Annotated in this window: 46 protein-coding genes and 2 tRNA genes (1 of these 48 running past the window's edge); 26 read left to right on the top strand and 22 right to left on the bottom strand. The window is 53.6% G+C overall.

Going from position 1 to position 57,671, the window contains the following annotated elements:
* A protein-coding gene (gene clpB / locus EI42_RS20435) for an ATP-dependent chaperone ClpB (protein ID WP_111324492.1) crosses the window boundary here: on the bottom strand, positions 1-2,234 show its 5' portion. The gene continues 364 nt to the left of window position 1, outside the view; the window shows 2,234 of its 2,598 coding nt (coding positions 1-2,234); its start codon is at positions 2,232-2,234; its stop codon lies off the left edge, out of view.
* Positions 2,235-2,787: 553 nt separating this feature from the next.
* Between clpB and EI42_RS20430 the strand changes: the two genes are divergently transcribed.
* On the top strand, positions 2,788-5,205 hold the full coding sequence (locus EI42_RS20430) for an FtsK/SpoIIIE domain-containing protein (RefSeq protein WP_111324491.1): 2,418 nt from the start codon (positions 2,788-2,790) through the stop codon (positions 5,203-5,205).
* The gene (locus EI42_RS20425) at positions 5,206-6,369 is read left to right on the top strand and encodes an FtsK/SpoIIIE domain-containing protein (RefSeq protein WP_111324490.1); all 1,164 of its coding nucleotides are present in this window, start codon (positions 5,206-5,208) and stop codon (positions 6,367-6,369) included.
* Positions 6,370-6,671: 302 nt separating this feature from the next.
* On the opposite strand, the gene EI42_RS20420 is transcribed toward EI42_RS20425, so the two are convergent.
* Complete coding sequence (locus EI42_RS20420) at positions 6,672-6,962, bottom strand: hypothetical protein (protein WP_111324489.1); 291 nt, start codon at positions 6,960-6,962, stop codon at positions 6,672-6,674.
* Between the two features lie 421 nt (positions 6,963-7,383).
* Between EI42_RS20420 and yjjX the strand changes: the two genes are divergently transcribed.
* On the top strand, positions 7,384-7,914 hold the full coding sequence (yjjX, locus tag EI42_RS20415; RefSeq protein WP_170142781.1) for an inosine/xanthosine triphosphatase: 531 nt from the start codon (positions 7,384-7,386) through the stop codon (positions 7,912-7,914).
* Positions 7,915-7,948: 34 nt separating this feature from the next.
* On the opposite strand, the gene EI42_RS20410 is transcribed toward yjjX, so the two are convergent.
* From EI42_RS20410 to EI42_RS20395, 4 genes are all read right to left on the bottom strand, one after another.
* Positions 7,949-8,824: a deoxyribonuclease IV gene (locus EI42_RS20410; protein ID WP_111324487.1), complete on the bottom strand. Its 876-nt coding sequence runs from the start codon at positions 8,822-8,824 to the stop codon at positions 7,949-7,951.
* 36 nt (positions 8,825-8,860) lie between these two features.
* Complete coding sequence (gene scpB / locus EI42_RS20405) at positions 8,861-9,466, bottom strand: SMC-Scp complex subunit ScpB (protein WP_111324486.1); 606 nt, start codon at positions 9,464-9,466, stop codon at positions 8,861-8,863.
* A 45-nt stretch (positions 9,467-9,511) separates the two neighbouring features.
* Positions 9,512-12,313, bottom strand: a complete 2,802-nt coding sequence (locus EI42_RS20400; RefSeq protein WP_111324485.1) for a BACON domain-containing protein — start codon at positions 12,311-12,313, stop codon at positions 9,512-9,514.
* 245 nt (positions 12,314-12,558) lie between these two features.
* Positions 12,559-14,211, bottom strand: coding sequence for an acetolactate synthase (locus EI42_RS20395; RefSeq protein ID WP_111324484.1), 1,653 nt, complete (start codon positions 14,209-14,211; stop codon positions 12,559-12,561).
* Positions 14,212-14,478: 267 nt separating this feature from the next.
* On the opposite strand from EI42_RS20395, the gene EI42_RS20390 reads away from it, so the two are divergent.
* The 3 genes from EI42_RS20390 to EI42_RS20380 all read left to right on the top strand — a co-directional run bounded on the left by EI42_RS20390 (position 14,479) and on the right by EI42_RS20380 (position 17,576).
* Positions 14,479-15,498, top strand: a complete 1,020-nt coding sequence (locus EI42_RS20390) for a Gfo/Idh/MocA family protein (RefSeq protein WP_111324483.1) — start codon at positions 14,479-14,481, stop codon at positions 15,496-15,498.
* Between the two features lie 19 nt (positions 15,499-15,517).
* Entirely contained in the window at positions 15,518-16,513 is a 996-nt protein-coding gene (locus EI42_RS20385) for a helix-turn-helix transcriptional regulator (RefSeq protein ID WP_249033470.1), read from the top strand.
* A 67-nt stretch (positions 16,514-16,580) separates the two neighbouring features.
* Positions 16,581-17,576, top strand: a complete 996-nt coding sequence (locus tag EI42_RS20380) for a Gfo/Idh/MocA family protein (RefSeq protein WP_111324481.1) — start codon at positions 16,581-16,583, stop codon at positions 17,574-17,576.
* 45 nt (positions 17,577-17,621) lie between these two features.
* Here the strand turns inward: EI42_RS20380 and EI42_RS20375 are convergent, their stop codons facing one another.
* On the bottom strand, positions 17,622-19,679 hold the full coding sequence (locus tag EI42_RS20375) for a pectinesterase family protein (protein WP_170142780.1): 2,058 nt from the start codon (positions 19,677-19,679) through the stop codon (positions 17,622-17,624).
* A 321-nt stretch (positions 19,680-20,000) separates the two neighbouring features.
* Between EI42_RS20375 and EI42_RS20370 the strand changes: the two genes are divergently transcribed.
* The gene (locus EI42_RS20370) at positions 20,001-20,816 is read left to right on the top strand and encodes a site-2 protease family protein (protein WP_111324479.1); all 816 of its coding nucleotides are present in this window, start codon (positions 20,001-20,003) and stop codon (positions 20,814-20,816) included.
* On the opposite strand, the gene EI42_RS20365 is transcribed toward EI42_RS20370, so the two are convergent.
* Together EI42_RS20365 and EI42_RS20360 are read right to left on the bottom strand one after the other, a co-directional pair.
* Positions 20,817-21,407, bottom strand: a complete 591-nt coding sequence (locus tag EI42_RS20365) for a GNAT family N-acetyltransferase (protein WP_111324478.1) — start codon at positions 21,405-21,407, stop codon at positions 20,817-20,819.
* A 6-nt stretch (positions 21,408-21,413) separates the two neighbouring features.
* Positions 21,414-21,692: an Lrp/AsnC family transcriptional regulator gene (locus EI42_RS20360; protein WP_111324477.1), complete on the bottom strand. Its 279-nt coding sequence runs from the start codon at positions 21,690-21,692 to the stop codon at positions 21,414-21,416.
* 461 nt (positions 21,693-22,153) lie between these two features.
* Here EI42_RS20360 and EI42_RS20355 point away from each other — a divergent pair, with 461 nt between their 5' ends.
* Positions 22,154-23,332: a carboxylate-amine ligase gene (locus EI42_RS20355; protein WP_211326276.1), complete on the top strand. Its 1,179-nt coding sequence runs from the start codon at positions 22,154-22,156 to the stop codon at positions 23,330-23,332.
* Positions 23,333-23,696: 364 nt separating this feature from the next.
* Here EI42_RS20355 and EI42_RS20350 read toward each other — a convergent pair whose 3' ends face one another.
* A complete protein-coding gene (locus tag EI42_RS20350) occupies positions 23,697-24,185 on the bottom strand; it encodes a hypothetical protein (RefSeq protein WP_111324476.1) in 489 nt (162 codons plus the stop codon).
* Between the two features lie 282 nt (positions 24,186-24,467).
* On the opposite strand from EI42_RS20350, the gene EI42_RS20345 reads away from it, so the two are divergent.
* Positions 24,468-25,151, top strand: a complete 684-nt coding sequence (locus EI42_RS20345; RefSeq protein ID WP_111324475.1) for a hypothetical protein — start codon at positions 24,468-24,470, stop codon at positions 25,149-25,151.
* On the opposite strand, the gene EI42_RS20340 is transcribed toward EI42_RS20345, so the two are convergent.
* Positions 25,140-25,667, bottom strand: coding sequence for a PadR family transcriptional regulator (locus EI42_RS20340; protein WP_111324474.1), 528 nt, complete (start codon positions 25,665-25,667; stop codon positions 25,140-25,142). The two genes, EI42_RS20345 and EI42_RS20340, sit on opposite strands and share 12 nt — an antisense overlap.
* Positions 25,668-26,044: 377 nt before the next feature.
* On the opposite strand from EI42_RS20340, the gene EI42_RS20335 reads away from it, so the two are divergent.
* The 3 genes from EI42_RS20335 (at position 26,045) to EI42_RS20325 (ending at position 28,828) form a co-directional block, all read left to right on the top strand.
* Complete coding sequence (locus EI42_RS20335) at positions 26,045-27,268, top strand: MFS transporter (protein ID WP_170142779.1); 1,224 nt, start codon at positions 26,045-26,047, stop codon at positions 27,266-27,268.
* A gap of 149 nt (positions 27,269-27,417) precedes the next feature.
* Positions 27,418-27,909 carry an NUDIX hydrolase gene (locus tag EI42_RS20330; protein WP_111324472.1) on the top strand — a complete coding sequence of 164 codons (492 nt, stop codon included), beginning with the start codon at positions 27,418-27,420 and terminating at the stop codon, positions 27,907-27,909.
* Between the two features lie 70 nt (positions 27,910-27,979).
* Positions 27,980-28,828 carry a class I SAM-dependent methyltransferase gene (locus EI42_RS20325; RefSeq protein WP_111324471.1) on the top strand — a complete coding sequence of 283 codons (849 nt, stop codon included), beginning with the start codon at positions 27,980-27,982 and terminating at the stop codon, positions 28,826-28,828.
* Positions 28,829-28,896: 68 nt separating this feature from the next.
* Here EI42_RS20325 and EI42_RS20320 read toward each other — a convergent pair whose 3' ends face one another.
* Complete coding sequence (locus EI42_RS20320) at positions 28,897-29,766, bottom strand: isoaspartyl peptidase/L-asparaginase family protein (protein WP_111324470.1); 870 nt, start codon at positions 29,764-29,766, stop codon at positions 28,897-28,899.
* Positions 29,767-30,050: 284 nt separating this feature from the next.
* On the opposite strand from EI42_RS20320, the gene EI42_RS20315 reads away from it, so the two are divergent.
* The 3 genes from EI42_RS20315 to EI42_RS20305 are packed head-to-tail and all read left to right on the top strand — an operon-like array spanning position 30,051 to position 33,607.
* The gene (locus EI42_RS20315; RefSeq protein ID WP_111324469.1) at positions 30,051-31,226 is read left to right on the top strand and encodes a CaiB/BaiF CoA transferase family protein; all 1,176 of its coding nucleotides are present in this window, start codon (positions 30,051-30,053) and stop codon (positions 31,224-31,226) included.
* Complete coding sequence (locus tag EI42_RS20310; protein WP_111324468.1) at positions 31,227-32,423, top strand: M20 family metallopeptidase; 1,197 nt, start codon at positions 31,227-31,229, stop codon at positions 32,421-32,423. It abuts the gene before it with no gap.
* Positions 32,420-33,607, top strand: coding sequence for a pyridoxal phosphate-dependent aminotransferase (locus EI42_RS20305; RefSeq protein ID WP_111324467.1), 1,188 nt, complete (start codon positions 32,420-32,422; stop codon positions 33,605-33,607). The genes EI42_RS20310 and EI42_RS20305 overlap by 4 nt, the downstream gene beginning before the upstream one ends.
* Before the next feature lie 77 nt (positions 33,608-33,684).
* Here the strand turns inward: EI42_RS20305 and EI42_RS20300 are convergent, their stop codons facing one another.
* The gene (locus EI42_RS20300; protein ID WP_211326275.1) at positions 33,685-34,887 is read right to left on the bottom strand and encodes a protein kinase domain-containing protein; all 1,203 of its coding nucleotides are present in this window, start codon (positions 34,885-34,887) and stop codon (positions 33,685-33,687) included.
* A 27-nt stretch (positions 34,888-34,914) separates the two neighbouring features.
* Positions 34,915-35,976: an ROK family protein gene (locus EI42_RS20295; protein ID WP_170211509.1), complete on the bottom strand. Its 1,062-nt coding sequence runs from the start codon at positions 35,974-35,976 to the stop codon at positions 34,915-34,917.
* 271 nt (positions 35,977-36,247) lie between these two features.
* On the opposite strand from EI42_RS20295, the gene EI42_RS20290 reads away from it, so the two are divergent.
* Positions 36,248-36,754 (top strand): hypothetical protein, encoded by a 507-nt coding sequence (locus EI42_RS20290; protein WP_111324464.1) that lies wholly within the window; start codon positions 36,248-36,250, stop codon positions 36,752-36,754.
* Between the two features lie 25 nt (positions 36,755-36,779).
* Here the strand turns inward: EI42_RS20290 and EI42_RS20285 are convergent, their stop codons facing one another.
* Entirely contained in the window at positions 36,780-37,880 is a 1,101-nt protein-coding gene (locus EI42_RS20285) for an ABC transporter ATP-binding protein (protein ID WP_170142777.1), read from the bottom strand.
* A 245-nt stretch (positions 37,881-38,125) separates the two neighbouring features.
* On the opposite strand from EI42_RS20285, the gene EI42_RS20280 reads away from it, so the two are divergent.
* The 5 genes from EI42_RS20280 (at position 38,126) to EI42_RS20260 (ending at position 43,561) form a co-directional block, all read left to right on the top strand.
* Positions 38,126-38,500 (top strand): winged helix-turn-helix transcriptional regulator, encoded by a 375-nt coding sequence (locus EI42_RS20280; RefSeq protein WP_111324462.1) that lies wholly within the window; start codon positions 38,126-38,128, stop codon positions 38,498-38,500.
* A gap of 466 nt (positions 38,501-38,966) precedes the next feature.
* A complete protein-coding gene (locus tag EI42_RS20275) occupies positions 38,967-39,467 on the top strand; it encodes an HIT family protein (RefSeq protein WP_111324461.1) in 501 nt (166 codons plus the stop codon).
* Positions 39,468-39,504: 37 nt separating this feature from the next.
* Positions 39,505-40,875, top strand: a complete 1,371-nt coding sequence (locus EI42_RS20270) for a hypothetical protein (protein ID WP_111324460.1) — start codon at positions 39,505-39,507, stop codon at positions 40,873-40,875.
* Positions 40,876-41,315: 440 nt separating this feature from the next.
* Positions 41,316-42,026: a CAP domain-containing protein gene (locus EI42_RS20265; protein ID WP_246046406.1), complete on the top strand. Its 711-nt coding sequence runs from the start codon at positions 41,316-41,318 to the stop codon at positions 42,024-42,026.
* A 257-nt stretch (positions 42,027-42,283) separates the two neighbouring features.
* Positions 42,284-43,561, top strand: a complete 1,278-nt coding sequence (locus EI42_RS20260; RefSeq protein WP_111324458.1) for a M16 family metallopeptidase — start codon at positions 42,284-42,286, stop codon at positions 43,559-43,561.
* A 24-nt stretch (positions 43,562-43,585) separates the two neighbouring features.
* On the opposite strand, the gene EI42_RS20255 is transcribed toward EI42_RS20260, so the two are convergent.
* The 5 genes from EI42_RS20255 to EI42_RS20235 all read right to left on the bottom strand — a co-directional run bounded on the left by EI42_RS20255 (position 43,586) and on the right by EI42_RS20235 (position 50,176).
* Complete coding sequence (locus EI42_RS20255) at positions 43,586-44,473, bottom strand: WD40 repeat domain-containing protein (RefSeq protein ID WP_111324457.1); 888 nt, start codon at positions 44,471-44,473, stop codon at positions 43,586-43,588.
* A complete protein-coding gene (gene mog / locus EI42_RS20250; protein ID WP_111324456.1) occupies positions 44,473-44,958 on the bottom strand; it encodes a molybdopterin adenylyltransferase in 486 nt (161 codons plus the stop codon). Before mog ends, EI42_RS20255 begins: the two co-directional genes overlap by 1 nt.
* A 5-nt stretch (positions 44,959-44,963) precedes the next feature.
* Positions 44,964-45,599 carry a CpXC domain-containing protein gene (locus tag EI42_RS20245; protein WP_111324455.1) on the bottom strand — a complete coding sequence of 212 codons (636 nt, stop codon included), beginning with the start codon at positions 45,597-45,599 and terminating at the stop codon, positions 44,964-44,966.
* Positions 45,600-45,744: 145 nt separating this feature from the next.
* Entirely contained in the window at positions 45,745-47,019 is a 1,275-nt protein-coding gene (locus EI42_RS20240; RefSeq protein ID WP_111324454.1) for a DNA double-strand break repair nuclease NurA, read from the bottom strand.
* Between the two features lie 16 nt (positions 47,020-47,035).
* Positions 47,036-50,176 (bottom strand): AAA family ATPase, encoded by a 3,141-nt coding sequence (locus tag EI42_RS20235; RefSeq protein ID WP_111324453.1) that lies wholly within the window; start codon positions 50,174-50,176, stop codon positions 47,036-47,038.
* 1,060 nt (positions 50,177-51,236) lie between these two features.
* On the opposite strand from EI42_RS20235, the gene EI42_RS20230 reads away from it, so the two are divergent.
* The 5 genes from EI42_RS20230 to EI42_RS20210 all read left to right on the top strand — a co-directional run bounded on the left by EI42_RS20230 (position 51,237) and on the right by EI42_RS20210 (position 55,114).
* The gene (locus tag EI42_RS20230) at positions 51,237-52,586 is read left to right on the top strand and encodes an ABC transporter substrate-binding protein (RefSeq protein ID WP_111324452.1); all 1,350 of its coding nucleotides are present in this window, start codon (positions 51,237-51,239) and stop codon (positions 52,584-52,586) included.
* Positions 52,587-52,745: 159 nt separating this feature from the next.
* On the top strand, positions 52,746-53,672 hold the full coding sequence (locus EI42_RS20225) for a carbohydrate ABC transporter permease (protein WP_111324451.1): 927 nt from the start codon (positions 52,746-52,748) through the stop codon (positions 53,670-53,672).
* A gap of 34 nt (positions 53,673-53,706) precedes the next feature.
* A complete protein-coding gene (locus EI42_RS20220) occupies positions 53,707-54,600 on the top strand; it encodes a carbohydrate ABC transporter permease (protein WP_111324450.1) in 894 nt (297 codons plus the stop codon).
* Positions 54,601-54,832: 232 nt separating this feature from the next.
* Positions 54,833-54,904: transfer RNA gene (locus tag EI42_RS20215), tRNA-His, on the top strand.
* A gap of 137 nt (positions 54,905-55,041) precedes the next feature.
* Positions 55,042-55,114, top strand: a tRNA-Asp gene (locus EI42_RS20210).
* Between the two features lie 94 nt (positions 55,115-55,208).
* Here the strand turns inward: EI42_RS20210 and coaA are convergent.
* Complete coding sequence (gene coaA, locus EI42_RS20205) at positions 55,209-56,174, bottom strand: type I pantothenate kinase (RefSeq protein WP_111324449.1); 966 nt, start codon at positions 56,172-56,174, stop codon at positions 55,209-55,211.
* A gap of 282 nt (positions 56,175-56,456) precedes the next feature.
* A partial coding sequence (locus tag EI42_RS20200; protein WP_146505393.1) for an ATP-dependent metallopeptidase FtsH/Yme1/Tma family protein occupies positions 56,457-57,671 on the bottom strand: 1,215 nt, incomplete at its 5' end.

The following is a 57,671-nucleotide window of genomic DNA, read 5'->3' as shown; positions in this document are numbered from 1 at the left end:
TGTCGCACCTCTCGCTGTAGCTGGTCCTCGTCGAGCTTCTCGTATTGTGGTAGCCAGGACGTACCGACGTTACTGGTCATAATCACAATACAGTTCTTGAAGTCGACCGTGCGCCCCTGTCCGTCGGTTAATCGTCCATCGTCCAGCAACTGAAGCAGGACATTAAACACTTCAGGTGCGGCCTTCTCGATCTCATCCAGCAGGACCACGCTGTACGGGTGCCGCCGCACGGCCTCGGTTAACTGGCCCCCCTCTTCATAACCAACGTAGCCCGGAGGAGCGCCGATCAAGCGCGAAACCGAATGCTTCTCCATGTACTCTGACATGTCGATACGAACGAGAGCATGTTCATCATCAAAGATGAATTCTGCCAGCGCTCGCGCCAGCTCGGTCTTACCAACGCCGGTCGGTCCCAGGAACAGGAAGCTTGCCAGCGGACGATTTGGGTCCTGCAAGCCAGCCCGTGAGCGGCGAATAGCGTCAGAGACGGCCTCTAGCGCCTGCTCCTGGCCTACGACCCGTTGCCGCAGGCGATCTTCCATATGGAGCAACTTCTGTACTTCGGACTCCATCAGTTTGCTGACAGGGATGTGGGTCCACTTCGCAACAATCTCGGCGATATCATCGGCGTCAACCTCTTCCTTCAACATGCGATTCTTGCTGCCATGAATCTCCGAGAGGCGCTCTTCCATTGCCTGAATGCGCTCTTGCAGATCCTTGATCTTGCCATAGCGCAACCGGGCCATTTTTTCATAGTCATAGGCGCGTTCGGCCTGCTCATACTCGACCTGGGCCGCGTCAAGCTCTTTCTTCAAGCGGCGTAGCTCGTCAACCGGCTCACGCTCTTTCTCCAGCGTCATCTTGAGTGTATGAAGCTGTTCTCTCAGGTTTGCAATCTCGCGGTCAAGTTTTTCACGCCGTTCGCGACTGGCAGGATCGGTTTCCTTTTTCAGTGCCTCCTGCTCAACCTGTAACTGCCGGATACGCCGATCCAGCGAATCAACCTCAATTGGTGTGCTATCCAGCTCAACACGACGCAGACTGGCCGCCTCATCAACAAGGTCGATTGCCTTATCTGGCAGGAAGCGTTCAGTGATATAGCGATCAGAGAGCACAGCAGCAGCCACGAGGGCGCTATCCTGAATCCGCACTCCATGATGGACTTCATATCGTGGCTTGAGACCGCGCAGAATACTGATCGTATCCTCAACGCTTGGCGGCTCAACCATCACTGGCTGGAAGCGGCGTTCAAGCGCGGCATCCTTCTCGATATGTTTGCGGTACTCATCCAGTGTTGTCGCGCCGATACAATGCAGCTCACCACGCGCCAGCATTGGCTTGAGCATATTAGAAGCATCCATTGCGCCCTCAGCAGCGCCCGCGCCAACCAGCGTGTGGAGCTCATCAATAAAGAGGATAATCCGGCCCTCTGAACCGGTTACTTCCTTCAGCACGGCCTTTAACCGGTCCTCAAACTCTCCCCGGAACTTTGCGCCCGCAACCAGCGCCCCAAGATCCAGTGTAATGACCTGTTTTTCGGCCAGCGTCTTGGGCACGTCACCTCGCACAATACGCTGTGCCAGACCCTCGACGATTGCTGTTTTACCAACACCTGGCTCACCAATCAAGACCGGGTTATTCTTGGTACGACGGCTCAACACCTGAATCACACGCCTGATCTCCTCATCACGCCCGATAACCGGATCAAGCTTTCCTTGCTGCGCGAGTTCGGTCAGATTCCGGCCGTATTTCTCAAGTGCCTGATATTTGCCTTCCGGGTTCTGGTCTGTGACTCTTTGCGAGCCACGAATTGCCGTCAACGCCCGTAACACAGTATCCCGGGTCAAACCAGCGACGCTCAACGCGCGTTTTGCGCCACTCTCAGAATTGAACATTGCCAGCAGTAAATGCTCAACGCTGAGGTACTCATCCTTGAAGTTGCCCATCTCGATCCAGGCATCATCGAGGATTTTCCGCAAGCCCGGACTGATGCTTGGCTCACTGCCTCCATACACACGCGCAAAGCTATTCAGCTCTTTCTCAAGCACCTGCTGAACTGACTGAACGCTGCCACCCGCCTTCTGCACAATCTGCGGCACAACGCCACCCTCCTGCGTCAGAAGAGCGGCTAACAGGTGTTCTGGCTCGATCTGTGCATGATGCCGGGTTCGCGCCATCTCTGACGCCTCATAGATCGCCTCACGTGCTTTATCAGTAAAACGCTCAATCTTCATACGTTAACACCTTCCTCGTAAACCGCCTGAAAGGGGAGAACAACACGCACCTTAGACATGAGTCAATACCCCTCAGAAACTTTGAGTCATATTCTATCAAAGTAAACATAAGAGCCAGAGTAGTTATTCCCCCGAGACGACAGGGCAAGACCTACAGAGGATCATTGTACATTTCTCCTTCCTCCTGAGAAATGCAATTTCTCTCAAAATATACCCTTATCTATTCGTTATATACGCACCAGCCAACGCTTTTCGCAAGCAGAGGTAGCAGACACCCCGAAATAAGCAGGCCCTACCAGGAAGCCAGCGGACTCATCCGTATAAGCTCACTTCACACTCACCCTTTCCTCTCATGAGCTGCTTATGGTTGAATAAGCAAGCAAGGGGAGCAACCATCCAGGCAATAGCATGATAAAGGTACTATAGAGATGAATGATCAATAGTGCTTTTCTACTCTCTTTTCATAGTATCTTGCAAAACAAAAAGCTGTTTGTTATTATAGCCAAAAGTTCAAATACGCTTTAATGGTGGAAACGTTGAAGAGGGGAGCACCATGTCTTATCAGCAACCAACAACTATATCGCGGAAGGCCCGTATCTGGCCAGAGATCCCTCAAGAGACAGTACAGTTACCAGCGCCGCCACAGTTACCTCAGGCTCCACAGCCTTCGATGCTGACATCCGTGCTCTTCAGCCTCTTAGGCACCGGCACATATGCACTTATCCTCACCAATAATAGCAATGGCCGAGCACAGTATCTCTTTCTGCCATTTCTGGCGATCAGTGGCATGATGGCACTGGGCACGCTCACTTCCTATTCAGTCCAGTTCATAGGCACACGGCGACAGATCAAGCGCTATCTTGCCTCCTATCGTCGCAAACTGGAAGAGGCGGAGGAACGACTACAGGCATTGCAATTACAGGAGCGTCAGGCACGTATTGAGCAGGACCCACCCTTTGTTCTGCCCGCTGCCTCTCCCGAATGGTATCAGGGACTCAGCATTCGACCGCTTATTGAGCAGCGCTTTGATGATCAGAATGTCAGCCTCTGGGCGCGCCGCCCTGATGATCCCGATTTTCTTTCTGTCCGGGTCGGAATGGGATTACGTCCAGCCTCATTCTCGGTTCATCGAAACATGCATCATGATCGGCTCGATATTGATCGCCAGCTTGAAGAGCAGAACGCCTATGCACAACAGCTTCAGGAGAAATACAAGCAGGTCATGGTTCCGCTCACGGTCTCATTGCCGGAGCAGGGACCTATTGCGCTGGTCGGCTCAAAAGCACGCCTGACCAGAGCACGCAACGCGCTACATGCAATGGTCGGCCAAATTGCCTATCATCATTCGCCCGAAGATGTTCGCATCATCATTCTCGCGCCGCGCTCACAGGAAAACGCCTGGCACTGGGCAACACTGCTTCCCCATACCATACAATACGATCCGCGTTTATCTGGCGAGAACAATGATGAGCACGAGGGCAAACGTGCTGTCGCATTTGGTGCAGCCGAGGTCCTTGAACAGTTGCCTCTGATCTCACGAGAGCTCGGGCGACGTGAACTCTTGCTTGGCGACTCGCGACGGGATGGGAAGCAGCCCATCTTACCGCATTTGATCATCGTCGTAGATCACTTTGACCCCGAGACCGACCTTGACCAGCCAACACTTGCGATGCCCGTCCTGAAACCCGAGGGAGGACATCCCCTGACGACAACGATTCCCAATACACCCGTTGATTATCGTCCGCATCTCTCTATCTCACCTCTGAAGCGGCCCGAGATGACTCTTGCCCTTACGCCACAGGCCCAGCTTGGTGTCTCTGTGCTGAGCGTGAATGCCAGCAGAGCAGAAGTGCCCACCACCAGCAAGCTGATAATAGATCTCGATGTCCCGCCTCAAGGAGACACACAAACACCACAGGCTCTTCTGCATGAGTTGAGCCCGACACCACCGCCTGCCGTTGCCTGCCTCGAACTGGATAGTGTGCCACAGCAGGCGCTCACCTACTTCGCGCAACGGCTGCAACCGCTGAAGGCCATGAGTACCAAGCGGCTGGAACTACGCACCCAGGTCGATCTGCGTATGCTCTTTGAGCCTCCGCTTGATCTGGCACATTATGATCCGCTTTCCCGCTGGAGTGATCCGCTGTTCCATACTACCGATAGCCGGGGTAATGAAAAGCCCACCATGCGCATTCCGATCGGGCTCAAGATCGGCGACGAGGTGCAATATCTCGACTTCCTGAAAGATGGACCTCATGGTCTGCTGATCGGCCAAACTGGCTCAGGCAAGAGCGAACTGCTGCAAACGATTGTGATGGCGCTGGCAATTGCATACCGTCCGACCGAGGTCAACTTTCTGTTAATCGACTATAAAGCGGGACTGGCTCTGGAGCCATTCCGCCATCTGCCGCATACAATCGGCTTTCTCTCCAATGTGTCGTCACCGGCACTCATTCAGCGCTTCATTACCATGTTACGGGCAGAGGCGACGCGACGCGAAATCAAGCTAAAAGAGGGGAAAACGCTGCCACGCCTTGTCATCATCATCGATGAGTTCGCCGAGATGCTCAAACGGACCGACTCTGTCCTTGACGAGCTCTTTACCATTACACGCGTTGGTCGAGAAATTGGCATGCATCTCCTTCTTGCCGCGCAGCGTCCCGAAGGCATTATCGCCACACGCGTGCGCGACTATGTGCAGTACCGCCTGTGCCTGCGCTGCGCATCTCCAGAAGATAGCCGCGAAGTGCTTCGGCGCGTCGATGCTGCAAACCTGCCCGCCAGTATTCCCGGGCGCGGCTATCTGCTCCACGGAGATAATCAGCTTGATCTTTTCCAGGCAGCTCGCGTCACGATCCCGGTCACACTTGAACAGCTCTATCATCAGCCACGCACCCCAAGCGGTAAACATGTCTCTCTGGACCCGACCAATGATATTCTACTGGCTCAGCTCACAAAGGAGAAGCCATAAATGTTTCAGGTTCAACCATCACCCAGACCAGTCACAAGTAATCTGGAAACGTTTCGCCAGACGACCACCGTCGCCGAGGTCATTATTGAGCGAATTGTCGAGGCCTATTCGCGTGACCATGCCCAAAAAGATGGCATCTACTACTGGCCTGACCCGCTCCCAACGCCCTCTTCGCCGCTGGCGCCTGATCCCCTGATCCTCTTTCGGCCCGACAAGACGACGCAACGGCTGGTAGGAGAGAATCAGGACCGCTACTATGTGATGCCTACAACCATTCGAGAGTTTCTGACCCAACGCGCACAGGAAGAGATCAAGCCCTCTATGCAGATCCCGTTAGGACTGGTCGATAAGCCAGAACAACAAAAACGTGAGATCCTGTTTGTAGACCTTCACGGCAGCGCCGGGCCTCTGACAGGTGGCCCGCTTCTGCTGGCAGGCGCACAACATAGCGGTAAAACGACGGCCTTACAAACCCTGCTCCTCTGGCTCAGCGCCTGTTTTACACCCGACTATCTGCGCTACGCTATTATTGATCCTCTACATGAGCTTGACTGCTTTCAGGAGATGCCACATGCCCGCAACGAACAGGGCGTCCCGCTGTGGACCGATGGCAGCACAGATGACAAGCTTATCCAATTCGCCACTCTACTTCAGGATATGCTTCAACAGCGGCGTACTACATTCCCCGGCCTGCGCTGGACAGAAAACACTCTGGCTCACCTCTGGGAGAACAACACCCGCGTTCCCCAATTGCTGCTGGTAATCTGTCACTATCAGAACTTTGTGGAACGGTTGCAGGCTATTACCGCACTACGGAAGCTGGCACATAGCTTTGCTGAAGCCCGCACACTCGGAGCGTATCTGGTGGTTACGAGTGGTGAGGTCCACTTTCGCACGATCCCGTCCGATCTGATGGGCAAATTCAGTACCAAAATCGGGCTGCTGCTGAACGAATCACAGCGGCTTGACCTGTTCGGGAGACCACCTATTATCCCTGATCCGATTCCGGGTCGCGGATTGGTGCTGACGCCCGACCGCCGTACCTACCAGATTCAACTGGCCTTGCCAATTGCAGGTATAACCGAGAACATTCGCTATGAGATCCTGAAGTATGAGCTTGGCAAGATTGCCAGAATGCAGCAGCAACAAACTCTGTCAGTCTAAGAGCCAGCGAGCCCGAACGAGTCAGTCTCGCTCGGGCGTTTCCAATAAAAAAAAGCCCATTCTCATGGACGAATCGCTCATCCGATTGAGAATGCGCCTGATCTTTCAGCCTTTACTCCCGGCTTTCTGTGCTCGCAAGTAAGCAAAAAGAGACATAGAGAACAACATGAATCACGTCTAAAAGGTATGGGAGGGACCGGTAAGCCCGGAGGGAGCGATCCTGTACGGATCTCGTTAGACGACCCCTCCAGGGCTAAACGTTGTGCGATACATGAGAGTGCGTTTCAGCACATAGGGACCAACTAGACGCCCAACTGATTGAGCTTGCTCATATGTCCCTGGGTGTCGGCCAGCAGGCTGCTCAGCGCGTTATGTGCGCCACCCATCTGGTCAACAACGCTGCCCAGGGTTACGATCCAGCTATTCAGGGTATCCTGGACGCCAAGAATGTTGTTGCCGGACAGAGCATTGTTCGCAATATTGGAAAGGACCTGAATATCCTTCAAATTATTCAAAAGGTTGGCCTGGACGTTTGCGAGACTCGAAACCAGAACGGTCAAATTCTCGACGTCGATGTTATAAGCACCTGCCATTCCCACTTTCTCCTTACAAATCAAAAAATCATAAAAGTACACTCTCGCTTCTATCAACGCGATTGTGAACGGATTACGTATTTCCGTTGACCTTACTTTAACAGAGCGCTATAGTATTGTCAATACGTTTTTCGACATAATTTCTCATGCTAAATATATTTTAATGGTAATAGCGGCGTCACCTCTTTACAAGGAAATACCCTGATATATCATGAAACAAAACGCCTTTCCCTAGAATGACAGTTTATTCATTGATGAATCCGACTCCAGCGAACAGGCATTCAGAATCCGCACAGAGAAATCTATCTTTGTGCCGGCACGAAACGAGCCGCGAGAAACCCACTTCTCAGGCTGGTGATATTGACATTTAAGACCTTAACACCACAGAATCTACCTGGTTAATAACCTCAGGAGGAAACGTGTGAATACATTCGTCGCAGTGGGTTCTACAAACCCGGTCAAAATTGCCGCAGTGCACCAGGCTTTTCAACAGGTCTGGCCTGAGAGCATATGGCAGATTGAAGGTGTTTCAGTCACATCAGATGTGTCGGCACAGCCTATGAGCAACGAGGAATGCATCACCGGCGCACGAAACCGGGCCCGTAAAGCATTACAGACCCTCAAGGCAGACTATGGAGTCGGTCTGGAAGGCGGACTCTTTCAGGTCGGAGATGCATGGTTTAATACCGGCTGGATCGTCGTTATTGACGCGGTGGGCCGTGAGGGCATCGGCGCCACGATCGCAATGGCAACTCCGGAGAGTGTGATGCGCTTTATTCAGGAAGGTATGGAACTGGGCGATATCTGTGATCGGCTCTTTCATCAGGAGAACAGCAAGCAAGGCGATGGCTATTTCGGCCTGCTGACGCAAAACGCGGTGACCCGGACCACAGGCTACACACAAGGAGTGCTTTCAGCTCTAGCCCGTTTTCTCAGCCCTGAACTGTTTTAATGGAGGCCGGAACCCCGGTTCCGACCTCTCCTCATCAGACACTTAGCGGCAGGCACAGGCTCTTCGCCTTCGCGATCTGTGTTGCGTCATGCGTCCAATCCTCTTTCTCATGTTCGTCCTTCTTGATCGGGGTCTCCATCAACACCGCCACATGGGCCAGACGCGGATCTGTTAGCAGAGTTCGCAAACCGGCCTCACCGATAATCCCTTCGCCCAGACGAGCATGTACATCGCGATGGCTTCCCAATGCTTTGAGCGTATCATTCAAGTGGAGCACTTTCAGCCTATGCAGGCCGACAGTCTCCTGAAAATGCTGTAGCACCCGGGTGCTGCCTTCTGGGGTGCCAATATCAAAGCCTGCTCCCCAGAGATGAGCGGTATCAAGACAGACGCCCAACCGTTGCTGATACTGTGGCAACATCTCCAGAATAGCCGCCAGATTCTCAAAGCGACTCCCGACGGAGTGCCCGGCCCCGACATCATTTTCTAGCAGCAGCATCACGCTCTCCGGCGTCTGCTCCATCACCGCTGTGATACCATCCGCGATCAGACGCAGACCAGCCTCAACGCCTGCGCCCCGATGGCTACCCGTATGAAAAACCACATACTTCGCCCCCAGTAGTTCCCCACGTTGTAGCGTCCAGGACAACAGGGAGATCGATTTTTCTCGGTTTGTCGCGTCCGATGACCCCAGATTAATCAGGTATGGGGCATGCAAGACAACCGGGTCGAGATCCAGCATTCGCGTCGCAGCAGCAAACGCCTGGCTCCCCTCGGGATCAAGTGCGGGGGGCTTCCACCCGGTCGGGTTACTCGCGAAGATCTGAATGGCATTGCAACCAATCCGATGGGCTATTTCAGCCGCCTGTACCGGCTTTGAATTAGTGGGCATATGTCGCCCTATACGCATAACACCAGGCTCCTCTCGTTCTCTTCTCGCGCCACCCTATCCCGGCGGTGACACACTCGAGCGCGTTTCATCCTCTGCTGTCTGTTGCACCCTTAGCTGCACATGAGGCAGCTCTTCCAGGCTGGTCAAGCCAAATTGCTGTAAAAACTCAGCAGTGGTCGCAAACAGAGCTGGACGGCCCAGGGTTGGAGCGCGTCCCACCTCTTCTACCAGACCATGTTGTAGCAGGCTGGCCAGAGCCCGATCACTGTTCACCCCGCGAATCGCCTCAATCTGGCTCCGTGTAATGGGCTGGCGATAAGCCACCACCGCAAGCGTTTCCAGGGCGGCCGTCGTCAATTTCGCGGACAACGGCAAACCAAGCAACGCAGCTACATACTTTGAGTGTTCGGGAGCAGTAACAAGCTGCACCTGCTCGCCCATTTGCTGCAAGCGGAGTCCCCTTTTGTGCTGGAGTAGATCGGTTTCCAGTGCCTGTAAAGCAGCCTGTAAACGTGTGTCATTGATATCCAGGAGCTTGCGCAATTCCGCTCGCTGTAGTGGCCTGCCCGAGACAAAAAGCAGGCTTTCGATAATCGCGCCTAGAGTTCTCTTATCCGGCACCACAGGTTGATGTTTCTCGTTCAGCGCTCGCGTTTCCATATGTGAGCCAAGTATATCACAGCAGAGATTACCCTGCGAAGATGTTTAGAGAAGAGTAGGAGAAGGAAGAGTAATGGTAGGGGTAGGCAACGCTACCACAACCAGCACAACAGGAACCTGTTGCTCGCCCCCTGCTCCTTGCAGCAGAAGCGTTGTAGTATAGGTACCAGGGGGCAAGGTCGCAGTGGTAAACGAGACAGTGAAAAAGGCCCCGCTCTCCGTTGCCTGAACCTGTTCAGGAGAGACGGAGAGCCAGTTCACCTCAGGAGTCACATGTGAGTTTACCGTTACCGAGTTGCAGCCACTACTCAGCGCGATTGAGAGCATCCGCGGCTCCACATTTGAGCCTTGATTGATCAAGAACGAGAGCGAACCGGGCTGCGGTGCTTGCAGCGTGCAAAGAGCCTGCACATTCAGCGAAACAGCGACGTTGAGCGCCGTTCCGACCGGCATTTCGGTTACGCTATCAACTGCGCTGAGCAGGATATTTCCTTGATAGGTACCTGCATCTAAACCGGTCGATGAAGCCGTGACATTCAAAACAGCGGCAGCATCAGGGCTCAGTTGCCCGCTGGACGGCGTAACAGAGAGCCACTTCCCGCTTGCCTGCGCGGTCCAGCGCAATGGATTGGCACAGCTTCCGGCTTCGCTCAGCGTCAGGGTCAGCGTTGTCGAGCCATTGGCCCCCTGCTCAAAGGCAATCGTAGAAGGTGTGGCGGTGATACTGCAAGGAGCCTGAACCTCAAAGCTGACCGGCACCGTCATCGCATCCTTGATGGCCTTCCCGGCCTGATCGGTTGCGGTAATGGTGATACTGTCCTCATACGTTCCGGGCTGCTCAATGGCGCTGGTGCTGGCACTGACGCGAATGCTTATAGACTGCCCGGCCTCTAACGTGCCCGAGGTCTGAGAAAGCGTCATCCAGACACCAGAACTGGCGCTGGCGTTCCAATGCAACACCCCGCCACCGGTATTGGTAATCGTCAACGGGACCGTTTCCGTGTTTCCTGCACCCCAGATTGCGCTGACCGCGATCTGCTGAGGTGATACCTCCATTGCAGGAGTCGAGCCCAGTCTGATCGTGAGTGTGACCGGAACCGCACGCGTTCCCGCCGCGGTGTGGAACAACAGCTCACCCTCATAGGTACCGGGCTGCATTCCCTTTGTGTTCACGCCAATACCAACCGTCTTATAATCCTTTGTCGAACCGCTGGCCCGATCAAACGTCAGCCATTTCGCGCTGCTGCTGATCTTCCAGTCAAGTGGGGCAGAACAGCCAGTAGAGCCACCCAACGTAAGCGTCTGCTTTGCGGGTGCATCCTCATATAGAATGCTATCAAACGAGAGCAGTGCAGGATTGATCTCAAGGTTACAGCGCGGCAGAACCGTGACCGTCACATTAAGTATCTGTGGGGAACCGGGTAGGTTCTCCGCCGCAATAAACCGTATTGTCCCGTGATAAGTCCCCGGAAGCAGCGTCGTGGTATTGACCGCCACTTTGAGTGACATGCTTTCGCCACTGTAGAGCGTACGTGTCTGCGGTGAAACACTCAACCAGTTCGCATCCGAGTGCGCGGTCCAGGAGAACGCCGACAGGCCAGCATTGCTGAGCGTGATCTGCTGAGGAGCCGGTGAGGGGCCGCCATCGGTAGCAGAGAACGAGAGGAGAACCGGAGACAGCTCCATCTTCCCGCTATTCGTGGTCGCGACAGGAAGCACCTCCATTTTGACGGGAAGCACCACGGTTCCGGCATTTGAGGTAAAGGTCAACTCTCCCTGATACTTGCCCGCCTCCAATTCAGAACGATCGACCGCAATTGTAATGCGTGCGCTCTGGCCGCTGGCGAACATCCCGCTACTCGGCGAGACAAGCAACCACTTTTGCTTGCTCTGTCCTTTCCAGGTAATCTGGCCGCCACCAGTATTCAGCAGTGAAATGGTACGCGTCGTGTTGGTCAGGGCATCCTCGGCCCCCATATCCAGCGTATCAACCGAGAGATTCAGGTGCGCAGGACCGGCGGAGCTCCCCTTACCAGACACAATAACCGGGAACGTCGCCATCTTATGCGTCTGTGCATCCTCAGCATTGACAACATGCGTTCCCCCCTTCCAATCGGAGGTAATCACCACGGTGTCCGTGAAATTCCCCTGTGCATCGGCCTGAATCGTACTTTCGCCCGAAGTATCCACAAGCGGGATGTGGGTATCACGTGACAGAGCAATGCGCCCATTTGGCGTAAAACGTGTACCACGCAGGGTAATGGTTGCTCCAACCGCCACACGCCCGGGCGTGATCTGGAGCGTCAGCCCCCCGGGATCAGACGTGTTCGCAGTTCCCTGTCCCAATGCAATAAAGATCCCGAAAGCGCCTCCAAGCACCAGCATAATCATCAACACAAAGCTGATCCACGCGAACAGACCGGGACGGAAATGCTGGTACCAGTGCGGGCGAAACGGTCCTTTTTCAAAAGGCGCAGATGTTGGCCGTGGCGGATAAGTAGCCTGAGCCCGGTTCGGAGAAGGCTTCACCTCTTTATGCCACGTCCCGCCAATCGCCGAAATATCAATATTTGTATCGGGCAAGAGCGGATCATCTGCCAGGTATGCAGTGATACGGCGCTTTCCTGCTGATGTCTCTTCAGCACCGGGACGAGCAATAATCTCGGTCGGGACTTCAGCAAGATCTGCCAGAGAGGCAATATCGTCCAGATGAAGCGTCGGAGCCTCCTCCAGTACGAAAGCCTCTTTTTGCCGCTCAACCTTTTCAATCTCGCTTCCGCAAACAAGGCAACGGCCCATCACAGCGGAGATCTCATTAGCGCAATGCGGACAATACGTTCCCATCATGAAGGAGGTATCTCCCTGCTTCCATAACATTCAAGCAAATATCTATTTCAATTTTTCATTACGCGGGAAATAGGCGTTTTCAACACATTTACAGTCTCATCACCCATTGTACGTGAGCGCATTGAAACCTGTCAACATACATGCTCCATCTCTCTTTCTTTGTAGCGTGCATTGGTAGGGGTGTTTAGAGGAAGGCAGAAGAAAAGGAGGAAGCGGCATGAAGTAGCTTCCTCCCGAACCGTTCGCTATACAGCGACTTGTGTTGAACGCCCATAGGGCTTCTCAGGGTCAATCAACACATTAACGCAGGCAGGACGACCGGAGGCAAAAGCCCGCTCTAGAGCCGGACGAATATCTTGCGGACGCTCTACCAGCTCTCCATAACCACCAAGCGCCTCAACAAGCTTATCATACCGAATTCCCGGAGCCAGTTCCGCAGCCGTGGTATGCCCGATCAACGCCTTTTGAGGATGCTTGATCTGGCTCCATGCACCATCATTGCCGATCACGGTGACAACTGGCAAGCGTTGCCGGACCATACTTTCAAATTCCATACCATGAAAACCGAAAGCGCCATCGCCGTGGATAATCAGTACCTTTTCAGTGGGCCGTGCCAGTTGCGCCGCCATAGCATAGCCTGTGCCGGTGCCCAGACAGCCCATTGGGCCGGCATCCAGCCAGTAACCGGGACGCGATACCTGAATCACCCGGGCAGCATAGCTGACAATATCACCACCATCGCCAATCACGGTTGTTCGATCATCGAGGAAATCGCGAATCTCGCGGCAGAAGCGCAGCGGATGAATAGGGACGGCATCGGAGTTGAGCGCGGCGCTCTCACGTTCACGTGCCTGCTGTTCCTGTTCGCGCAGAGAAGCAAGCCATGTCCTCTGCTGTAAGGGGGTGATCGCTCCTGTCAGCTCCCGCAGACTGAGCGCCACATCTCCCACCAGCCCCACATCAGCACCCCGATTGACCCCGATATCTTCGCCCGCCAGATCAAGCCAGATAAAACGAGCGTCCCGGGGAATTAATGGCGGCTGCCCGTGGTTCAGACGAAAGTCCATGCGCGTGCCAATCGCCACAATCAGGTCAGCGTTTTCCAGCGCCTTCCGTCGAACTGCATTGAAAAAGAGCGGATGGTCAGGAGGGAGGCAGCCACGTCCCGCGCCGTTCAGAAATACTGGAGCCTGTGCCTTTTCGGCAAAAGCGCGTAACTGGTCGGCGGCATCGCACCACCAGACCGCAGAACCTGCCATAATCACCGGCTTTTGCGCCTTTTCCAGCAGTGTCGCTGCACGCTCGATAGCGGCTTGCTCGGGCCTTGCACGACAGGCCGGGCGATACACTGCGGGATCACCTGAATCAACATAGGGCTCATTCTCAGTGTCAAATAGTCGATTGAGAACGTTCATCGGCATTTCCAGAAACACGGGACCGGGTTTCCCGTTCACCATCTGTCGAAAGGCCGTTGCCACATACTCTCCGAGACGGGTGGTTTCATGGACCGTTCGCGCCCACTTGGTCATGGGGCGCAGAAAATCAAGCTGTGGCATCTCCTGTAACGCGCCGCGATCCCACGTATCAAGAGGAGCAGCGCCACCTATCACCAGCAGGGGAGTTCCAGCAAGAGCGGCATTGGCGATTCCGGTAACACCATTGGTCACGCCCGGGCCCGCCGTCAGGAGCGCCACCCCCGGCTTGCGTGTACACTTTGCCCACCCTTCCGCGGCATGCACCGCCGCTTGTTCATGCCGGGTATCCACCACTCGGATGCCTTCGCGCACACATCCATCATAGATGGCCGCGATATGCCCGCCGCTCAGGGTGAAGACGACCTCCACACCCTCACGCTTTAAGGCTTTCGCCACAATCCAGCCCCCGTGCATGATTGCCATAGATCAGCTCCTTTCATCATTGAAAGCGTATAGCGCGAATCTGGCGATCTTCTCTTCTCTTTGACCATGATACCGCACGAGGCGAGACTTTGCGTGTTAGCGGGCTAACAATTCACAACAAGGACACCTTATCCCTTAGAAAACCCTCTTTGTCGCAATATTGCACACAGCCTGTCGTCTCTCTGGATTGTAATAGACAGTACGTCGATATAAAATGAGTAGTATACTGTTGTGCTAGGTCGCAATTTCAAAGGAGCTTTTTACTCAATGATTCGTGTTGCGATGATCAGTTTCTGGCATGTTCACGCCCAGGACTATGCCACTCAGGCGCAGAAACATCCCGATGTCGAAATTGTTGCAGCCTGGGACGAGCAACCGGAAAGAGGAAGACAATGGGCCGAGCGGCTCGGGGTCAAATTCTATGAGGATCTCGACGAACTCCTGTCTCAGCCCGACATTGACGGCGTCATTATTGATACGCCAACTACGATGCACCGTGAAGTAATGCTGGCCGCCGCTCGGGCTGGAAAGCACATCTTCACCGAAAAAGTGGTCGCAACTACCCTGCATGAGTGCAATGAGATTATCCAGGAAGTGGCTCGTGCTGGCGTCAAGCTCACCGTCTCACTGCCCCGGCTCTATGACGGCTATACCCGGGCGATTCTGGGTCTATTAGAACGCAACCTGATCGGTGAAATTACGCTGGTGCGCACTCGCCTTTCTCATAATGGCGCGATTCCCACAGAGCAAGCACCCAATGGCTGGCTGCCCGCGCACTTCTTTAGCAAAGAGCAGTGTGGAGGCGGAGCGCTGATTGATCTGGGCTGCCATCCGATGTATCTGGCACGCCTGTTCATGGGCCGCATGCCAGAGAGTGTCAGCGCCCACTATGGCTATGTTACCGGACGCGAGGTTGAAGATAACGCGGTCGCGACGCTGCACTATCCTGATGGGGCCATCGGCGTTGTAGAGGCTGGTTTTGTCAATCGCTTCTCCCCTTTCAGCATTGAAATTCATGGCACAGAGGGAAGCATCCTCTATGGCCTGCCCGAACGCGAGTTGCATGTGCGCAGCCCGAAGATTGAAGGCGGGAAGCACTGGGAGGTGATTACCAACCTACCGGAAGATCAGCCGCGCCCGTTCGCGCAATGGATCACCCATATCCAGGAAAATACAACCGCCACAGAGAATATCCAGATGGCGCTTGACCTGACTACGCTTATGGAGGCATCTAACCTCTCGGCGCAGCAGAAACGACCGATAGTATTAGACGAGCTGGCACGTTAACGAAGGGTTTCCAGATCCGGTGAACACTGCGAGTACCATCCGAAAAGAGCAGACTATGTATCCAGCGGGACGCAGTTCACAACCGCGCTCCTTCCTCTTTGCTCAGATGCAGGAAGAACCGGACGCGCTTGATAGACTTGACCTGCGTTTCCGTTGGGGCCGTTATGGCATCCAGGTACTCCGCTGCCATCTCATATCGTTTCCTGCTGGCTATGTCATCCCATATCACAAGCACCGGGATTATGAGTTCCACTTTATCCCACGAGGAAAAGGAGTCGTCTTTTTACAGGAAGGCTCCTTTCCGCTGCATACAGGGATGTTCTATCTGACAGGGCCGCAGGTCCTGCATCAGCAGATATCAGACCAGCAAGACCCGATGTATGAGCTCTGTTTGCATGTCAACATTGTTCCGCTTGAAGCGGAGCATGGCCCGGAAACCCCCGAGGACTGGGGTAACCGGTGGGAAATGGCGGAGGCTGATGCGTGCATGCGACAACTCCAGGCAATGCCCGCCACGCCAACCCTGGACAGCTATAACGCGATGCACTGGTTTCTTACGGCCTATCAGGCATGGCAAGAGCGTGAGTTTGGAGCGTTTACGACCATTCGCCAGGCGATTATTCAGATTTTGCTTCGAGCTGCGCGGGTTCACCAGTCCCTTCAGCCGACGCTGCCCGCCCGCAACATGAACGCCTATCGCTACCAACTGGCAACGCAGTATATCCGCGATAACTACGCCAGCCCGCTGACACTGAAAGAGGTCGCGGACGAATTGCGCATCGGAAGTCGCCAGCTACAGCGAATAATTCGCGAGTATGCGAATGAGACCTTTAGCAGCTATCTGGAACACTATCGGCTGACCCAGGTCTGTCTATCGCTCACCCATACGGATCTGACCGTTAAGGAACTGGCCGCGCTTCATGGCTTCTCAAGCGGGAGCTATCTGCACTATGTGTTTAAGAAGCACTTGGGGGTGACACCCGCCCATTATCGAGAGCAACAGCGGCAAAAATAGATGAAATCAGGACACACAAAAAGGAATGCATCAACGCTTACAGGCTTGATCTTGAGAGGAGAACAGCATGACAGTTAAAATTGGCATCATTGGTTGTGGCGGAATTGCTACCCCGCACATCAACGGGTATAACAAGCTTCCTGACGCGCAGGTTACAGCAGTCTGTGACGTCGTGGAAGAGAATGCTCGACGCTGTGCGGAACTGGCAGGCGGCGCGACCGTCTTCACGGATCTCAAGGAGATGCTGGACAAGGCCGACATCACAGCAGTGGACATCTGCCTTCCTCATCACCTGCACAAAGACGCGATTGTGGCAGCCGCCAACGCGGGCAAACATATTCTCTGCGAAAAGCCGCTCTGTCTCACTCTCGATGAGGCCGAAGCAGTGAAACGAGCGGTAGACGATAACGGGGTAACGCTGATGTGCGCTCACAATCAGCTTTTCCTGCCTGCGGTGCAATATGCCCGGCGGATGGTCGCGGGTGGCACATTGGGTGACGTCTATGAGATTCGCACCACCGATTCGTTCTACCATAGCTTTGATCCGAGCACAATTGGCTGGCGTGCCAACCGCGAGTTCATTGGTGGCGGCGAACTTATCGATACAGGCTACCACCCCACATACCTGTTACTCTATCTGGCAAACAGTAAGCCAGTTGAGGTCACCGCAATGCTAAGTAACCATCGCCTGCACTTTATGGACGGCGAAGACTCCGCTCAGGTGCTGGTCCGCTTTGAAAATGGCATTGTCGGTAACATCGTGACCAGTTGGGCCTATGAGCCAAGCGACAACACCGAGAAGTTCTCTATCGTCGCACAGCGCGGCTATGTCTACAGTCAGGGGAAAGACGTCACCTACAAAATGCGCATGAGCAATCCCCCTGAAACCATTACGGTCAAGCAGCCAACGATCAGCACCTTTGACGCGGAAATTGCTGATTTCGTAGACTGCTTGAAAGAGAACCGCCGCCCGATCAACAACGAGGAAGACGGAATCAACGTCTTGAAGATTATTCTCGGAGCCTATCGCTCGGCCAAAGAGAAGCGCACCATCGAGATCTAAGCAGAACGTTCAGGAGAGAAGGCGAAAAGCTCGTTTTCTCTCCCTCTATTCCAGGGTGATCGCCTCCTTGTAGACATGGCTCCCCTCTTCCTCACGAATCGGCTGCAAGGCATTGCCGCGAAAATAGCAGGCTTCAATCGTGGCGGTGCCACCCTCCCGAATGCAGATACCATCGTTTCCGCCATCATACAGCCAGCAGTTTTTGATCTCAGCGCTGCTCTCAAAGGCCACATCAATGCCCTTGTGCTGATTGGCATAAATCCGGCAAGCGGAAAGACTGGCGCTTCCTCCAGCATGCACCCGCAAACCGCACTGTTTCCCCTCGTAGAAACGGCTTTCCCGAGCAGTCAACTTGCCGCCCCAGCACACTCGTATCTCGTCTAAGGCGTGACCATAGACCTCGCAGTTCTCAATCACGCCTTCGCCTTGATCGCGTATCACGATCCCTGAAGCGCTCGCGTGCAGGCGGCTCCCCTTGATCTCTACCTTACCATCCAGCTCAGCAATTACATCGAGCAGATCGTTTTGAAAAAACTCGCAATTCTCAATCATGCAAAAGCTCTGCTCGCTGATCTCAATTCCATTTCCAGCGCACTCATGCACACGACAGTTTTTGAGTTCAAGGCCGGCATGCATCCAGATCGAGAGCCCTGCCTGCTCGTTCTGGTAGATGTCGCAATCCTCAAGCCGACCGCGAGCATAGTTATAGAGCACCACGCCCTTCCAGCCTCCGTTATGGACTTTACAGCGTCGCAGCACAACTCTGGCATCCTGCCCCTCCACCTCCAGCGCGGTATACACTGTGGCGGAGAGATCACAATATTCCAGATGCAACACGCCCTGACCCACCTCTATAGCTGCCTCGCTGGCCTCGCCTCGAATGGTCAGGTTTTTGACCGTCGCCCGGGACGTGCGCACACGAATACAGCTTGTATATTGATTTGAGAGGATCACCTGCTCTGCTATGCCCTCGCCAACAAGCTCCACCTCCTTGTTCAATACAAGCGCTTCCTGATAGATACCGGGCCTGATACAGATCCGGGTTCCGGCGCTGACACTGGCAAGCGCCTCCTGAATACTTTGAAAGTCTCCACTCCCATCTTTTGCGACAACGACCCGAGGGCGTGCCACAGACAGCGGTGCGTATGCCGGAAGTGGTCCTGCACTCATCCCGGCCTGCATCATCAGCCGTTCACATTCCTGCCTGACCTCCTGCATGCTGGCCGGTCGATCCTCTTGCCGAACCGAAACCATCCAGACAATGAGATATTCCAGGCCCCGCCAGCGAGATGACAAATGTAAGGGCGGGAACCGGAAAGGCTCTTCGCTTGGATCACGCCCGCTGAGCAGGTGATGTAATGTTGCGCCAAGCCCATAAATATCGGCCTGGGGGCCCGTCTGTGCTTTGCCATATTGTTCAGGAGCCGCGTAACCGGGAGAACCAAGCGCGATGGTATCCCTGGCCTGGTCGGTCTTGAAGAGACGCGCAATGCCAAAATCAATCAGATAGAGATGACCATCCGCGGTCAACATAATATTTGCTGGCTTGACATCACGAAAAATAATGGGAGGCTGCTGACTGTGCAGGTAGCCAAGAACCGTGCTGAGCTGGATCGCGAGGGGGAGAACGGTTTCCGGAGGGAGCTTTCGATCAGGCATACGACTCAAATATTTTTCAAGCGTCTCGCCCTCGATATAGTCCATCACCAGGAACCAGTGACCCTGTTCCTCAAAATGATCATAGATCCGGGGTAAGTTGGGATGCATCAGTCCAGCCAGCAACGTTGCTTCCTGTTTAAAGGCATCGGCGGCCAGACGAATTTCACGCGTGTCGGTTCCCTGTCCCTGGGAACACATTTCCTTGATCGCTCTCCATGCGTTACTGAGCACAAGATCACGCGCCTTGTAGACGGCTGCAAACCCGCCCTCTCCCAGTTTCCCCTCAAGCTGATAGCGCTGCTTCAGTACAAAGCCCTGCGGCAGAGCGCCTGCCAGAGAAAGAGTCGGGGTAACATAGAGAGATTGGTGACAGGTTTCACAAAAGCGAGCATTGACCCGTTGTACCGTGGCACCACAATGCGGGCAAAATCGTACCTGTTGCATTCCTTGCTCCATTGGGACGGTTATTCCAGTGGTGGTTTTCTCCATTGTAGCTTTACCGATCCTGTATTACAAGTGTTTCGCGCAGCGTTCTCGCCCCCAAAAAAGAAGCATTGAGCAAAGGAGACCAGAGAAGGTATAATATGAAGAACTCAGCAACGGTCACAGGGGAAACCTTCCAGACGTTCTCAGCATGAATGTGCCCGGAACATAAAAAGAGATCGATTCTGTTTTTCTCAACGAACCCTTTTCCCCACCACTATGATTCATCGAAGAGGAGAAACCCATGTCCGAAGAGAGCAACCCGGCGGAGGCATACCCCGCATGAAAAAGCTCTTTCGCTCACGGACGATGCGCCCGTGGATCAAATACGGTCTCCCACCAGCCTCGATTCTTGTCAGCGTGCTGGTGATGCAGCTCCTTTTTCGCTCATGGTTTGTGGCCCTGAGTATTATGGGTATACTCCTATTGCATGAGCTCGGTCATTTGATCGTGCTCTGGTTGAAGCGCATCCCGACACGCGGCCCCTTCTTTATCCCGCTACTTGGCGCGTTTGTGGCGATTCCCCCGATACGCAAGGCGGAGGATGTAGCACTCATCGCGCTCTCTGGTCCCTTTTTTGGTGGTCTGGGAGCCGCTTTTTGTTACGCAATGGCGATGTATGCCAGTTCACAGGATTGTCCCACGCAGTTCTTTTTCCCGTCTGATCCGCTCGATCTACACCTATGCTTTCTCTTCGGGCATGCGCGTATGTGGCTGGTGCTCTCCTATGTCGGCTTTTATCTCAATCTCTTGAATTTGCTCCCGCTTCAGCCGCTGGATGGCGGGCGTGTGGCCCCGATTCTCTGGCGCTGGTCATTCGTGCTCGGGTTACCACTGGGGCTGATCCTACTCAAGGATACCTTTAACCTCTCGTCGCCCTTGCTGATCGCGTTCAGCCTGCTGACGCTCCTGCTCTTGTTGATCAGCGTCACGATGACGATTGTCAGTTTTCGCAAGCCCCAACTTCCACTTGACCCGATTTCGGTCAAGCAACGGCTGCTGATCGCCTGTATTTATCTGCTACTCGCCGTCGCGTTAGGGTATGGATGGTGGACCACATCCTCACTGCTGAACTATATCAATCAGGTTCTCCCCTAGTCATCCGCCATAGAGCAGGGGAGAATATTCACGCTCAGGCGAATCGTTTGCGGGGTAATACAGCGCTTTCCATTCGCTCTCCAGAATGGCATATTCCAGCGTATCCCACCAGCGCCCGCGCATCCACTCGTTTTCGCGCAAATGCCCCTCCCGCTTCATGCCGATTCGTTCAAGGACATGAGCGGAAGCCAGATTTTCCGCGATACACTGCGCACAAATACGATGGAAGCGCAATTCCTCAAAGCCGAACCGCAGCAATTCACGGGCAGCCTCGGTGGCATAGCCTCTTCCCCAATAGCGGCTATCCAGCTCATAGCCAATATTCGCCTCCCAGGGCTGCTGCATATTCGTGCGAATCCCACAATTGCCGATGAGCTGTCCATCCAGTTCCATCGCGAACTGAAAGCGTAAACGAGGGCGCTCACGTTGCCAGCTCAGGAACATATTGACAAAACTGCGCACATCCGCCTCTGTCCGCTCTGTCCAGGGGGTGTAGCGCAAATATAACGGGTGGGCCTGGTAACGAAGCACGGCTCGCCAATCGGACCGCACAAATTCACGTAATACCAGGCGCTCAGTGTGTAGCAACATACCTTCCTACTCGATCCCCAGATCCCAGGCCTGTTGTAAGTCGGCTTTTGAATAGCATTGAAAGGCAGTCAGAGTGTGCGTCTTGAGAATAGCCGTTATCTGCGGCATTCGACCGGTCACTACAGTCGCCAGATCTTCATAGCGCGGCACACGAACGATCGCAACAAGATCGTACTCTCCAGTCACCGAATACACTTCAGATACCCCTTCTATCTCCAGCAACCGCTGCGCCGTCTCATTGACCTCCCCTCGCTGCACATTCATCAAAACGATTGCACTGACCATAGCAGATCCTCCGTGATAGAAACGAAAAAGAAAACACCCTTATCTGATGCCATACAAAAACACTGATACATGGATACTGCTTCTCTCCTCGGGCGTTTCTGGCATCATCTCCATGCAGTACTGTATCACGTGGATACCAATCGAGGCAAGATGAAGCACAGCAAAAGCGACCTCGAAGGAAACGAATATGTTGGCGCTCAAGCGCGATATGCAAACCAACAACTCCAATCAAACGTATTAATGATTGTACGATACAATACGCCAGTAAGGCCGCTGAATCTCACTCGGGTTATAGTGCGTATACCGTTCTAACAGGAGTTTCACATCAACCCGTTTCTTTCCAAATATACTACTCTATCTCTCTTTTTAGTTCAATCAAGGTAAAAGCCGCTCCCTCTCTTGCTACCGATGCCCAATTAGTTGTACAAATAAAGGGGGACACAAAAGGAGGCTACTTTATCATGGTTGACACATCGTTACCTCGTACAATGCAAAATGTTACAACCTTCCTACAGGAGGCGTCCTGCATGCCCTCGCCGGAACACTTCTCTTTCGGTGTCGAAGAAGAATACCAGATCATCGATCCTCTGACGCGTGACATGAGTTCACAGGCTGAACCGGTGATCCAGGAAGCTAAAAAGATCCTGGGCAATGATGTTCAGTTTGAAATTCATCTCTCGCAGATAGAGATTGCCACACCTATCTGTTCCACGCTGAATGAGGCAAAGCAACACCTCGTTCGCTTGCGTAAAGGAGTGATCGATGCAGCCTCTCGGTTTGATTGTCGTATCGCCTCATCGGGCTCACATCCCTTCTCTCACTGGTCCCGACAGATGATTACGCCACAGGAGCGTTACCTTGCGCTCGAACGCGACTTCCAGCAGATTGCCCGCGAGCAATCTATTCTCGGCTGTCATATTCATGTTGGTATCCCGAATCGACGTATTGGCATACAGGTGATGAACCATGCCCGTATCTGGCTGGCGAGCTTGCTGGCAATCAGTGCCAGTTCACCGTTTTGGTGGGGGACAGATACCGGTTATGACAGCTTTCGCTCTACCCAGTGGTCCCGCTGGCCACAATCAGGACCCCCGCAGATTTTCTCCTCGCTTGAAGAATATGAGTCCCTGCTTCAGTCCCTCGTCAAAACAAACTGCATCACCGATCCAACAAAGATTTATTGGGATATGCGCCTTTCCGAGCGCTTTCCTACAATTGAGATCCGTGTTGCCGATGTCTGCCTGACCATTAACGAGGCGATTATGCTGGCAGGGATGGCTCGTGCTCTGCTTCATACCTGCTATCAAAAAGTCCTGAACAATGAGCCATTCTTCCCGGCCCGTCAGGAACTCCTGCGTGTCGCTCACTGGCGTGCGGCTCGCTATGGGTTAGATGCCGAACTTGTTGACCTTGAAACAGAAGAAGCTGTCCCCGCCTACCAACTGGTTGAAAAACTCCTTGCCAGGATTCGTCCTTCACTTGAACTCTTTGGAGATTGGGATGCCGTCACGCGACAGGTGGAAAAGGTCCTACGAGAAGGAAATGGCGCAAAACGGCAGCGACGCGTCTATCAGCGCAATCACCACCTTGAAGCGGTTGTTGACTACATTATAGAGCAAACAGCCATCGATATCGTCTAGAGTATTTCATTGTCCCGGTAGCACCGTGGCCCTCTGTTGACCGGAGAACAGCCACGCACGAATGCAGACACAGGGAACGATGAAAGCAGCATAGAGCATGCACTACCATCCATAGTCAGTCGCTTCTTGGCGACGGCAGCGATGCTCGCCGCAGTAGCAGTAGAGAGTATTTGTAGAGAAGCACGTGCTCTGTTTGGAGTACGCTCTGAGCACTCTATCCAAGCACTCCAGCCAGGTATTCTTAACAAGATACAACTCTATGGCTGCTGCCGGGCGCAGCGCTGTGGGCCTGTCAAAGAACCGACGTCCGTAAGAATGCCAACCGGGTAAGGAGAAAAGCCAGAATCACACATGCACAAAGTCATCATCGAGCAGGAGGGAGCATCGTTCGCCAGGGGCTCACCGCCGTTCGTCTGACCGCTGGCTCCCAACCGGCCTCACCAAAAAGAACCGAGCCATCCCACTGCGGATTCTTTTGCAGGTAGCAATAGCGTACCTGCCAGTGTTGCCCGATCTGTTTCTTTTCTCTATACGCCGTCTCAACATTCAGATGAAATGAAAGCAACTGAGCATAATATGGCTGAAGCAATTCTTCCATTGGATCAGTATTGAGATCATGTTCCATAAAGGCTGCTTGCAGATCAAATGCATAGGGAAAGTCACTGACCTCCGGGTCTCGCTCCTCTTTCTCGGTTTCATGCAGCAGAATCAGCATGCCAAGCACCTCAAACTGACAATAGGGCGCGCCATCAAAGACGCTCTCAGTAAAAGGTGGCAAAGAGAGCACATCCCGTATCTCAGAGGCGAGTTGACGAAGGCTTTTTGCCGTTTTGATGCAAATTTGAAATGACATCGCGTGTGGCTCCTTAACAGAACGGAGGACTGGTTCTGATTACTTTGCCCTCATCTTACGACCGTATACATGTAGTGTCAAGAATACCTTCAGCAAAAAACGCTGATCTAAACTGACACACAACACAGCCTACACTTGCACCTCATCTTCCTGCTTGATATACTGGAAACTACTATCACTCTCGCACGTGTCTTTGCAGGGATGCAGGCGAAAACAGCGGTAACGCTCATCACGTTCTATCCTGCATGCCGTTTCGTCACCTGAATCGTAAGAAGGAGAGATATGACCACCGCCCCACGCGCTAGAAAGAAAAGCGCTCCTGCGCCGCCACCTCAACAGGATGAACCAATCATTCATGGGGATACTCAAACGCTTCTGCGCTGGCTGATCCATTACTGGGAGAAACTGGCTCTTCCCACAGCAGAACTTCCGTTTCTGGCTATGACCCAGGATCGACGGGAGTTTGCGCGGTGGACAGGGAAGCGGCTCAACCCGCTCGTGCTTGGCTGTTATTGCTATCTGAGCACCCAACGCGCCGACGCTCAGCGCCCGACCTCCGGTTCTCCCCATACGATGGCCCCCGTCCACTGGCATCTGATCTTTATTGAACCTGATATGCAGCCACAGTCAATTGAAGTCACAATTGCACATGAACTAATTCATCTGGCCGATCGCGTCAATGGCACCCCACGGCGCCACCGACATCACGGCTTCGATGCGATCGCCGTTGAGGAAGCGGCCATTACCGGTTATAGTCTGGAAGAGCTCCGCGCCCTGCTCCATGAAGAAGGTCAACGACGGGAAAAGGCCCGCAGAGCGGCACGGCCCCTACGCTACCTGTATGAGTGCCCGCACTGTAAGAAGCAATATCCACGCGCCCGCCGCTATTCGCAACCGGTCTCCTGTAGCAGTTGCGACAAAGATTATAACCCGCGCTTCCATCTCCGGCTGGCGTCACTGCTGTAGCCGCATAGCGCGTAGCTCTCGCAACCATTCAAGGAGCGCCTGCGTTTGATAGATGCGACTGCGCAAAACAACATGATCAAAAAAAGGTTCACCCTCGTTCTGACGCGACTGTAGATAGCTCAGGAAGCGCTCGCAGGCCTGAATCTGTTCCTCTATCAGCATCTCGGCTCGTTCGGGATGCAGGCGCAAGAGAAAATAGAGTTTGATTAAAAAGAGAATCCGAATGTCCCGCGGCTTCTCCACTGGCTGCGTTAGCCAGGCTGTAAAGGTTGCTCGCCCCTGCTCGGTCAGATGGAAGATCTTGCGTGGTGGACGCGCTCCCTGCTTCTCAATGACCGCCTCAATCGCCTCAAGCCGCTCCAGCTTTTTGAGAAACGCATACATCTGGCTCATCTCCAGGTGCACGATTTCACCCAGTGTGCCATGCTCGAACCGTTGAAACATCTCATATCCATGCATTGGCTGCTCGCTCAGCAGGCCAAGGATTGCGTACTCTGCTGGCTCTCGTATCTGCATATCATCCCTCCCGTACCCGATTTTATCACACGACAGCAGCGCATCGGATAGCTATTCTCTTGACAGACAGCATTTCGATATGGCATAGTCCTATCTATGAATACCAGCCAACAAGCAGTTCTCCTCATGATAAGAAAAGCCGCATAAGCGACAGCGTCAGGCTTATGCGGCGGAAATACGACGCAAACAGAACAACAGGCTACTACTATTGGAGAGAGTAGTCATTTTTCTGCGTACGTTTTCCACTTCCTTTTCTCCCCTGGCGGTGTCGCAGGACACCGCGGTTGCTTCTTTCTTTTTGACATTCAGAACGCGGTGTCCCTCCGCACCGTCAGTTGATGTTTCCCATTTTGACCCGGAAAGAGGCAACACCTTTTATGCAAGTCACAAAAACACAGCCACTCTGGCAAAATCGCTCGTATCTGACTTTGATCAGTGGACAGGGTATCTCTGCTCTCGGTTCCTTCATGTCAGACTTCACCTTTTCCCTCCTGGTACTGGCGTTAACTGGCTCGCCACTGCAAACGGGGGTTATGCTTGTACTGAGAACCCTTCCCTATATTCTCTTCTGTCTGCCAGCGGGAGCACTTGCCGACAGAAAAGATCGCAAGCTCATCATGATTATCAGTGACGCGGGATGCGCCCTGACTCTGGGAAGTATTCCCCTGGCCTACTTCCTGGGCCATCTGACTCTTATTCACCTCTACCTGGTTGCATTCATCCAGGGCTCGCTTTTTGTCTTCTTTCAGATGGCCGAGGGAGCTGCACTGCGCAACGTCGTTGCCCGGGAACAGCTTGCCTCTGCATCAAGCTGGAATGAAGTGATCTATTCCACGTGTTTGATGCTTGGCCCTCTGCTCGGAGGTATGCTGTATAGTTTCTCGCCCATGTTCCCCTTTATCCTTGATGCGCTCTCCTTTGTGGCCTCTGTGATCTCTCTTGTCTGTATCAGAGTCCCTTTTCAGGAGCAGCAAGCCACCTCGGTGAATACTTTGTGGCAGGAGATGAAGGAAGGTCAGATATGGCTCTGGAAGCACCCTATCCTGCGCTTTTTGGCGCTGCTGACCACCGGTCTGCTTGCGCCATGTGCTGGATTTACGCTTATTATCATTATGCTTGCTCAGGGCATGCACGCGGATAGCACAACGACCGGATTTATTCTCTCATCGGGCGGTCTGGGCAGTATTATTGGAGCACTGCTGGTCACCCCATTATTGAAATGGCTTGGTTTTTCCCGGCTCATCATTCTCGGCGCGCTCTATTGGGCAGTCTCCTGGCTCTTCTACTGCATCGCACCCGATCCGCTGATTTTGAGCATTTTGAACATCTCTGGCTATGCGATCGTTCCCATAGTGACAGTGCCGCTCTACAGTTATCGTCTGACTGTGGTACCAGATAACATTCTTGGACGTGTCAACAGCGCCTATCGGTTGCTGATGAGCGGCTCCCGCCCGATTGGCATTGGAGCTACCAGCCTGCTGCTTCAATGGGTAGGGCCAATACTCACCATTGTGTTGCTGGCTATTCCTCAACTTCTCGTCGCGTTTCTGGCCATCTTCTATCAGCCTCTGCGTGAAGCACGGCTGGACAACAAACAATAGCGGTGGAGGAGGGCGGTTAAGCGCTCTCCTCCCCTGGCCCTCACGCCTGACCGCCTATTGTGACAATTCCGCGACAGCTCCGTGATAGAGCTATGACAATTCTCGCCTATCATTGATCTTGTAAGCAACGATCAAGGAGGAAGCGAGTTATGTTCTACACTCTCTCAAGCATCTTTTGCAACGTCCTCAATCTCTTTCTGGGAAACAAACTTCCCCCTTTGAGTAGCACTTCTCTTGTGGTTGAAGAACATGGCCGTTTTTTGATGCTGCGTCATTCTCGCAAGCGCGTGATCTTCCCCGGAGGACTGCTTAAATGGAATGAGGCCCCAGAAGAGACCGCCGAGCGCAAAGGGGAGGAGCAAACAGGGCTGGTCCTGCGCATTACCGGCTTCATTAACTTCTATTCCCTGCCGGGCAGCCGCTGGAACAGGCCGAGTCTCTGTCATTTTGTGTTCGCGGGCGAAGTTGTCGGCGGTTCACTGCGGCATAAAGCCTGCTGGCTCCCTGAGGCAGAGGTTCGGCGCATCTTGAAAGGGCAGGAGCTGCGCATGTTCAATGACTACCTGGACTATCGCAACCGCAACAGGAGCTTTCTGCAAGCCACACAACCGACCGCCCCGCTGGTTCCCTTATCAAAGTAGCGGAAGGCGTTGACCGCTTCTACGCAGTATGCTACAGTGAAACCTGACGTTGATCCTGGAGCATAGTGCAATGACATCATCAATCGTACTTTCTTTTATTCAAGCCAGAGCGCTGCTTGAGGCACATAAAGCGGGCCGTGCTACGCTTGATATCACTCCTGATCTCGGCGTTTCGCAGACGAGCGTCACGCTTACAGAGACAGGCGTTACCTTCCCGGGCGGAGAGGCGCTTTCCTGGCAGCAGCTTGAGGGCATAGCGCAGGCTGAGGTGAACTGTTTCCGCGTGGAAGGTGGAGAAATAGTCCCTATTCGCGTGTTTTCTGAAGCGACCAACCGCATGTGTAGCCTGATGCCCACACATGGCTGGCCTACAATGCTGATCGCAGGCTTTACCATGCATCGCATTGTGGATGTTGACCCGAGCGAGGATACCCGTAAAAAAATCGCCACTATCACCCCGATCCAGGGCACCGTGCTTGATACCGCAACCGGACTTGGCTACACAGCGATCGCGGCGGCTCGCACCGCACAAGAGGTGATCACGATCGAACTGGACCCGGGAGCGCAGGAGATAGCTCGTCAGAATCCCTGGTCACGCGATCTCTTCACCAATCCCAGGATCAAGCAGCGTATGGGCGATGCCTATGAGGTTGTTCCCACCTTCGCCGATAACCAATTCGATCGGATTATTCATGATCCCCCCGTCTTCAGCCTGGCCGGTGAGCTGTATTCCGCACAGTTTTATCGTGAGCTCTATCGCATCCTGAAACGCGGCGGGCGGCTCTTCCACTATATCGGAAATCTGGAGAGCAAGTCCAGCGGCACCGTTGCCCGTGGCGCGTTAAAGCGCTTGCAGGAAGCCGGTTTTAAACGGGTCGTACGCCGTCCCGAAGCCTTCGGCGTGGTTGCCTACAAATAAGAATGTTTCACGTGAAACACTCTGGCCCTCTTTGCCGGGTTTCTGTTTCACGTGAAACATAGCACTCACTACGCTTCCTGCAAAGCCGCATACATCATCAGCGGCGTATTCCAGTGGTAGCCGACATTGCCTTCGCGATCGACCACAATCAGACCGCCTGTGCCAGTGGCCCTCGCGCCAAGTACAGCAATCGCGGCCTCAGCAGCTTGCTGTGCTGGTAGGCCAGAAGCCACGAAATCGGCAGCGCGTCTGGCGATCATCAGACGAATAAAATCCTCCCCATAGCCGGTACAGGAAATAGCGGCATGCTCATCCGCATAGAAACCGCAGCCCACCAATGGTGAATCACCAACGCGGCCCGGCCGCTTGTTCACAATGCCGCCCGTTGAGGTTGCCGCCGCAAGATGCCCCTCGCTATCAACCGCTACAGCACCGACGGTGCCATGCTTCTTCTCTTCTACATCCTCAGGCTCAGCCGCAAGTTTGCCTTGCGCACGCATCCAGTTCATCTTCTGACGCTCGGTCAGGAGCTCTTCAAATGCACAGAAGGCAAAGCCATTCTCGTGAGCGAACTCCTCCGCCCCACGAGCAACCAACATCACATGCGGACTCTCCAGCACTTTACGGGCCAGTGCAATGGGGTTCTTCAATCGCTGGATATTAGCAACCGCCCCAACCTGGAGAGTATGTCCCTCCATTATCCCCGCATCCATCTCAATATTACCCTCAGATGTCAGGCAGGAGCCCGTGCCTGCATTGAAATGAGGATTATCTTCAAGCGCTCGCACTGCCGCCTCGACAGCATCCAGCGCACTGCCCCCACGCTTTAGAATCTCCATACCAACCAGAGCAGCGGCACGACATCCCGCCATGCCACTTTCAACCCGCTCCTGTGCAATATTCCCGGCGCCTCCATGCACAACAATCGCAATCGTCATAGATCAAGACGTCCTCTCATCAGAAAAAATACTATCCTTACAAGCAGCCTCTCTCGTGTTAAAGAAAGGGCTATTCCGCATCGCATTGTACCACGAATCAAGCGAGCATTCAGAGAGAGAAAGCGGGAAGCAGAAGCACCGCGATTGACAACGCTTTCCAAAGACTGGTACGCTAGTTTCAGACGATGATAAGATCTGGCATACGCCTTGCAACCATAAAACAGCCTCTGTTCAGCAAGAGACTGAGCCGCAACACCTCCCAGGAGGTGTGAAAGGAGAGAGCTATGAGCTTGCCACTACAGGGTATCCGCGTTCTCGACCTCTCACGCTTGCTACCCGGCGCCTATGCCTCGCAAATGTTGGCCGACTATGGCGCAGATGTCATTAAAGTGGAAGAGCCCCGCACAGGTGACTATGCCCGGACCATGCCCCCGACCGATCAGAACGGCATCAACCTCTATTTTCAGGCCATCAATCGCAACAAGCGCAGCATGACTCTGAATCTGAAAACGGAGAGCGGGCGCGCCCTCTTTCTGCGTCTTGTCGAGCGTGCGGATGTCGTGCTTGAGAGCTTTCGTCCCGGAGTAATGGCCCGCCTGGGGCTAGCCTATGAGCGGTTGCGGGCCGTGCGCCCGGAGCTGATCTATTGCGCTATCAGCGGGTATGGTCAGGATGGACCATACAGCGAACGAGCCGGGCACGATCTCAATTATGCCGGGTATGCAGGCCTGTTGCATCATCTGCGTGATCAGGAAGGCAGGCCTATGATGCCACCAACCCAATTTGGCGATCTGGTCGGCGGCAGCTATCTGGCCGTTATCGGCATCCTTACCGCCTTGCTTGGCCGTCAACAGACCGGTGAAGGGCGCATGGTTGACGTCGCCATGACAGAAGGGTTGCTCTCCCTGCTCCCTCTTCAGATCGCGGCCTATCTCCATACCGGCAAAGAGCCACTCCCGGGGCGCACATCTCTGACGGGAGATCTCCCCTGCTACCATATCTATGAAACGAAAGATGGGCAATTTCTGACGCTTGGCGCACTGGAACCCAAATTCTGGCATGCATTCTGTACCCGGATCGGGCACCTGGAACTGCTCCCCTTTCATTCACCTGTTGGACCGGATGAACGCGAACAGGCCCTCACCATCCTGCGCAACGTCTTTAAAACGAAAACGCGTGATGAGTGGATGGCAGAACTGGGCGACCTTGATAGCTGTGTGGGTCCAGTCTATACGCTCGCTGAAGCCCTGAACGATCCACAGATGCAGGCACGTGGTGTCCTCTTTCGCGAAGCAGAAAATGCTCCTCCTCAGCTCTCAACATTTCCACGTCTCTCTGATGTTCCTCAAACGATGCGTTCAAAGCCTCCTGCGCTCGGAGAACATACCAGTGCCATTCTTCAGGAGTACGGGTTTCAAGTCGAGGCCATTGAACAATTCAGGAAAGAAGGTGTAATCTAAATGCAGAGTATTCATCCAGTCGTGGCGCGGGCTCGCAACGAGTTAGATGCTTTCCTGGCAGATCTCGAAGCGATCGTAAACATCGATTCCGGCACAGACAATAAAGCAGGAGTCGATCGCGTCGGTGCCTATCTGCAAAGGCGCTTTCTGGAAAAGGGCTATCAAGTTCGTTTCGATCACCAGACTCAGTACGGTAATCATCTGATCGCGACACATCCCGGTGAGAACCCAAACGGTGCCCGTATTCTGCTGATCGGGCATATGGATACCGTTTTCCTGGATGGCGAGGCCCAACAGCGCCCGTTCAGGATTTGTGCTGCCGAGAACGAGCCAGAGAAACGCATTGCAAAGGGTCCGGGCGTGCTCGACATGAAATCCGGCCTGCTGATTGGCATATATGCAGTAGAGCTGCTTGAGGAGCGGAACTATCAGCATATCACCTTTCTCTTCAACAGCGATGAAGAGATCGGCTCGCCCTCAAGTAAGCCGCTGGTCACAGAGCTTGCTCAGGAAGCCGATGCCGTCATTGTCCTTGAGCCGGGGCGGGAACTGGGCTCGGTAGTCTCTTCTCGCAGGGGTTCCGGGCTCTATCGGGTTGAAGTGCATGGGATAGCAGCACATGCAGGAGTCGAGCCACAGAAGGGACGCAACGCCATTGTTGAGCTGGCTCACCTGGTCGGGCTGTTGCAGGAACTGCACGGCACGATTCCCGGCACCTCACTCAGTGTCACGACCATTCAAGGCGGCACACGCGGCAATGTGGTACCAGAATATGCCTGTTGCGAAATGGATGTGCGCGCCAGCACTCGCGCAGGGATTAAGGCCCTGGAAGGAGCGATACGGAAAACTATTTCCCGGCGTAAAATTGAGGGCACAACAGTCAGCCTGAGTGGTGGCTTTCGCTGTCAGCCTTTTGAGCCCTCAGAACGCAATGCACATCTGGTTCACATGGCCCAGGAGGCCGGGGCTGAACTGGGTATCCAGATCCAGGCTCTCACTACTGGAGGTGCCTCTGATGCCAATACCACGGCCAGCCTGGGTATTCCTACCATCGACGGGCTTGGAGCAGGAGGCGGCAAGGCACACAATCCAGATGAATACATTGAGCTTGACTACCTACCCGAACGGATTGCATTACTGACAGGACTGATTCAACGTATCACACTATCTTTGCAGAACAGGGACAACAAAGCATGACGGTAACACCTCAGCAAGCACCAAAAACAAATTTGATCGCGTATGCACAGCAGCTTCGCGCGGAAGCAGAGGCCAGAGGGGAACAGCTCCCGCCACTGTTGCCGCTCCACATGGGAGAACCAAGCTTCCGCACCCCGGACCACATTCGCCGTGCGGCAATCGCGACTATCGAGCAGGAGCCCATTTCGTATGGACCGCCACCGGGCTGGCCGTGGCTGCGAACACTGCTGGCCGAAAAGGTCACCCGGGTCAACGGGTATACAGTTCGTCCTGAGAACGTCGTGGTCACCGCCGGAGGAACCAACGCGCTCCTTGCCTCCTTTCAGGCGACGCTCAAGCCGGGCGACGAAGTGCTGATCTCTGATCCTTGCTTCCCGCTCTACTACCTCCAACTGGGCACTCTGGGAGTCAAGGCTGTTCCCTATACCCTTGATCCAGGCAATGACTGGCTTCCCGACCTCGAACAGATGGAGAAGCTAATCACGCCGCGCACCAGAATGCTGGTCATCAATACGCCAGGGAACCCGACCGGAGCCGTATTCCCGCCGCAATTGGTCCATGACCTGCTGGACTTTGCCCGGCGGCACAAGCTCTACTTGCTCTCGGATGAGTGCTACGATCAACTGGTTTTTGAGGGCGAACATGTCAGCCCTGGCTCGCTGCTCACAGCGGGAGAACTTGAAAGCAATACATTTATTGGCGTCTACTCATTCTCCAAAACCTACGCAATGACCGGCTGGCGCGTTGGCTATATCGTGACCGGGACAGGACTTATCAGGCGGCTGGAAGATATTCTTCTGGCGACGCATACCAATATCACGCTGGTTGCACAGAGAGCTGCCGCCGCCGCACTCACCGGGCCACAGGATTGTGTGGAAGAGATGCGGGCAGCCTACCAGCACCGCCGAGATCTGGCCGTACAACTGTTACAGGAGTATGGAAGATACGTCTACACACCGCATGGAGCCTTCTATGCGCTGATTGATATCAGTCCTCGGGAGGGCCGGGCAGCGCTCGATAGCGCCGACTTTGCGATCAAGTTGCTGGAAGAAAAGCAGGTGCTCACTTCACCAGGTAGCAGCTATGGACAGGTGGCGCGTCAGTATATCCGTATCTCGCTGGCGGCATCCGAAGCGGATATCGAGAAGGGGATTCGGGCAATCTGCGAGCTAGCAGATAGGTGAAGCTTCTTTCAAAATAGAAAGGGGGGAAACATTTCCCCCCTTGCAAAAACAGAATATCTTTCTGGTATATACCGGCGCTACGCGTGAAAGACAGCCTGGGAAAGAAAGAAACCGATGAAAAAGAAGAGAGCGAAAAGCACCAGCCCCAGACCGATCATCAGCGGCCAGTTCACCCCACGACCGGCGTCAACAGGAGCGGCCTCATTGCCTCGCGCATAGTTCTGCTCCACAGGAGGATAGCCGGGAGAAGAGTTCATAGCCGTTGCCTGCTGATAAGCGGCTTCAGTGGTCGCAGCAGGATCAAGGAGCGGCTGTGAGACCTCCTGGCGATCAAGTAGGCCACTGACTGTCGCCTCGGGGTGGTAAGAGAGCAAGCCAGTTGGCGCACGCTCCTGAGAAGGTAAGCCTCCGGGAGCGCCACTTGCGACCGGCATAATCTGGCGAGGCTTGACCATATCTTCTGTCTGGTAGCTGGATTGAACCGGCTCCAGAGGTTCCAGGGCCTCAGCCAGATCTTTCAGTTCCAGATACATCATTTCCGGCGTCATCAGCCGTTGAGGATGTTGACGAATCACAGCGCGGGCAACAATATCGCAGAGTTCAGGAGGAACGCCACGTTGAAAGCGCAAGCGACCGTCGGAAGGGGGTTCAACAAACGTAGCACCCGGCGCTCGGCTGGTGAGCAACTGATATAGCAAAAGGCCAGCCGCCCGTGCATCATCGGCAAGGCGGCCCTCACTGATCTGTCCATAAGGCAACTGCTGATCCGAAATCGCGATGCCGTCTCCACCAACGCCACTCCACAAAGTAAAATACTGCATATCAGCAGGCAGCGCAAAATTACTGACGCGTACCAGTCCTCGACGATCCCGGATAACAGAGGAAGGTGTCAGATCTCCATGACAAATTTTTCGTCCAGAATTACTTGCATAAACGAGCGCAAGGCAAATCTGCCGTCCCAGATCCGCGACTTCAAAGGCCGACAACTGTGTTTGTAACAGCGCGGGAAAGTCATCGCCATCCACATACTCCTGTACAATATACAGGCAATCAGGTTCAACAATCAGATCATAGATCCCGACAATATTAGGATGGGAAAACTGAGAAGTCAGGCGGAGTGCTGCACGGTACGTTGCGACGTAATCGGCAGGAGTTACCTTAATAGCTACAACGCGCTGCAACACCTGGTCGAATCCTTGATAGACGGTACACGCACGCCCCTGTTTCACCAGCCGTTGAAGCAGGTAGCGCCGTTGAATGACTCGACCCGTTTCTACCATAAGCCCCTCAAGATTTTGCATCTTTTCCTATAAGTCCTGTAGAGCCAGTGTCACCGCTCCTACAAGATTGGCATCCGTACCCAGAGACCCCTGGACAATGCGCAAATCCTGAAACGCAGCGGGCAAGCACAAACGTTGGAGACGCTCCCGGAGAGGCCCGATTAACAAATCACCTGCTTGTGCGACAGACCCACCCAGGATAATCATACTTGGATTTACTAAATGGACAATATTAGCCAGGGCAATTCCCAGATAAGTACAAACCTCCTCAACACCCTGTCGTGCCAATTCATCGCCCTCAGCCGCCAGTTGAAACACCTGTGCGGCAGTGATACGCTCTGCACGTCCGTCAGTGATGCGACGGATAGCCGCTTCTGTCTCTGGATAGTTTACTGATCTCCCGATCAATCTGTTTACGATAGCCTGTGCCGAGGCAACAGCTTCCAGATGTCCAAAGCCTCCGCAGGAGCATCTGGGGCCGCCTTCCTGTACAACGAGCATATGACCAATCTCTCCAGCGGTACAGGAAACGCCATGATACACCTTCCCATCTACAACCAGAGCGCCCCCGATTCCACGCCCTAACCCGACATAAAGGACAACCCGTTCGCCGCGTCCAACTCCATAGATACATTCTGCCAACGCCGCGGCATTTGCATTATTATCGATAATACAGGGCACTTCCACCTGTTCTGTGAAATAATCCTGTAGCGGGAAATGATCCCACCCGTGCGCACGATGGAGGGTACGAACAAGCCCACGGCGTGCATCTACCAGGCCTCCGACCGCAATACCGACACGAAGGAGACGACCATCCAGCGCGGATCCAGTTACCTCGGAGAGCATCACTTTGAGATGTTCCAGCGCTGTATTTCGATCGGGCAAATACTCCAGGGGTCGGCGTATCTGATGGAGGATCTCACCATCTAAATTAGCCAGTGCCACCGATTGCCGCGCTCCTCCTCCGCTGATCTCAACACCTACCACATACCCCTGAGTTGCGAGCAGCTTATCAGTAACCCTTTGAGCGCTTGCTGGCCCTGTGTTTGGTATCCCAGTTGAAACACCTGAAGCGCGCAGTCTAGACACGGCATTACTCCCTTTTTCAAGCAGCTATTGAGCTGTACGAACGACCTTACTAGAGCAGTATCAGGGTATCCTCTCTGGGACAACATCGTGTTCAGTATATCACACTGTCCTTCTATAGCAAAGTTGCTAGGATGCCTGTCCCAGTTACAGAAGTTGCATACTGCCATACCTATTGTTACAATACCTTTTAAGACAAAAGCTTGTCGCAACTCTGGTATTTTACCTGTCGTTTACGGCAGGGTGGCAATAGCATTGCGGGAGCATTTACATTATGGCATCGTCATCTCCAGCTCAGGAGCAAGGCCAGATATTTATTGGTCCTGGGCTCAGCCGTTTTAAACTGGTCGTGACCACGCTTGGCATTATCGGCGCCGTGGGCGTGGTGCTCTGGATCGCGTATTATCAGATCCCTTCCTTTGGCGTCGGCAGCACGATTCTGGCGCTGCTCTTCATTCTGGGCTTTGTCTACTACCTGCGCTTGATCGCCCCCGTTCCTTTTACTATCTCGTTAACCGAGGAAGGCGTCATCAAGCGGAACAAGCGCGGTGAAGAGATCAAGGTGCGCTGGGAAGACCTGACACGCGTCAAAGAAGAGTTCTTCCCGAATGGGAAGCGCATCAGTGTGATCGCCTATCGCAAGGTCACCGAGCCGGGTCAGAAGCCTAAAGCCTGGGCCGTCTATCGGGATGATGTAACCGATCTAGACGGGCTGGCGGCTGCACTCAAGAGTGCCATTCCCGAGACCTGCGAATGGGTCAGCGAAACCGTTCACGAATAAAAGAGCAACCCTCTTTTGTCCTTCATCACGTATACGCATGAGCTTCGGTCGCTTTAAAGGTTGCATACACGATTTTTCCTTCGTGTAGCTCCATGCGAGCGGCCGAAGCTTCTGTTATCTCGGCCAGCAACGGCGGCGCTCCCTGCTCAATTGACATACTCACCCGCAAATGGCCGCCCGTGCGCAAAAGCTGCATAATCTCACCCCGGAAGATATTGCGTGCTGAGGTATCAGGCATACTCTGATACAACGAAACGCTTCTGGGATCAACGACAAGAAACGCCTCCGCCCCTACCTCCAATGCGTCCTCTTCCTTGACGGTTGCGATCACCTCCACCTGTGTTCCACCATTGCTCAGACCAATAGCGCAGGTCCGCCTGTCTTCCCTCCGCAGCACCCGGCCACGCAGAAAGTTGACACCCACCAATTCCGCTACATACGACGAACGCGGATACTCAAGTAGCTCCCGCTGATCTCCCTGTTGAATCAGCCGGCCTCGATCCAGCACCAGAATAGTGTGACCGAAAAGCAGCGCGTCCAGATAGTGGTGCGTGACCAGCACGGCGGTAATGCCGCTCTCCTGCAAGAGCCGTCGCAGCTCCTGCCTCACTTCGCGTCGCGTCTGAACATCAAGCGCCGCCATCGGTTCATCTAAGAGCAGCAGGGATGGCTGCAACACCAGGGCCCGAGCAATGGCAACACGCTGCTGTTGCCCGCCAGAAAGTTGTGTAGGCTTGCGTTGCTCAAAGCTGGTGAGGTTGAGCCGTTCCAGCGTCTCGCCCACACGCCGCCGTACCTCAGTTCCCGGGAGTCGCTGCGCTCGCAGACCAAAGGCAACGTTTTCAAATACGGTCAGATGTGGAAAGAGCACATAATCCTGAAAGACATAGCCGAATGGCCGGAGTTGTGGCGGCACAGCGATCCGCTGTTCGCTATCAAAATAGACCGCGTCATCAAAGGAAATATGCCCACGCTCCGGCTTCAACAAGCCAGCCAGGGCGCGCAACACCGTACTCTTTCCGGCCCCGCTCTCTCCGAGGAGCACCGTTGTTTTTCCACTTGCCGCCATAAAGTCCAGCGAGAGATGAAACGAGTGAACATGAGTATCAATCGCGACGCGAAGCATTGCAGCAACTCCCCTTTTTCTCATTTTTCAAATATATGCAAATACCCACAACACATACAAAAGCCAGAAGTGTTCTTCAGTCGCCTCCATTCTATCAGCTTCAAAGGGGAGACAAAAGGCGGGATCTACCTTACTTACTTTTTACACGTAGCGAAACTTGCGTTAGAATAGAAAATATGGTATACTTGGTATTCAAATACAAGTATCTGGTGTCTGAAATTTCAATCCAAATGGCAGGAAAGCATATGGCGACAAAGCCAATCGACCAAACATCCATATCGCATGCATGCTGTCCACGCTACGAACACGCCATTCAGGTACTGGGGAAGCGCTGGACAGGCTTGCTTCTGAACGTCCTGATGAAAGGCCCCAAGCGTTTTGGCGAGTTAACAGCGCTGGTTGACGGCCTCTCGGATCGTGTCCTGAGCGATCGACTTCGCGAACTGGAAGCCGAGGGTATCGTCAAGCGTGTGGTGTACCCACAGATCCCTGTGCGCATTGAATATCAACTGACGGAGAAAGGGCAGGCGCTCAAGCCAGTTGTTGAGGCTATTGAACAATGGGCTCAGGACTGGGTCACAATCGATCCAGAGCGGTGCCAGGAACAGCAGGAAGCGTAAGTGCAAACAAGCAAGCGATTCTATCCTTCTTACGCTTGAGGAGTTGCCATATTCTCTTTCGCTCCGAGCTTTGCTGTCTCGCAGAAAAGGCTTTTCGCTCATCTGTTCCTCGGAGCACCACACTATTCCAACAATAGGCCCCATTCAGAGCGTGCAGATAGGCCAGTGTGTATCTCATAGAAATACACCATAAACATACTTTGTCCATATTGTCACACAAAGTACAAATGCGCCTGATATGCCCGCTGTCCGCTGTCCAAAAAACTTCAGGAAGACCACAGGCGTGGGCCCTCCCCGCACCACTTGCGAGGTAGGGTATCATTTTTCCATGCACCAAAAACGCGGTGAAATATCTTCCTTACAATCTTGTCAAGATCGCTACTTCCCGCTACACTGTGTTATAACGATCGGTGAAGCAATGCGCATCTTCTTAAGAAGATAGATTGAGAGCAAACAGAGGTTTTCTATGGAAAATTTATGGGCCCCGTGGCGCATGGCCTTTATCAAGCCAAAAACTGAGCCTGAACCGGGCTGTATTTTTTGCACACAACCAGCAGCTCACCAGGACGAAAAGTATCATATTATCTATCGCGGCAAACTCTGTTTTATGATGCTCAACCTGTATCCCTACAACAACGGGCATCTGATGATCGCGCCCTACCAGCATATTGGAGCGCTGGAAGAGCTTTCGCCTGAAACATTGAACGAAATGATGGCGCAGGCACAGCTCGCGATTAAGGCGCTTCGATATGCGATGAATCCTGATGGCTTTAATATGGGCTTCAATCAGGGCAAGGTCGCCGGTGCCGGTTTCGCCGAACACATTCATTTCCATATCGTCCCGCGCTGGAACGGTGACACCAATTTTATGCCAGTGGTTGCCGATATCAAAGTAATGCCTGAGCATCTCGACAACGTGTACCGCGAATTGAAAGATGCCCTTGCCCACGTGCAAGAAGAGAAATAGAAGTACCGGGAATGGTCCCGCTTCATCCACAAAAAGTATGCAGGATAAGCAACATAACACGCCGCCTGATTTTGATGAAAACCTGATAGAGATCAGCGATCTAACACAAGCAGAACAGGAAAAAGGCCAGGCTTCACCCCAGAAGCACTGGCTTAGTTCGCGTTTGACGCCAAAACAGCGCCGGCACCGCCTCTTTATTACCTCAGGCATTGTGCTCATTGCTTTGCTCCTGCTTCTGAGTAGTATTCCGGCCGTGCGGGAGTTCTTCAGCCAGCCCGGCCTTACCACCGATTCGGCAAGTCAATCGAATCTCTACACGCTTCCGGCCCTTCCAGGGTGGGGACAATTTCATCTCGATGGTCACACGCTTATCTCGCCAACCGAACGGAGTCTCACGCTGACCCCGGGAAAACATACCCTTGAGTGGCAGGGTGAGCCCTTTACGCCTCTGGCATGTACGATCACCGTGCCTACAACGGAGAGAAGCCAGGATCCCAATGCCTGCCAGGTAAAGCAGACCATCGGCAATCAGCAAAAGGCCGTCAATCTGATTACCTTTCCGCAACATCTCTCGTTGCAGCAACTCCCGCCAGCCGAGCGGGCATCATTGCAGAAGGCCACACAACAATTTCTGGATACCCGGCGTTCCAGCGATACGGTTCAGCCGGGCGAGCTTTACGCATATAACAGCCACGATAAAGTGAAAAAGGCAACCCGTCCGCTCCAGGCTACACAGCGCTTTATCCTGGATACCGACGCAAGCAAAGAGGGTCAGTGCCTGCAACCCTCGCTTGGACCAAACTGTAAGCTCGACGAGCAGGATTGTCGCCTCTTCTGTACGTTGCCGTTCCCCATTCAGGACGCCTCGGGACAGAACGCAGCATCCTATACTCAGGAGGGCTGGAATGTGGGCGCAACTATTCGAGTTCAGTGGCAATACACGCTTCCCGGGAGCCAGCAACTGTATAAAACCGCCGCAGATAACACTGACGGCGAGCAATACCTGATCATCTTGCTGATCACACGAGAACAGGGAAAGTGGAAGGTGGCCTTCCATCCACAGCGTTTCAGCGGGTTTGGTGATCCGAACTGCACGCCCGCGATGGGACGCATCTTCAGCGAGGCACAATACAAAACGATCGAGAAGACCAATCAAAGCGCTTCCTGGACGTTCTTCTCAGGAGAGATTGCAGCAAGGGGCTGTCTGGCTGCCGCCCAGCTTTCGAGCAGCACGCTTCAACCTGTCCTTCCATCAAATACCGCTGATGCCTATATCCTGTATCGGTTCGGCGTGCTTCTGGCCGCGGATGACGCCGCTCATCGACTCTGGCCACACCTTCCACTCGCGAATGCACAACAAAAAGAGATTGTCTCTGATATTGCGGCAAATCCTGCATTTACTACCTGAGCCTTTCTTTCACCATTTGCAAGGCCTCAGATAAGCCCCCTCATCTTGTTCCCTTCCCTCTAGCCTTCTCATTTCTTCACCAGGATATACCGAAAAAGTACTATACACACCTCTATTTATGCGGATTGACACATGTTGACATGCTACAATAAAACGCAACGAAGCTCTTCCAGAATACCTGACAGTATTTTTGCGCACCGGAGAGCTGACAACAGTCAAAGAGGGCAAGCACATGTGTGCACAGAAAGCAGACAGTGTTTTTCAGAGGGCACATATAAAAGTACCTACTTATTTTTTCGAGCCAGCTCTGAACAGGCATCATTTTGAATGAGGTCGAGCCCTCCCCTTCATCCCGAAAAAACAAGGAGGATTCTCTTTCGTGAGTAAGAAGCTCTGGTTCTTCAGCCTATGTCTCGGGCTCGGATTCTTGCTTGCCGCTTGTGCTGAACAGCCACCGACGACAGGCAATCTCCCCCCCACCAACGCTCACCGTCACCTCAAAACCAACCGAGGTGATACAGCCAAAGCACACGCCAACAGCAACCGTTGTTCCTGCAACTCCAACACCGAAGCCAACCCGGGCCCCGGAACAGCCGACCGTCGTTCCCACGACACCCATACCGGAACCAACCCGGGCCCCGGAACAGCCGACCGTCGTTCCCACAACGCCACCTGTTGAGCCAACAACGCCACCTGCCCAGCCGACAGAACCACCCGTCCAACCCACGAAACAGCCCGGCACAACCGATCAGCTTGTCCAGCAACTGCTGGCCCAGATCAATCAGGATCGCGCCGCGAATGGCCTGCCCGCTTATACATGGGACGACGGGCTTGCGCTCTCTGCCACCCGGCATACACAGACCATGATCCAGAACGGCGAGCTCTCGCATCAGCTCCCCAGTGAACCCGGCCTGGGTCAGCGTATTACAGCGGCGGGCGTCGATTGGAGAGCCGTTGGTGAGAACATCGCCTACACCACTCAGACGAACTGGCAGGGTGTCTACGGAGTACACAAATCCATGCTGAACGAGCAGCCACCCAATGACGGGCACCGGAAAAACTACCTGAGCACAACCTTCCATCGCATCGGTATTTCTATCATTATCGATCAAACAGGGAAGCTCTGGCTGACAGAAGACTTTGCGAACTAACATAAGCAAAAGCGCGCTCTTCTTGCATCCTGTACCATAGAGACAGAGAGCAAGATGCGCTCGTAGCCAGCTTCAGGCTCAACAGACACACAGAGCAGGGAGGAAAAAGATTCTCTCCCTGCTTTTTTTGTACGAAAACCTCATTTGACAACAACGAACACCGGGGACTATTATGAGACTACTAACTGAGACATTCAGCTTATAGCGAACCTCCTTTCTTGTCAGCGAGGGAGCTTCCTGATTGCTAAGGAGATAATATGGCAGAGAGCAGAGCCAATGGCACTATATTCCATACACATCGCTTGAGTAACGGGCTACAGATTGTGGCCCAACCCATGCCGGATTTTGAGTCGGTCGCCGTCGCCTTTTATGTCAAAACCGGGTCTCGCGACGAGAAAGACCCTTCCATTGCTGGCGTCTCCCACTTTCTAGAGCATATGGTCTTTAAGGGAACGCAAAGCCTGGACTGGCAAGAGATCACCCTGGCATTCAACAAAATCGGCGCCGAATTGAATGCCTTTACTTCACACGAAGCAACGCTCTTTTATGCTCGCGTTCTGGGCGAATATCTTGATCGCGCCCTGGAACTGCTCAGCGATATGATGTATCCACGGCTGGCCGAAAGTGATTTCGAGATGGAGAAAGAGGTCATCGTGAACGAGATCGCACGGTCAGAGGATCAGCCGTACAACTATGCCTACCGACGCATGATGCAGACATACTTCGGTGATCACCCTCTGGGTCATGATGTCCTGGGCACGCGCGAGAGTATCCGCAATATGCGTATTGAGCAGATGCGGAACTACTGGCAGCAGCGCTATGCGGCCAACAACATCATTTTGACCGTTGCCGGAAATTTCGACTGGAACCATCTCGTAGAGAAGGCCGAGCAGCTTTGCAGCTCCTGGCGCACAGGCGATGCAAGCCGTGATATATCGCACTATGAGCCAGCACAGCCCATTAACAATATCATGGTTGATAAGAAGCTAAAGCAGCAAATTATGCTTCTGGCAATGCCCTCACTCGATGTTAAAGATCCTGACTACTATGCCGCGCTGCTTGGAGGCAGTATTCTGGGCGATAGCGATGGCTCACGTCTGTACTGGAACATCTATCAGCGTGGTCTGGCCGAGTCCGCAAGCGCTGGTGTCTGGGCGATGGAAGGCACCGGGTTGATGCTGATGGAAGCCAATTCAACCCCCGAGGATGCCCCTAAGGTGCTGAACTTGCTGCGGGCAGAGCTGGATAGCCTGCTGACCGATGGCGTACATGAAGATGAGCTCCGTCGCGCCAAAGATAAATGGATCAGCAGCATGGTGCTCAGCAGCGAATCAACGTTTGTCCGCATGCGCAGTATCGCCAGTGACTGGGTGACCGAAGGCCGCCTGCTCAGCGTGGATGAGGAAATTGAGCGCATCGAGAAGGTCACAACTGAAGATATCATGCGAGCACTTCACCGCTTCCCCATGCGAGAGAAGCAGGTTTTGACAGCGCTTGGCCCCCTGACAGAGGAAGAACTGCTCGGCACCGCATAAGACACTCTGCCAGCCAGCCCAGGATCACCCCGGCGGGTGGTCCTTTTTTACTGGTAATAGTGCGACAAGAGCATCATAGGTCAGGGCGATTGCATCGCCGGTTGGAGCCCAGGAAAGCGAGCGAATCCAGGCAGAGATGGGGACAGAAAAAGAGATGCTCCAATCTTCGCAGGAGTAGATCAGCAGGCGCTTCATATTCCCTGCCGAGGCCAGCAAACGGCCATCGGGTGACCACGCCAGCGCTTTTATCGGGGCAGTATGCTCCCGCAAGATGTACCGCTGCTTCCCCGTGGTTGCCTCCCAGAGCTGAATAGTGGCGTCCTGCCCGGCTGACGCTATCAGGTTCGCAGCAGGAGACCAGGCAACCGCATAGACCGGCCCTTGATGCCCCCGATACGTCACTACTGGCTCACCGGAGAGCGCAGAGCGGACAACGATCAGTCCATCAAAGCTCGCCGCTGCCAGCAAATCACCATCAGGTGACCACGCCAGCGAAAAGATGCGATATTGATCCTTCGCGATCCACTGTTGTTGCCCGGTTCGCGCCTCCCAAAGTTGAACCGAGCTATCGCCAAAATCGCCACCTGAAGCGAGTCGTGAACCAGACCAGCCAAGCGCTCGCACAAAGCGGCTATGCCCATGATAGGTACAAACAACACGCGCAGACTCCGGTTCCTGCAAAATCACCAGTCCCGAGGTATCACCGGAGGCAAGCAGGCTCCCATCAGGAGACCATGCAAGGGAAAGGACACAGGAAGGATGCGCGTTGAGGATGGCCTGTTGTGTACCGGTATGGGGAGAGAGCAGGTGCACCTGTCCATCGCGACAGCCAGAAGCCACCCGATCGCCGGCAGGCGACCAGGCGACAGTAAACACCTTATCGTTATGTCCACGATAGGTGAACGGCGTCATCAATGCTCTTTTGGTCCTTCAATCAGCAAATTAATCGCATGCGGCAACACTGGCAGAATATATTCCAGACATTCCCTGACCGCTTTCGGACTGCCGGGCAGGTTGATAATCAGAGTTCGCCCACGGACTCCGGCCACACCGCGCGAGAGCATCGCCATAGGAGTATATTGTAAGCTATGCGTGCGCATCGCCTCCGCGATCCCGGGTGCCTCGCGCTCAAGAATCGAGAGCGTCGCTTCTGGCGTCACATCGCGGGGAGCAAGCCCGGTACCGCCCGTCGTCAAGATCAGGTTCAGCTTCTTTTCATCGCTCCATTCGCGAAGAGTTGCCGCAATTTGCTCCAGCTCATCAGGAACAATAGCGCCCGCACTGATGACGGCATCAGGAAACTGCGTGATGATCGTCCGAATAGCTTCACCACTCAGATCTTCACGCAAGCCACGCGATGCACCATCACTGATAGTCAGCACGCCAATGGTCAACATCTCTTCTACCCTCCCGGGGTGAGCTCGCGCATTAAAGCGCCGATTTTTCGACGCGAGCCATACAGCCACACAATATATTCGTCGGGCATATCCTCGATCTCAACGCCGCAGCCCATTTCGGTAGCAAGCTTCCGCGCAATAGTGTGAAACTGTCCGCGCTCCGCCTCGTTACGGCTCTGGGTGCTCAAAGCAATCTTACCCAGGCGCTCTTCAGGCGAGAGCATGCTGTTAATCACCAGCACAAGCTGCTCATGACCGAAAACTACCTGTAACGGCGGTAACTCATCCGTTGCGACTTCCTGTTTCTGCTGCTTCTGCTCTTCCGTCTGCATTTCGCGTTGCATCTCAACGTGCTCATAGGTTTCACGCAACTTTTCCAGAATCAGCAGGCGAGCATCTTCGGGCAGATCGGTCCGCGGATGATAATAGATCAAGAGCTGACGTTCAGGATCAGAATAGATAAAGGGTCTGGCAAGCGCTGCCCTGCGTCCACATTGTGGGCATGTCGAGACATTGAGCAGGCCAGCCAGCACGGTATAGCGAAGTTGCGGGTCCTTCTCTACATTGACATACTCATAGATTGGTGCGGTAAACACTTCGCCGCAGGGACAGGTAAATGATTGTGTTGTGTAACGGGACATAAGCTTTCGCGTAGATTTCTATTCCTGACTCGTTCCCTTCAGGGATTGAGTATAACATGCACTTCCAAACGAAGAATACGTTTCGCTGTAAGTATATCTCATTTTGGAAAGCAAGAAAAGGGAAACCGGAGAAAGCAATCAGGTATCAAACGCGGCGACGCACTTTACTCATTGCTTTCTGCGAGAAGGCAAAATTGATGCCCTGTCTGCGCATAAACTCCTGAAAATGGGCATAAAACTCGGCCCTATCCTGCATCGTGATCACCGACACAGCATCCGCAGTCTCAATAGCGTAGGGATATCCGTTCCCCCCCGCGATGACCTCCGCACGAATCGCGTCCATCACTGGCTCAATGAGTCCGGCATCAACCATCCAACGCGGGAATTCCAGCCGGGCAGGCGGGCGACTGGCTGCCGTCTGCAAATAGCAGAACGCGATCTGATCATGATAGGGACCGTACAGGTCCAGAATATCATTACGCGCACAGATAAAGGCAGGCGTCCGATCTCCCCATTGCAGGCGTCCCTGCAAGAGCAGGGCATCATGGATACGCTTTGTTTCACGCAAGACTGGCTGCTGCTGCATAGCATCAAGACGGCGCAACATAGTAATCAGGTCCCGCGCATAGCTTGTATCAATATAGCCAATCAGTGGCACCTGAAGCTCTTCCGAGGTACGTAACAGACGCACCGCCGAATCAATGTAAAGTTGACGATAGCGTGGCGGCATCGTCAGCGCAAAGGAGACCACCAGCGAGCCATCAAAGAAAAAGAGGGGGCCATGCGCAGGTTCATCAGGCAGACGCTTTGCGGCCTGCTGCTCCATCAAGGTGCACAATATCTCAACTTCCAGTAAATAGCGCTTTAACGTCACCTGCATATCGGAGTAGGGGTAGCTGTCCGGTTCCTCGGTACTGCCCTGAAGCTCGTCCATCAGCTCATCAGGGGCCAGTACCTCCATCCGCACATCTTTGATATAGGGGTGATTGAACCGATGCGGGTTGATAAAAAAGCCCACCTGCACCAGCGCGACCGGAACCGAGGCATCACGCCAGGGCAGAATATGACTGCCGTCAACCGCCACCGTCGTCACACCCTCGATGCACTCGGCCCACTGCCGGGCCTGCTCATGCGTGCTAAAAACGGTGCCGAAGGGGAAGCAGGGAGCTCGGTATTCCTGCATCTCAGCGGTGACCAGCCAGCGATCAAATTCAATCGTTGAGCGTGCGCCTGCCGGTGGCATCCCGGGCTGTTCAGGAGGAAGCGCCTGCTCCAGTTCCGCGCTGGAGGGAAAGCGTCTATAGAGCGTTTCCAACGCCTGTCGATATGCCTGTAGCTGCTCGCCAAAGGTGCCATCATAGAGTTTAAACTGTCCACGCTTCGCCTGAAGCGCAGCTTGAAGCTTCCCTTTATGTAACATACCGTTTCTCCCCTGCTTAGTGCATCAACATCACATCGTCTTCCGATGAGAGGGCCTCAAAGGCTCGCGGGTAATCTCTGACCGCATCCTCATCCAGAAGCTGCGTTTCTCCATGCACCTTGCGCACCCGAATCAGACTATCAAGCCCTTGCTCAAACGTATCATCATGGCTAATCACAATCAATTGCTCAAAGCCGCGAACACGCCTGATCTGTTCGGCCAGATTCATTCTACGCATCTCATCCATGTTTTGCGTGGGCTCATCAAAGAAGGCGATATTGAGCGTTGACAGTTTTTTCAGGAGCGCCAGACGTACCGCCAGGGCCGCGCTCATCTGCTCGCCGCCGCTCAACTGGGCGAACGTTCGGGCCACGCCCTGCCGTCGCAACACAATTTCATACTCGTTCTGCCAGGACAGCTGTGCGCTATGATCTCCCATAATCTCGCCGAAAATACGATTTGCCTCGGCAGAGATATCATTGAGCATCGCTTTCAAGACATGGGGCGCCGCCTCTTTGATCAGCTTCCGAAAATACTCGGTCAGGCCATACAGCTCATCGAGTTCATTGTACTCTTTTCGCGCGGCTTCCAGTTCCTCCTGCTTCACCTCTCCTTCCGCAATGCGCTGTTGCAGGCCGCTCATTGCTTCCTGTAGATGCCTGATCTCCCCGGCCAGGCTGCTAAGATCTCGATCAAGCTGGAGCTTCTTCAGCCGGACCTGTTCAAGAGCCATACGATCAAAACCAGCAAGGGCCTGCTGTGAGGCCTGTTGAGCCTCTTCAAAGGCATGCTTTGCCGCCTCTACTTCGGCCTGCTGCCGCTGATACTCCTGTTCACGAAGCGCATATTTTTGGGCCGTCTCTATATATTTTAGATAATTCTGATATCCTGGCAGGCAATGCTGTAGCTCCTGTTCCTGTGCAAGGACACGCTCGTCCAGCGATTGATAGGCAGCCAGCTCTTGCTGTAAGGAATGCATCTGTTGCTGAAGCTGCTGGATCTCGGCCTGTACCTCGGCAAACTGACGCTTCAACGTTTCTTCTTTCGCGATGATCTCCCGCTGTCCCCGGCTATGTGCGCGGGGATCATCCAGACGCAACAGCTCTTCCTCGATCTTCGTGAGCAGGCTCCTGCTCTCGCGCAGGCTGTCGAATTTGCGGCGCAAGTCCTGCAATTCCCGCTCCAACTGATCAATAAGTTCCTGACAGCCCTTTTTTTGTTCGTAGAGGGTGGGTAGAACGCTGATTTGCTCGCTGGCAAGGCGGCTCTGCTGATAGAGGCGCTCTGTCTCCTGTTTCTGCTGGTCCAGCCCTTTTAACATGGCTGCATCAGCCGAAAGCGCAGCAATCTCGTTCTCATGGTGCGCAATTTCACGCTCAAGCTCCTGGGAGAGATCTGCCCATTCATCGCGTCGCTGGATATACTGATCCAGCTTTGTCAGCGCCTCCGCATATTTCCGAACTCGCTCGATACGCTGGACAACCGCTGCATACTCCTGACGCACCTTCGCCAGTTGCGCCTTCTCGCTCTGCAAGAGATCCTCAAAGTATGATTCCAGGCTGGCGATGCCACGCTGCTTGATATTGAGGCAGCTTTCATGTAACAGGGGGCATTGCCCACCGGCAGACTGGGCACGAGAGCGCGCGTAGCCCTCAATATTGCCTTCCAGCCGATTGCAACGGGCTGCGAGCTGTTCCTTGCGTGCTTCCAGTCCTGGCATCTCCTCGGCCTCTGCCCGATGTGCCTCAATTGCCTCAACATGCTGCTCTACCTTATGCAGGCGCTCAGCAACCTGAAGCTGCCGCTGCTTCCTTTCCTGGACAAGCTGCTGCTTATCACGGATCTTTTGAAAGATATTCTTGCGCTCGTTCTCCTGAACCAGCAGGCGTTTACGGGCGTGCTCATACTCGTTCAGCTTCTCAGCAACAGCTTTGAGAGGCTCAATACGGGCAATCTTCTGTTCCAGTTCGCGCAGCTTCTTTTTCTGGTTCTCCTGCTGTTCGCGCTTGTTGGTTCCTTCCCGCATCACAGTTTCAAAGCTCGTGATCTGCTGCTTGAGCTTTTCCCGTTGCTGTTCAAGCTCAATCTGTCGCTCAACCAGCGGAGCAAGCTCGATCACTCTGGCTTTTGCCTGCTCGACTACGACAAGCTGCTGCTTCAGAAAATTCAGCCGTTCCTGTGCAGAGGCATCGGAGCGCTGAATTTCAGCTAATTGTTGTTGAAGCAGGCTCTGGCGACGCTGTTCCTGACGCAAGATATTGAGCGCTTTTTCCACTTCAAGGTAGCGCTGATATGACTCCTGATTCTCGTTGACGATCTGTCGGGCCATGCGTGCCTGCTGTAGTTGCAGCTCATAGCTCTTCAGAAGTTCCTGCGCATGGCTATATTCGCGCTCGGTTTCTCTGCACTTCTGCTCAAGCGTCTGGACGAGTTCATGCTGCGCGGTCAGTTTCTCCTCTTCACGTGAGAGCAACACCAACTGTTGGGTCAGGAGCGCACTTTGTCGAGACCACTCCTGTTCACGCTTCCGCTTCTCCTCAAGCTCGTTGCGCCATGCCTCCAGATCCTGAGTCTCGGCCTCAAGGCGAACAATCCGTTTTTCTTGCTCCTCTCGCTGCTCCTTATATTGTCTTTGGGTCTCTAACAGATATTCAGCCGCCGTCTTGTAGTCTTCGATCTGTAGCAGGGAGTCAAAGGTTTGCTTGCGTTTACTGGCGGTTTCAAGAAAAATCGAGGTAAATGTTCCCTGAGGAACGCCCAGAGCGTCACGGAAAAGAGAAGCGAGGGGCCGGCTTCGATCAATACCAAAGAGTTCATGCAGCTTATCCATCACATCGGCGCTTTGCTCAAGACGAATATTGGCGCCCTCATCGTATACAAACCAGCGCGATCCAGACCCACAGCGCCGTTCAACAACATAGGGGCGCTCATCTCCGCCGATCAGGTGCACGGTGACACGTCCCCACTTCTCACCTTCACGAACAAAGCGCGACTGACTGTAGGGAAGATAGTCAAACAGAGCGAAACCAATCGCTTCAACCAGTGTTGTTTTTCCGGCTCCATTCTCGCCGCTGATAGCGGTGGTGCCCCGACGCAGATCAACAGTGAAGTGATGATAACTTTTAATATTTTCTAACTCGATACGGGTTATTAACATAACAACGCCTTCCCGGTAAACGCGAAAGTCTCTTCAGAGGCGACTTCTCTCACCCTTATTCCAAAGGGGAAAAGCAAAAGTGGAAAGATACTGGTTGATTATAACACGTGAGTGCCTGATTGAGACCGCAAAGCTCAGAGAAAGGGAATGGAGCCGCTTTTCATGCTTCTCTCCAGAAACCGGGACTTTTTGGACAAGGTGCCGTGTCGCATCCAGAGCCCGCGAAAATGAAGCGAGTATGCTCAGCCATTCGTATCATTCATATATTGTACAGATAGATCTTTTTTGATACAGTGTCCCGGTCTATGCTCTCATCCGTTTTGAGATGCTGACTTAGCTAGCAGGAGATCGAGTAGAAGTGTATGCGCACAACAGCCTGCTTTTCTCTCTATCCTGATAGTATTAGTTGATTTCTACATCATTTCTATGATCACGGAATGAAGATACCATCTCAAATTATACAAGGATGACTCATAGTAAGACAGGCAGTGAGCGGACCCATTGCCCGAAGAGTAGGAACAGGGACAAAATCGTCTTCAGGCAGCAAGAAGCCTGCCACAAGCTATGAAAATGGCTTGACTAATTGTGCAAGAGGGGGTATCTATATATATATGGCTTTTTATTCAACCGATCCCATCAGGAACAATCAAATCGTCTTCAGGGAGGAATAGCAGCGAGCAAGAAGCTTTTTGTCAACCTGTGCAACGCCGCAGAAACAGAAGGGATCAGCGAACGGTTCGCAAAGAGAAACGCTCTCTAGCGCCAGGAAGCCATATAGACACACAACATAGCCGCCCTTTGTTTCCTGTCCACCACCCATCTGAAGCGGGACAAAAGGAACACACGCTCTATTTTATTCCAAAGCATCTCATTACGACAGCAAACGGGGCAAAGAGAGGCAGGATCACGCTCTCTTACAGTAGCAAAGCCGCTTCTTCTCAGAAGAAAGAGCACAGAGGGACGATTGATTTCAGAAGCGAGGAAGAGAACACAGCGTTCCGACGTCGTGAAGGAATCACCCGCTATGCCAAATAGCAAGTAAGCCGAAGGAGGATCTGAGATGTTTCGTGAGCAACGAGAAGCTCTCGACGAAATCGTTACAAAAATGCGTTCTGGACGCATGAAACGCCGTACTTTTATGGAGCGCGCACTTGCTGTCGGTCTGACAGCCAGCGCAGCGATGTCGCTGTTAGAGGCCTGTGGTGGGGACACCCCGAGCGGCAGTAATGGCACAGTCAATCTCGTCTGGCAGAGTGAGAGCGACAAGACCGACACCTACAAGAACATTGTCGAGGAATTCAACAAGACGGTTGGTAAAGAGAAAAATATCCATGTGACCTGGCAAAACGGGCCGAACAGCACCGACGAAATGATGACCAAGTACAACAACATGTTCCGCGCCCGCAATGCAGAGATCGACATTATTTCGGTGGATATTGTCTACCCCGCTATGTTTGCTGAGCAGGAATGGACCGTTGAAATCACCGACAGCATGTGGCCATCCAGCGAGCGACAGAAATATCTCTCGGCACCCATTGCAGGATGTACCTACAACGGGAAACTCTGGGCCGCTCCCTTCCGTACAGACCTGGGCCTGCTCTACTACCGCACTGACCTGATGAAGAACGCGCCGCAGACCTTCGATGAGCTCGTCTCCATATCAAAGGATGTAGCTCCATCAAAGGTACAGAGCGGCTATGTCTGGCAGGGCTCACAGTATGAGGGTCTGGTGTGTAATTTCTGTGAAGTGCTTCACGGCTACGGCGGGGCCATTCTTGATCCCAATGATGCCAAGAAAGTCACAGTCAACACCCCGGAGGCCGTTGATGCTCTGACCATGATGGCAAGCTGGGTCGGCTCCGTTTCTCCGGCTGCCGTTACCACATACACCGAGGACCAGTCCCATGCAACATGGGCCGCGGGCAACGCTGCCTTTATGCGCAACTGGCCCTATGCCTGGGTAATCGACAATGATCCCAAGCAGTCAAAGGTCGCGCAAAAGTTCGCTATCGCCTCCTTGCCACACGGGAGCAAAGAGAGCGCCGGTCATTCCGCCATTGGTGGTTGGAACCTGGCCATTAACGCGTTCTCCAAGCATCAGGACGAGGCATGGGAGTTCATCAAGTACATGCTTTCGGCCGAGGCTCAGAAGAAGGCTGTGCTAAGCGCAAGCTGGGCAATGGTTCTGCAAAGCATCTACGACGATAGTGATGTGCAATCCAAGATCGCATTCTACAAGGACTTGAAGCCCATTCTCCAGAATGCGAAGCCGCGCCCGGTCTCTCCAAAGTACACGACGGTGTCAGAATCCATTCAGCGCCATGTCTATTCTGCACTGAAGAAGAGCGCCAAGCCCGATCAGGCCATCAAGAGCCTGGCCGACGATCTGCAAAGAATCGTACAATCATAAGCCATCTAGCTACACTCAGGGGTAACGTTCTGTTACCCCTGACTCTCTCGCAACAGCTCCGTCCATTGCACAGGGGCATTTCTGCCCTCCAGCACGCACAATTCTCACCAGATCAGGCCCTTATACCTTCAAACAGCGCTTAACAGAAGGAGAAAACTCATGGCTGTGAAAGAAGCAAAAGTCGAAAAAAGTGCTTCTCCTGGCCTCATGGATCGTATCAGGATGAACGGCGGATTTCTGCCTTATATCCTTATTCTGCCGACACTTCTCTTGATTCTGGTCATTGCGGTCTATCCCATGCTGGACTCAATTCGGCTCAGCATGCTGCATAATCCGTTTGCCGCGCGCCCGAAATTCGTTGGTCTACAGAACTATATCACGGTCTTTCAGGACCCGGTTTTCCGCCAGGCGATGGGAACAACGATGATCTATACCGTGCTCAGCGTTGCACTGGAATCGATCTTCGGCTTGCTGATCGCGTTACTCATCAATAAGTCCTTTCCCGGACGTGGCCTGGTACGCGCGGCAATCCTGGTTCCCTGGGCATTCCCGACCATTGTTTCGGCACAGATGTGGTTCCTGATGTATGGCGATCAGACAGGTATCCTGACCTACATCCTGCGCTCCCTTCATTTACTTGCCGAGGGCGACACGCTGCTGAATAGCGTGTCGGGTGTCATTACCGCATCTGTCATCACTGATGTCTGGAAAACCACACCGTTTATGGCCCTCTTGCTCCTGGCCGGTCTTCAGGTCATTCCTGCTGATCTCTACGAGGCCGCAAGCGTTGACGGCGCAACCCGCTGGCAGCAGTTCACGCGCATCACGTTACCGATGCTGAAGAACCCTTTCCTGATTGCGTTGCTCTTCCGTCTACTCGACGCCATCCGCGTCTTTGACCTGTTCTATGTCTTTGGTAAGCAGATGGTCCCTTCTCTTGCCTCGTTTGCCAACATCCGCATGTTTGGCAGCAATACCGAATTCTCGCAGGGAGTTGCAACCTCTATTCTCATCTTCATCATCGGTATTATCATCAGCATCATCTTCGGCAGTATGTTACGAAGTATGCTCAAAGAGCAGGGCTAAACCATCAGGCAACCTTGAAGGAGATATATAGTTTATGGCACAAGACGTCGTAAAGAAACGGGCCTCCAGGGCAGCAAAAGACCAGGAGAACGGGAAGCAATGGTCCTGGGCAGCTTTTGGGCGCTACATTGCCGTTATCGTGGTTGTTTTTATAGCCCTGGCTCCGCTCTACTGGACCTTCATCACCTCGGTGAAGGATGGCACCGAAATTAATGCCTATCCGCCAACGCTATTCCCGCATCACTGGAATTTCAACAACTATATAGACGCATTCACCAAGTCAGATTTCTTTCTGCCGACCCTGCGCAATAGCGTTATTATTGCCGTCGTTACTACGGTCGTTTCGCTCCTCTTCGGCATTCTTTGCGCCTATGCGCTCGGTCGCACCAAGTTCTACGGAAAAGGGGCGATGCTGGCAATCGTCCTGTCCGTCAACATGTTCCCGTTTATCGCCATCGTTGGCCCGCTCTACATTCTTTTCACGAACGGGCTCTACATCTACAATACCTATGCCGCACTGATCGTTCCGAACATTGTGGCTACCTTACCGCTGACGATCTGGTTCCTCACGTCTTTCTTCCGGGATCTTCCGGCAGATCTGGAAGAAGCAGCGCGTATCGATGGCGCTTCTCGCCTCCAAGCGCTCTGGCACGTGATTGTACCACTGACCGCGCCCGGCGTCTTCGCGGCAGCGATCCTCTCATTCATCGCCGTCTGGAACGACTTCCTGTTCGGCTTGACGCTGACCAGTTCGACCGCGGCTCAGCCGGTCACCGTTGGTATTACCTTCTTTAACTCGGAACACCAGACCTCTTACGGTATGCTTGCGGCAGCGGCTATTGTCGTCACGATCCCGCTGGTTATTCTGGTCCTGTTCTTGCAGCGCCGTATTGTTTCCGGCCTGACCGCAGGTGCAGTAAAAGGATAATCCCTCCGTTGTTCCTTTCGGCGTCTCTGCTGAAAGGAACAACCCTTTTTCTTCCTCTTCCCACTCTTCTGCTGCAAACGGAATTTTTGCCGTCTTCTCTCCTTGACAAATCGCAAATGTAATGCTACTATGTCAAGTATCAGAAGGGACATGAAGAAAGCTGCCGGGTCCACAAGGTGCTACAGGCTGATGCTTTAAAAGCAGAGGTAGAGGCTTTCTCTTCTTTCTGATGGAGACAGTAGTTTAACGGTGAGAACTTCAGATTGTGGCTCTGAAGATAGCGGTTCGATTCCGCTCTGTCTCCTTTCTGGCAGGCAAGGCAGCAAAGAAGGGGGGCTGCCTTTGCTTGCCAGATGACGCACAGGTGGCTGAGCGGTTAAAAACATCTGACGGGAGATTAATGGTCCCGACGGACTACGGAGGTTCAAATCCTCCCCTTAGGCCTGTGAAGACAAAGGGTAGCGTCACTTGTCTGTCGAACGAGAGAAAGTGGGTTCGAGTCCCATCACAGGCGTTTCTCCTGCCTTATCTCCTTCTTGAGAAAAGCCAGAAGCAGAATGTCTTCTCCACTCCATCTCTGCTTCTGGCTTTCTTTCGTTGCAAGCAGGCTAAAGCTTGCGTAACCAGACTTCCTGAACCAGATGATTTGCTCCCTTCTTGAGAATCAGGTGCGCCCGCTCACGCGTCGGCAAGATGTTTTCACGCAGGTTGAGCCCGTTAATCTCCTGCCAGATAGAGCGGGCAGTATGAATGGACTCTTCAAGCGAGAGCTGTGTGAAATGTCTGAAGAAGGACGAGGGATCGCGGAATGCGGTTTCACGCAGGGTTAAGAAGCGCTCAATATACCATTGTTCAATATGAGCTTCGTCGGCATCTACGTAAATAGAGAAATCGAAAAAGTCAGAGACGAAGAAACGGGGCCCTTTGCGTGAACGCCCCTTCTTCCCGGACTGAAGCACGTTCAAGCCCTCAACTATCAGGATATCAGGTCTTCGGATCACCTGCATTTGATCCGGCACAATATCATAGGTTAAATGCGAATAGATCGGCGCTGTAACCTCTTCCATCCCGGATTTCACATCGGCCATAAAACGGAGGAGACGCCGCTGATCGTAGCTCTCGGGGAAGCCTTTCTTGTTCATCAGACCCCGCTCCTCTAAAATCCGGTTGGGATAGAGAAAGCCATCCGTCGTCACCAGTTCGACATGCGGACGCGATGGCCAATCCGATAGAAGCGCCTGCAAGAGACGAGCAGTGGTGCTTTTCCCCACAGCCACGCTTCCGGCAATACCGATCACATAGGGTACCTGCGCGGTGGTATGCCCCAGAAAGGTACTGGTAGCGGCATGCAATTTCTGGACAGCACCAACATAGAGATTCAGCAAACGTGAGAGTGGAAGATACACATGCTCGACTTCTGCGAGAGAGATACGGTCGTTCAGGCTGCGCAATGCGTTCAGACGCTCTTCAGAGAGCGTTAATGGCGTATTGGCGCGACGCTGCGCCCACTCCTCACGAGAAAAGACGATGAAGCGTGAAAGTTCTGTCGTATGCTCATTGGCAATAATATTCATACTTTTCTATCAAGCAACCAGACACCAGGAAACAGCATGGATGGCACCCGGTCACTCCTTTCACTCCTTAAAATCTCTGAATACGATATTCTTCAATCGATCGATCATGGCTGGCATGCGCGAGAAAATACAACCGTTTGACCGTCACGCAAGATTATATACTTTTTATTGTACATAGCAAGAGCTTCTTTATGGCAGGTAGCTGGCTAGCATCCATACCCCGCTTACCACATAGAAAAAGGTCCGGGAATATTCCCGGACCTCTGACTTTTTCAGGCATCTTTAGGCCGAAGCTGCCGCCTCGCGATAGGAAGGCGGAGTTGCCTCAATTGAGCCTGTTTCAATCATGATCTGCCGTAGTTGAGCTGCATCAATTGTTTCATACTTACGCAACGCCTGTGCAATTCGGTTCAGCGCCTCTCGGTGCTCGGTCAGCAGGGTGACAGCGCGTTCATGCGCCCATTTCACGATACGAGACACTTCCTCGTCAATGACGCGGGCAGTACGCTCACTGTACTCCCGTGAGCCGGTCGCAAGCGCCGTTCCCGCAAACGGGTCTTCACGCTCGCTATATGAGATCTGGCCCAACCGCTCACTCATACCCCAACGCGTCACCATCTGCCGGGCAATTGCAGTTACACGTTGCAGGTCATTTTCAGCACCGGTTGTGATACGGCCAATCGCCACCTCTTCAGCGGCACGACCACCAAGCGCGGTCACAAGCTGCGCTTCGAGATACTCACGCGAATAATTGTAGCGATCATCCAGCGGAGTATACTGAGTGACACCAAGCGCCTGACCACGAGGGACAATCGTCACCTTACTCACCGGGTCGACGCCTTCGGTCAGGATACCGGTCAGGGCGTGACCACCCTCATGATACGCCACAACGTTAAGATCCTCTTCGCTCAGGATCAGCGGACGCTCGGCACCCAGAATGATCTTGTCCAACGCCTCTTCAAAGCACTTCTGGTCAACCACGTCCATGTTACGTCGTGCAGCCAGCAGAGCGGCCTCGTTGACCAGATTCGCCAGATCAGCACCTACCATACCCGGTGTGCTGCGCGCAATTGCCTGCAAGTCAATATTCGGCGCCAGCGGAACATCACGCGTGTGTATCTTCAGAATAGCCAGACGCCCATTGGCGTCGGGGCGATCAACGGTCACACGACGGTCAAAACGGCCCGGACGCAACAGCGCTTTGTCCAGTCCATCCGGACGGTTGGTCGCGGCAAGCACAACCACTGCCTGACGAGCATCAAAGCCGTCCATCTCTACCAGCAACTGGTTCAAGGTCTGCTCACGCTCATCGTTGCTGTTAATGCTGGAACCACGCTGGCGACCGACAGCATCGATCTCGTCAATGAAGATGATGCTCGGGGCGGCTTTCTTGGCCTGATCGAACAGGTCACGCACGCGACTGGCACCAACACCGACCAGCACTTCAACAAACTCAGAGCCGCTCATGGAGAAGAAGGGCACGCCTGCTTCACCAGC

Source organism: Thermosporothrix hazakensis, assembly GCF_003253565.1.
GTDB classification, from domain to species: domain Bacteria; phylum Chloroflexota; class Ktedonobacteria; order Ktedonobacterales; family Ktedonobacteraceae; genus Thermosporothrix; species Thermosporothrix hazakensis.
Note: the sequence above shows the minus strand (reverse complement) of the source record. Positions and strands in the feature narration are given on the sequence as shown.

Coding starts and splice junctions, on each gene's coding strand:
- EI42_RS20430 (WP_111324491.1), top strand. CDS start 2,788: ATGTCTTATCAGCAACCAACAACTATATCGCGGAAGGCCCGTATCTGG.
- EI42_RS20425 (WP_111324490.1), top strand. CDS start 5,206: ATGTTTCAGGTTCAACCATCACCCAGACCAGTCACAAGTAATCTGGAA.
- EI42_RS20420 (WP_111324489.1), bottom strand. CDS start 6,962: ATGGCAGGTGCTTATAACATCGACGTCGAGAATTTGACCGTTCTGGTT.
- EI42_RS20410 (WP_111324487.1), bottom strand. CDS start 8,824: ATGCGTATAGGGCGACATATGCCCACTAATTCAAAGCCGGTACAGGCG.
- scpB (WP_111324486.1), bottom strand. CDS start 9,466: ATGGAAACGCGAGCGCTGAACGAGAAACATCAACCTGTGGTGCCGGAT.
- EI42_RS20400 (WP_111324485.1), bottom strand. CDS start 12,313: ATGATGGGAACGTATTGTCCGCATTGCGCTAATGAGATCTCCGCTGTG.
- EI42_RS20395 (WP_111324484.1), bottom strand. CDS start 14,211: ATGGCAATCATGCACGGGGGCTGGATTGTGGCGAAAGCCTTAAAGCGT.
- EI42_RS20390 (WP_111324483.1), top strand. CDS start 14,479: ATGATTCGTGTTGCGATGATCAGTTTCTGGCATGTTCACGCCCAGGAC.
- EI42_RS20380 (WP_111324481.1), top strand. CDS start 16,581: ATGACAGTTAAAATTGGCATCATTGGTTGTGGCGGAATTGCTACCCCG.
- EI42_RS20375 (WP_170142780.1), bottom strand. CDS start 19,679: ATGCAACAGGTACGATTTTGCCCGCATTGTGGTGCCACGGTACAACGG.
- EI42_RS20370 (WP_111324479.1), top strand. CDS start 20,001: ATGAAAAAGCTCTTTCGCTCACGGACGATGCGCCCGTGGATCAAATAC.
- EI42_RS20365 (WP_111324478.1), bottom strand. CDS start 21,407: ATGTTGCTACACACTGAGCGCCTGGTATTACGTGAATTTGTGCGGTCC.
- EI42_RS20360 (WP_111324477.1), bottom strand. CDS start 21,692: ATGGTCAGTGCAATCGTTTTGATGAATGTGCAGCGAGGGGAGGTCAAT.
- EI42_RS20355 (WP_211326276.1), top strand. CDS start 22,154: ATGGTTGACACATCGTTACCTCGTACAATGCAAAATGTTACAACCTTC.
- EI42_RS20350 (WP_111324476.1), bottom strand. CDS start 24,185: ATGTCATTTCAAATTTGCATCAAAACGGCAAAAAGCCTTCGTCAACTC.
- EI42_RS20345 (WP_111324475.1), top strand. CDS start 24,468: ATGACCACCGCCCCACGCGCTAGAAAGAAAAGCGCTCCTGCGCCGCCA.
- EI42_RS20340 (WP_111324474.1), bottom strand. CDS start 25,667: ATGCAGATACGAGAGCCAGCAGAGTACGCAATCCTTGGCCTGCTGAGC.
- EI42_RS20335 (WP_170142779.1), top strand. CDS start 26,045: ATGCAAGTCACAAAAACACAGCCACTCTGGCAAAATCGCTCGTATCTG.
- EI42_RS20330 (WP_111324472.1), top strand. CDS start 27,418: ATGTTCTACACTCTCTCAAGCATCTTTTGCAACGTCCTCAATCTCTTT.
- EI42_RS20325 (WP_111324471.1), top strand. CDS start 27,980: ATGACATCATCAATCGTACTTTCTTTTATTCAAGCCAGAGCGCTGCTT.
- EI42_RS20320 (WP_111324470.1), bottom strand. CDS start 29,766: ATGACGATTGCGATTGTTGTGCATGGAGGCGCCGGGAATATTGCACAG.
- EI42_RS20315 (WP_111324469.1), top strand. CDS start 30,051: ATGAGCTTGCCACTACAGGGTATCCGCGTTCTCGACCTCTCACGCTTG.
- EI42_RS20310 (WP_111324468.1), top strand. CDS start 31,227: ATGCAGAGTATTCATCCAGTCGTGGCGCGGGCTCGCAACGAGTTAGAT.
- EI42_RS20305 (WP_111324467.1), top strand. CDS start 32,420: ATGACGGTAACACCTCAGCAAGCACCAAAAACAAATTTGATCGCGTAT.
- EI42_RS20300 (WP_211326275.1), bottom strand. CDS start 34,887: ATGGTAGAAACGGGTCGAGTCATTCAACGGCGCTACCTGCTTCAACGG.
- EI42_RS20290 (WP_111324464.1), top strand. CDS start 36,248: ATGGCATCGTCATCTCCAGCTCAGGAGCAAGGCCAGATATTTATTGGT.
- EI42_RS20285 (WP_170142777.1), bottom strand. CDS start 37,880: ATGCTTCGCGTCGCGATTGATACTCATGTTCACTCGTTTCATCTCTCG.
- EI42_RS20280 (WP_111324462.1), top strand. CDS start 38,126: ATGGCGACAAAGCCAATCGACCAAACATCCATATCGCATGCATGCTGT.
- EI42_RS20275 (WP_111324461.1), top strand. CDS start 38,967: ATGGAAAATTTATGGGCCCCGTGGCGCATGGCCTTTATCAAGCCAAAA.
- EI42_RS20270 (WP_111324460.1), top strand. CDS start 39,505: ATGCAGGATAAGCAACATAACACGCCGCCTGATTTTGATGAAAACCTG.
- EI42_RS20260 (WP_111324458.1), top strand. CDS start 42,284: ATGGCAGAGAGCAGAGCCAATGGCACTATATTCCATACACATCGCTTG.
- EI42_RS20255 (WP_111324457.1), bottom strand. CDS start 44,473: ATGACGCCGTTCACCTATCGTGGACATAACGATAAGGTGTTTACTGTC.
- mog (WP_111324456.1), bottom strand. CDS start 44,958: ATGTTGACCATTGGCGTGCTGACTATCAGTGATGGTGCATCGCGTGGC.
- EI42_RS20245 (WP_111324455.1), bottom strand. CDS start 45,599: ATGTCCCGTTACACAACACAATCATTTACCTGTCCCTGCGGCGAAGTG.
- EI42_RS20240 (WP_111324454.1), bottom strand. CDS start 47,019: ATGTTACATAAAGGGAAGCTTCAAGCTGCGCTTCAGGCGAAGCGTGGA.
- EI42_RS20235 (WP_111324453.1), bottom strand. CDS start 50,176: ATGTTAATAACCCGTATCGAGTTAGAAAATATTAAAAGTTATCATCAC.
- EI42_RS20230 (WP_111324452.1), top strand. CDS start 51,237: ATGTTTCGTGAGCAACGAGAAGCTCTCGACGAAATCGTTACAAAAATG.
- EI42_RS20225 (WP_111324451.1), top strand. CDS start 52,746: ATGGCTGTGAAAGAAGCAAAAGTCGAAAAAAGTGCTTCTCCTGGCCTC.
- EI42_RS20220 (WP_111324450.1), top strand. CDS start 53,707: ATGGCACAAGACGTCGTAAAGAAACGGGCCTCCAGGGCAGCAAAAGAC.
- coaA (WP_111324449.1), bottom strand. CDS start 56,174: ATGAATATTATTGCCAATGAGCATACGACAGAACTTTCACGCTTCATC.